Raw genomic sequence first — 57,671 nt, 5'->3', positions numbered from 1 at the left:
CGCAATATCTGGTCGCGATCCACCACCCCGACAACTACGATCCTTCCCTTGAAGACGAAACCATGGACCGCGACATCGATGTGCTCAACGAAGAGATGGAGGCTGCCGGCGCCAGGGTCTTCGCCGGCGGTCTGCAATCAGCGCGCCACGCGAAATCACTGCGTAAGCAGCGCGCCGGAGAGGTAGTCATCACCGATGGACCCTACCTTGAGGCCAAGGAACACATTGGCGGCTTTTGGATACTCGACGCCGCCAACATGGATGAAGCCGTGGCATGGGGACGCAAAGCCGTCGTCGCCTGCCGCGCATCGGTCGAGGTGCGCCAGTTCCACGCAATGCCAAAAGAATAGAAACTCCAACCCCAGACAACGGAGACTCAAATGAGAAAGCTCAAGATCATGGAACACATCTCGCTGGATGGCGTGATCCAGCACTCCGCCGATGACGGCGATTTCCCCTACAGTAACTGGACCGCGCCCTATCGAACCCCCGCTGGCGCAGAGGCAGTCCTCGCCGCACATGGCGAGAAATTCGATCTGCTGCTTGGTCGTCGCACTTACGATCTCTGGTCGGGCTTCTGGCCAAAGGCTCCGAGCAATCCGATGTCGGACGGCATCAATGCGGCAACAAAATATATCGCGACCAACCGTCCGGAAAGTCTGGAATGGGGCCCGTCCGAGGGCCTTGGACCAAACATCGTCGAGGGCATTCGTCGCATCAAGTCCCAGGATGGCCCGGACATTATCCTCTGGGGCAGCTCCACCCTGACATCGACACTGCTCGAGCATGGGCTTGCGGATGAAGTCCTGCTGATCGTCTATCCGGTCCTGTTGGGCACGGGGAAGCGTTTCTTTGCCGAGGGAACCCCGGCACGCTCCTTCGAGCTCATCAGCACGAAAGCGTTTCCGTCCGGCAACGTTCTCACGACTTACAAGATCGCCGGGCCTTTGAAGACCGGATAGGAATCAGGATGGACGACCAACATGACATTGCTGTCGGGCGCCAACACGTGTTGCGAGCCGCTATACCGGCGACAAAGTAGAACCGTCTTCAACGTGCAGTGGTCTGTCTCCGTCGCTGCTCACTGGCCTTAATGATTTCATCCATGTCTCCCACTGGCCGAATCTCGAAGATGTTGCCATAGGCCACCGCTGGATGCTGCGACATAAGCTGTACAGCATGATTCATGTCTCGCGCCTCAAGGACGAGAATGCCGCCCAGTTGTTCCTTGGTCTCCGCAAAGGGACCGTCGGTCGTTGCCACTTTGCCGTTCTTCCAATACAGGGTCAAGGCGGTTTCTGAAGCCTGGAGCGCTTCTCCGCCAGCCCAGTGCCCGTTGGCGCGAAGATGGTCGTCGTACTCAAAGCATGTGTCGAACAAGGCGTTTCGCTCATCCTCAGGCAGGCCATCAAATTTAGCTTTATCGTAGTATCCGAAACAGATGTATTTCATTGTTTTTCTCCTCTTGATAGGAATCAGCAGCACAGGCTTGCGCGCTGGATCGTTCGCTTTATAGTCGTCGAGCGCGAAGAAAATCGACAGCCGAGCCAATTTTTATTTCAATTCCCGTAGCCGCCCTGCGAGAAAACGCCGCTCCGGTTCCTGCCGAGCCAGAGCCAGCGCCCTCTCATACGAAGCACGGGCTTCCGGAATCCTCCCTGATCTGCGACACAGATCCGCCCGTGCGGCGTGCGCCAGATGGTAGTTTGCGAGGTCGCCGCGCTCAAGCAAGTCATCGATGAGGTGAAGACCCTGCTCTGGACCTTCGCACACGGAAATGGCCACTGCGCGGTTAAGTTCGACAACCGGGGATGGCTGAATCCGAAGCAACCGGTCGTAAAGCAGCGTAATCTGGCGCCAGTCCGTGGATGCAGCGGTAGAAGCCTCGGCGTGAACGGCCGCAATCGCCGCCTGCAGAGTGTAAGCACCGAAGCGACGCGATGTGAGAGCTCTTTCGGTGAGCGAGATGCCCTCGGCGATCTGGTCCCTGTTCCACAACGACCGATCCTGCTGCTCCAGCAGGATCAGGTCTCCGTCAGGAGAAGTTCTGGCGGCGCGGCGCGACTCCTGGAGCAGCATGAGCCCTAGGAGGCCCATCACCTCGGGTTCTGGAAGCAGGTCAAGCAAGAGCAGGCCAAGACGGATCGCCTCGCGGCTGAGTTCGACGCCCGTGATCTCTGCCGAATATCCCTCATTAAAAATGAGATAAACGACCTGAAGGACAGCTCCCAAACGACCCGGCAATTCCTGGGAGACTGGCACCTGGTAAGGAATTGCCTTATCGCGAATGAGAGCCTTCGCGCGCACGATGCGTTGGGCGAGCGTTGCCGGTGTCACCAGAAATACCCGTGCAATCTCCTCCGTCGTCAAGCCGCAGATCTCGCGAAGAGTGAGCGCAACCTGTCCCTCCGGAGGCAGAGCGGGATGGCAGCAGGTGAAGATCAGACGGAGACGATCGTCCTCGATCTCTTCATCCCCAATCTCTTCATTCCCGCTGGGAGCGTCGCTGACCCGCGATTCCAGGTGGGCAATAAGATCCCTCTGTGCTCCATCGAAGCGCGCGCGTCGGCGTAGTGCGTCTATGGCTTTGAAGCGTGCCGTTGAAATCAGCCACGGGCGCGGCTTGTCCGGAATGCCAGCCAGCGTCCAGGACTCCAGAGCAGCAGCGAACGCCTCGTGCATCGACTCTTCGGCTAGGTCCAGATCTCCCAGAAGGCGCACGAGCGTCGCCAGAACCCGACCCGATTCCGACCGGTAAAGAGTCTCAATGGTCCTGCTGAGTTGTTCAGGCACAGGCGGCGGCATCTAGCCAAACTAGCAAGCGGAGTCGCTCGACACAACCACGATACGGCCCCAGAAAGATCGAACCAACGCTTCTGGACTTTTAATCCTGTCAAGCCCAGACCCAACCTAAACCACACAAACCAAATCACATCCACTTGCCGATCAGTTCGCTCCCAGGACATAAACTGGAAAGAGAAAAGCAAAAGCGGCTCAGGATCTCCTGAGCCGCTTTTTATGACCCGATTCAAAATCGAGGTCCGGACCTAAGTCGCATCGATAGAAGACTTTGCGCACTTAAGTACGGGGGGACTACTCCACCTGATTCTTGCGTGGCCGCCGGTTCGCCTGCAGTACCTTCTTGCGCAGCCGCAGCGACTTCGGAGTTACCTCCACCAGCTCGTCGTCCGCGATGAACTCGATCGACTGCTCCAGCGTCAGGTCCTTGAACGGAACCAGCCGGAGAGCGTCGTCCGAACCCGAGGCGCGCATGTTGGTCAGCTTCTTCTCGCGAACCGCGTTCACGTCCAGGTCGTTGTCGCGCGAGTGTTCGCCGACGACCATGCCCTCGTAAACCTCGGTGCCGTCGCCGACGAAGAGAACGCCGCGATCTTGCAGGCCGTTCAGAGCGTAGGTGGTCGTCGTGCCGTTCCGGTCAGAGATCAGCGCGCCCGTGGGACGCTGCGGGATCTCGCCCTGGTACGGAACGTAGCCGTCCGCAATCGAGTTCATGATGATCGTTCCGCGCGTCTCGGTTAGCATCTCCGAGCGTAGGCCAATCAGACCGCGCGAAGGAATCATGAACTCCATGCGCACACGGCCGGAGCCGTGATTGGTCATCTTGGTCATCTCGCCCTTGCGCGGCCCAAGCCGCTCAATCACGGTTCCCACGAAGTTCTCGGGAACGTCGACCGTCAGGTGCTCGTTGGGCTCCATCAGCTTGTCGTCGATGCGGCGGGTAACGATCTCCGGCCGCGAAACCATCAGCTCGAAGCCCTCGCGCCGCATCATCTCGATCAACACCGAAAGCTGCAGCTCGCCGCGGCCCAGAACCTTGAAGGTCTCAGGGGAGCCGGTGTCCTCGACGCGAATCGAGACGTTGGTCAGCAGCTCCTTCTCCAATCGTTCCTTTAGGTTGCGGCTGGTGACGTACTGGCCTTCGCGCCCGGCGAAGGGCGAGTTGTTGACCGAGAACTGGATCGCAATGGTCGGCTCGTCGATCTTGATCAGAGGCAGCGGAGCTGGGTTCTCGATGTTCGTGAACGACTCGCCGATGGTGATTCCGGCAACGCCCGCGATCGCGACGATATCGCCGATCGCCGTCTCCGTGATGTCGGTGCGCTTCAGGCCGTCGAAGCTGAACAGCTTCGTGATCTTCACGTTCTGCAGAGATCCGTCGGTCTTCGAGACCGCAACCTCCTGCCCGGTCTTCAGCGTGCCGTTGAAGACACGCGCGATGGCAAGGCGGCCGAGGTAATCGGAGTAGTCGAGGTTCGTCACCAGGATCTGCAGCGAGGCTTCAGGATCGCCCTTCGCCGGGGAGATCGTGTTCACGATCAGGTCGAAGAGCGGCTTCAGATCGCTTCCCGGCTGCGCCAGGTCCATCGTCGCCGTGCCCTGCTTGCCGTTGGTGTAGATGATCGGGAAGTCGAGCACGTCTTCGTCGGCGTCGAGATCGATGAACAGGTCATAGACCTCGTTGACGACCTCCTGCGGACGAGCGTCCGGCCGGTCGATCTTGTTGATCACAAGGATCGGGGTCAGCTTGGCCTCGAGCGCCTTCGAGAGCACGTAGCGCGTCTGCGGCAGCGGGCCTTCCGAAGCATCGACCAGCAGGACCACGCCATCGACCATCTTCAACGCACGCTCCACCTCGCCGCCGAAGTCGGCGTGGCCCGGAGTGTCGACGATGTTGATCTTGGTGTCGAGGTAATGGATGGCCGTATTCTTGGCCAGAATCGTGATGCCGCGCTCTTTTTCAAGATCGTTGGAGTCCATGACGCGATCGGCGACGGATTCGTTGGCGCGGAAGGTGCCCGACTGGCGGAGCATGGCGTCGACAAGGGTGGTCTTGCCGTGGTCGACGTGGGCGATGATTGCGATGTTACGGATCGGCTGCTGGCTCACTGCGGTGGATGTCCTGTCTGTTTTACGCGCTAAGAGATGGGAAACGCTGAAAATGCGCGCGTTGTCTTAGTTTACCGCAATGCCGCGTCCAAATGGCCCAGAAGGCCCTCAGGACGAAGAACACAGCGTAAAAACACGCAAAACATGCGAGATAATAGAGCAGAAAGCTCAGTCCTAAGGAGCAAACCCATGTCGAGCCCAGAGATTGCAGCCTGTACCCACCCGCTCCGGACCAGCGTAGCGGACTTTATCGTCGGGCTACGCGAGCTGGAACGGGATCTGATCACCAAGGACAGGATCGCAGCCTACATGGGCGCGACCACGCTGCGCCCCGAGGCACTTCACGACTACACCTGGTGGCGCGACAGCTTCTACACCCGGAACCTCATCTTCCGCGACGAGCTCTTCGAGGTGATGACCATCTGCTGGTCCCCCGGCCAGAAGACCGCGATCCATACCCACAACGGCCAGCTCGGCTGGATGACCGTCTCGCAGGGCGAAGTGCAGACCCACGAGTACCATCACACCCGCTGCAACGCGCCGGAAAACCAGAACGTGGTCAACATCGACTGCCTCGGCGGAGCCACCGAGATTGAGATCGACAAAATTCGCACCATTAGCTGCGCCGAAGGCACGGGGATGGTAACCGTCGACAAGCTGCAGACGATCCATCAGATTGAAAATTCCGGGACAACAGGCTGCATCAGCCTGCATGTATACTCGAAGCCATTCGACTCATGTATCGCCTTCGATCTTGAGCACCAGCGCTGCTTTCGCCGCCAGCTGAGCTATTTCAGCAAAGAAGGCCACAGGCTGGAGAAGTAAACCAGCTGCCACGTCCGCAGCAGAACAAGGGATTCACTTTCGCCCCGGCGCACGGTCGTTTCATTCAACTTCTCCCATGACCCAGAATGCTTCCATGCAGTTCGCGCAGATGGCAACGAAGAACTATCTGCTGGACCATGCCTATGATGAGATGTTCGCAACGCCGGGCGAGCTTCACTCTCATTACGAGCTCCTGCTGGATCACTTCTCCTCGCTGCCCGCCGATGAGCTGCGGCGAAGAAAACAGGCCGCCGATCTCAGCTTCCTGAACCAGGGCATCACCTTCACGGTCTACGGCAGGCAGGAAGGAACGGAGAAGATCTTTCCTTACGATCTTCTCCCCCGCATCATCACTGCAGCCGAGTGGAGCAAGGTCGAACACGGACTGATGCAGCGCATCACCGCGTTGAATCTGTTCCTCAAAGACATCTATAACGAAGGCCATATCCTGCGCGACGGCATCGTTCCCCGCGAAGTCGTCTTCAGCTGCAAGCATTATCGCCGCCAGATGATCGGCCTGCAGGTGCCGCGAAACATCTACATCGCCATCTGCGGAACCGACCTGATTCGCCTGGAGAACGGCGAGTTCGTCGTGCTCGAGGACAATCTTCGCGTGCCCAGCGGCGTGAGCTACATGCTCACCAACCGCCGCGTGATGAAGCGTATCTTCCCACAGCTCTTCCGCAGCTACAACGTTCGCCCTATCGAGCAGTACACGCAGCTGCTGCTGGGGACGCTGCGCTCGCTCGCACCTGAGGGCAGGCCGGAACCAAACATCGTGCTGCTCTCGCCGGGCGTCTTCAACTCTGCCTACTTCGAGCACGCCTACCTCGCGCGCCAGATGGGAATCGAACTGGTCGAAGGCCGCGACCTGGTGGTGCACGACAACATCGTCTACATGCGCACAACCAGCGGGCTGCGTCGTGTGGACGTGATCTACCGCCGCGTCGATGACGACTTCATCGATCCGCTCGCCTATCGTCCCGATTCAATCCTGGGCGTCGCCGGCCTCTTCAACGCCTACCGCGCCGGCAATGTGACCCTAGCCAACGCCTTCGGAACCGGGGTCGCCGACGACAAAGCGCTCTACGCGTATGTTCCCGACATCATCCGCTACTACCTGACCGAAGAACCCGTGCTCAAAAACGTCGAGACCTTCCTGATGACGCAGCCGAGCCAGAGGCAGCACACGATTGCAAATCTCGACAAGCTGGTAGTGAAGGCAGTCGGCGAGAGCGGAGGCTACGGCATGTTGATCGGGCCGCAGTCGACTGCGGAGCAGCGTGAAGAGTTCGCGCGCAAGATCGAGGCCGATCCAAGGAATTACATCGCGCAGCCAACGATCTCTTTTTCGCGCGCGCCATGCCTGGTAGAGGATGCGCTCGAGCCGCGCCACGTCGATCTTCGTCCTTATGTTCTCTATGGCGACAAGGTGACGGTTGTACCGGGAGGACTCACACGGGTCGCGCTCACACGCGGATCACTAGTGGTGAACTCCTCGCAGGGGGGGGGAAGCAAGGACACATGGGTGCTGAGCCAGTGAAGGGAGATGCCGATGCTGTCACGCGTTGCCGATAGCCTGTACTGGATGAGTCGTTATCTCGAGCGCGCCGAGCACACGGCACGTATGCTGGAGGTCAACCTCAGCCTGATGCTCGACGAAACCTCGACCAGCTCGGAGCATCGCTGGCTGAGAGTTCTGCACGCGTTGGGCAACCCGCGCGACGTGGAATGGAACGGCGATCCGTATGCGCTAACGAGAACCTTGTCGTACGACGTCAACCAGAAAGCCTCCATCGTAAGCTGCATCATCTCCGCGCGGGAGAACTCCCGGCATGTGCGCGAGCAGATCTCAACCGAACAGTGGCACAGGCTCAACTCGCTGTACCTTCACGTTACAAGGCCTGGCATAGAAACAGCACTTGAATCAGAGGAGTTTCTTCAATCCGTAATGGACTCGATTCATGAGTTCCAAGGCATTACCGATTCGACGATGAGCCACGGTGAAGGATGGCAGTTCATCCAAGTAGGTCGCTTTATCGAGCGCGCCGCAGCTACGGCGATGCTGCTTGAGGCTTATCATGAAGATCTCTGGGTGCATCCGGAGCGGATTCCTGAAGGCAACGAATATATTGAGTGGATGGGGCTGCTGCGCTCCGCCACGGCGTTCGAGGCATACTGCAAGGTCTATACCGCGGATCTGACCCCTGACCGAATCCTCGAGTTCCTTCTGCTTGACTCCCAGTTTCCTCACTCCTTGCGTTTTGCCATCGACAGTATGCAGTGTGCGCTTGAAGCCATTCAACGCGAGAGTGGGAAACAACGCGCCGCCGAGCCACTGCACCGACTCGGTGGAAGACTGCATGCGATGCTGAGCTTCAGCAGTATCGACGACATTCTCAGTCAGGACATTGTGGCTGTGCTGCGAAACATCCAGACACAGTGCCGCGCGATTCACAACACCATCTATGAACTGTACGTCGACTACTCGATCCAGATCGCCCTGGCAGGCTAAAAGGAGTTCGCTGCGATGCACTACTCGATCCGACATCTGACGAAGTTTCTGTACAGCGAGCCGGTGAGCGAGAGCATGATGGAGACGCGGATGCATCCGCGCAGCGATCAGAATCAACGCTGTCTCACCTTTCATCTCTCGGTGAGCCCGCGATGCCGGGTCTTCAGCTACCGCGACCACCTCTCCAACAACGTGCATCACTTCGATATTCCCGGCATGCATCCTCAGCTTGTGATCGTCGCGGAATCGCTGGTAGAGGCGCAGCCTTCAGGGCATATGCCCTCTTTTCTCGCGCCGGATGCGTGGGCCGAGCTCGATGCCCTGGTGGAGAGGGGCGACTACTGGGAGATGTTGCTGCCAAGCGAGTTTGCGCAGCCGACTGATGCTTTGGAAGCGCTGGCCACGCAGCTTGACGTTCGCCGCCGCGACGATCCCTTGATGGTGCTGCACCAATTGAACCAGCAGATCTACGAATACTTCGATTACAAACCGAAGTCGACCAAGGTCGACTCGCCAATCGATCTGGCGCTTGAGACGAAGGCGGGAGTCTGCCAGGACTTTGCTCACATCATGATTGCGCTGATCCGCTCGAAGTTGCGGATTCCCTGCCGCTATGTGAGCGGCTATCTCTACCATGGCGTCGCGGATCACGACCGCAGCCTTCACTCCGCAACTCACGCGTGGATCGAAGCCTTTCTGCCTCAGCTGGGATGGGTCGGATTCGATCCGACGAATTGGCTCGTCACCAGTGAGCGGCACATCCGCACCGCTATCGGCCGCGACTATGCGGACGTTCCGCCGACCCGTGGCATGTTTCGCGGCCATGCTGCCAGCGAGTTGACGGTTGCGGTGCGTGTAACGCCGAGCGACGCAAATGCGGGTCTTGACCATGAGCTTCCGGTGCCGGAAGACTGGTCCATTCTCGTCGAGAAGGCAACGCAACTGCCTGAGCAGCTTCCGCCGCCGACAAGGCAACAGCAGATGGCGCAGCAACAGCAGATCGGAAAGAAGGTTGACCTCCGTTCGTTGGAGATCTAGTCCTTCTTCATGTTTTAGAGATTCAGCTTTTTAAAGATGCGCTCCGGAATATGCCGGATGACGAACATGATGGGCTGCCACTGGAATGGAACATAGAGATTGTCATTTCGCTTATCGACGGCGCTGACAATCGATCGTGCGACGGCGTTCACGTCCGCGAACTTCTCCGATCCCTTCATGCCGGAGGTCATGGCGGTCTTCGTCGGTCCGGGCTTGATGGTGAGAACCGTTACCCCTTCGCGGTCGACGCGGTTGCGCAGGCCGGCGAGGAATGCCGAGAGACCGGCCTTGGAAGAGCCGTACACGTAGTTCGATTTGCGGCCACGGTCTCCAGCTACAGAGGAGAGCACCGCAATGGTTCCCGAGCGACGCTGCACGAAGAAGTTTGCCAGCCAGGTGATGAGCGAAACCGGGGCCATCAGATTCGTGTGGAGGATGTGGGCAGCGGTGTTGAAGTCCTGCTCGGCCTGAGCCTGATCACCAAGCACGCCGTGGGCGAGATAGGCGACATCGAGGCCGCCAAGCGAGTTGACCGCATGAGCGAGCAGAGCCGGGTGACGATCGGTATCGTCAAGGTCGGCGACCGCGGTATCGACAAAGCTGGCTCCTCTCGCGCGCAGGTCGGCCGCGACAGCGTCGAGTTTTTCATCGTTGCGAGCAACTAAGAATAGGGCTGCTCCCTGAGAGGCCCAGATGCGGCAGGTGGCTTCGGCGATGCCGGAGGTGGCTCCAAGGATGAGGATCTTGCGGTGGGAGGTGTTCTGGTGCTTGGATGTTGCTGCTGCTATCGTTGCCATTTGACTCATAGATTCGGTTGGTCTCCGGTGACGCGCTCCCAGAAGCTCGAGGTGATCATAGGATCGCGGAAGCGGGCCAGCTGTTCCCATTGGGGATAGAAGGTTTGGAACTGTGCGGCGGTCATCGCCGCGTCTTTGGCTGGATAGAGGCGTCCACCAAACTCGAGGGTCATGTCGGCGAGACGCTCGAAGAGGGGGAAGCTCTTGTCGGGCTTGATCGGGAAATCGAGCGCGAGGGTAATCCCAGGTCGAGGGAAACTCATGACTCCAGGCGAAGGAACATCGCCGAAGGCTTTAAGCACTGCGAGGAAGCTGGCGAGACCCGACTTCGCGACTTCCTTCAGGATTGCAACCGTGCCTTCCCGCGCATTGTTCCATGGAATCACGTACTGGAACTGCAGCAACCCGCTCTTGCCGTACATGCGATTCCAGTGCAGGACCTTGTCGAGCGGATAGAAGAAAGGCTCGTAGTCCTGCAGCGAGACCTGGCGCTTGCCCATCTGCTTGTGGAAGAAGACGGTGTTGAACGATGCAACGCTAAGGGAGTTGAGCGCGAAGCCGGGAGCGTCGAACGGGAAGACGAGCTTCGGCTCCGGCGACGGCTTGAGCGCGGCGCGCTTGTTCGAGTGATCGCCCTGCATGAAGATTCCGCGGCAGAAGTTCTTGCCTGTCGAGGTGCAATCGACCCAGCTGACGGTGTATTCGATCTCCTTGCTGGCTTCGGTGAGAGCCAGGAACTCGTCGATGCCGTGAAACTGAATTCCTTCGTAATCGATGAGCCGCGAGACGATGGGCTTCATCTGCAGGGTGGCCCAGCGAATCAGCCCTGTGAGACCGAGGCCGCCGATGGTCATGGCGTAGAACTCGGGGTTTTCCGATGGAGAGCAGCGAATGACCGTCCCGTCCGAGCGAACCAGCTCAAACTGAGTGACGTGCCGGCCGAAGGTTCCGGCGACATGATGGTTCTTGCCGTGGATATCGTTGGCGATCGCTCCGCCGAGAGTCACATACTTCGTTCCCGGAGTTACGGGAAGGAAGAAGCCACGCGGGACGGCGAAGTCGAGGATCTGTGCCAGCGAGATTCCGGCCTCGGCGGTGAGCAGGCCGCTCTCAGGGTCGAAGGCCATCAGGCGGCTCATCGCCGGGGTGGCGAGAAGATTTCCGTCCTTCAGCAGGCAGACGTCGCCGTAGCTGCGTCCGAGGCCTACCGGCAGGATGCCGTTGTGGATATTCTGCGCGATGGCAGGAAAGTCGCTCTGCCAGTGGAGTGGGATGACGTTGGCGGCATAGGTCGGATAGCGTCCCCAGGACTCAAAGGAGGGCTTGCCGTTGGACTGTCCGTCTGCAACGCGTAGCTTCATCTGCGACGTTGGTGATGGAGCGGTCGACATAGATTCAAGGATAGATGATTCTCCGGCTTCGCCCGGTAAATTTCAGAGCGCAGGCGAGGCTTGTCTGCCCGATTCGGATACAGACGAGGCGCGGCCGAAGCCGCGCCTCTTGTTTGATACCAGTTCTGATCGAGTTACGCTGCAGCCTTTGCGGACTTCGCGGAGGCGAGAGCGGCCTTGGCCTGCTCAGCGAGCGCGGTGAAGCCGGCTGCGTCGTTGGCGGCGATGTCGGCGAGGATCTTGCGATCGAGGCCGTTGCCTGCCTTCTTGAGGCCGTCGATGAAGGTCGAGTAGCTCATGCCGTTCAGCTTGGCGGCTGCACCGATGCGGACGATCCAGAGGGAGCGGAACTGACGCTTCTTCTGCTTGCGGCCGGTGTAGGCAAACATGAGGGAGCGCTCGACGGCTTCCTGGGCTGCCTGGTAGAGCTTGGATTTAGTGAGGAAGTAACCACTGGCGCGCTTGAGGATCTTTTTGCGGCGGTCGTTACGTTTTGTACTCCGTTTTACACGGGGCATCGTGATTCTCCTTTTGCGTACATCGTTGTTTAAGCGGCTGGAGGTAAGGTTTGCCTCTTCACTCGCTTTTCTGCTTCAGATCTCGGTGGAGTTCGCTTCGCTTACTCCAGGGGCCTTTACGCTTTTACCGGCCCGTTGCTGATTTCAGCGGCTCGATCTGAAAACTTCCTGTCCTTCCGCCAGCTTCTAGGCGTAAGGGAGCATACGTGCGACTTTAGGCGTGTCCGCGACGGAGACCAGAACGATACTGGCAAGCTTGCGCTTGGTCTTGGTCTTCTTCGAGGTGAGGATGTGGCGCATCTTGGACTGGCCGCGCTTGAACTTGCCCGTACCGGTCTTCTTGAAGCGCTTGGCTGCGCCTGAGTGTGTCTTCAACTTTGGCATTGTGTTCCTGACTGGTTGCTGTGTTTCGACAACCTTCCAAGTATATACGAGATTTCGCTCTTCCGAGGCAGGATTTTGTATCTTCCGAACATCCACCCCTCCCCCTGATTTTGCGCAAAGTCTTCATCCGATGAGGCTTAGATCCGGACTTCCTCCCCTCCTGTCGACGCAAAGCCTTCTTTTATAAGGCTTATTGTTGCCCTGGAATGCAAGATATTCAATATAAACCACTTAGCTTCAGACCTCCGGCAGAGGAAACCACATCGTACCGCGTTCCATTCTCTTTAAGGATAGGGCATCGAAGCTGCTGAATCGGCAACTCTATCTCGTTATTTTTGTGTGTTTTATATGCTTTCCGGGCTTGACACCTTCCGAATGGGTGCAGAGATCTCGAAGAAAAGCCGATTCATCCGCCGGTTGCTTCGCCCAAGATGACATCCGGGGTAACAAATGGGATTAGGGGGATAGTCGAAACACAGCAATTTCCAGTCGCTCAGGGGTGTCTTTCGCCGCGCTCAGAATGACGTTCACAGGGGCCAGGAGGGTAGATCTTGACGGAAGAGGAGTCCACTCGTTAAATCTATATTTATCTGCAACTTACAGGGGAAGGAATCGCCGGAAGCACCCTCTGGTTTCCGGTCTTCCCTGCCCCCTGAGCATGTTATACTTAAGTTACATAAAATCCCGGTTGAAATCTGCCCGAAGTGCTTTATTGACGCGGCTTTTCGCGGATCGGCAGACAGATTCCCGGAGGGTTTTTCACGCATTTTTCAGGAGCTACATGGCAACTACGGCAATCCCCACCGGAACGGAACTTTTGGAAGACGAGAAGACGACAACCAGCACAACGCCGAAGGCAGGGGGAGGCTACTCCGCCGAGAACATTACGGTTCTCGAGGGTCTGGCTGCGGTCCGCAAGCGTCCGGCGATGTATATCGGCTCGACCGGCGAGCAGGGGCTGCATCATCTTGTTTACGAAGTGGTGGACAACTCGGTAGACGAAGCCCTGGCGGGGCATGCAACGCGGATCGACGTGACGATCCATGTCGATAACTCCATTACGGTGATCGACGATGGGCGCGGAATCCCTGTCGACAATAAGACGGTTAATGGCAAGACGATGCCGGGCGTGCAGGTGGTTTTGACCATGTTGCATGCGGGCGGCAAGTTCGATGCTTCGAACTACAAGGTCTCAGGCGGCCTGCATGGCGTCGGCGTAAGCTGCGTGAACGCATTGAGCGAGGAGTTCGACGTCGAGGTATGGCGTGATGGCTTCGCGTGGACCCAGGACTACTCCAAGGGCGACCCGATCAGCAAGCTGCGGCAGATGGGTCCGTCGAAGAAGCTGGGAACAAAGATCCACTTCCTTCCGGACAAGTCGATCTTCACCGTCACCGAGTACAACTACGACACGCTGGCCCAGAGACTGCGTGAGCTGGCCTTCCTGAACAAGGGCCTGGAGATCCACCTGACCGACGAGCGCACCACAGATGCGAAGACCGGTGAGAGCAAGCACCAGGAGTTCAAGTACGTCGGCGGCATCGCGGAGTTCATCAAGCACCTGAACAAGGGTAAGCAGGTTCTGCACGAGAAGCCGATCTACATGGAGGCCGAGCGGGACAACGTGGCCATGGAAATCGCGCTGCAGTACAACGACGCGTACTCGGAGACGATCTTCACCTTCGCCAACAACATCAACACCATCGACGGAGGATCGCACCTGCAGGGATTCCGCGCGGCGCTGACCCGCACGATCAACTGGTCGGGCCAGCAGATGGGCCTGTTCAAGGACGTGAAAGAGAACCTTTCCGGCGACGACGTTCGCGAGGGTCTGGTGGCCGTCATCAGCGTGAAGCTGTCGCAGCCGCAGTTCGAAGGCCAGACCAAGGGCAAGCTGAACTCGGATATCGCCGGCACGGTACAGGCGTTCATCAACGAGCGTCTAGGAGCCTTCCTGGAGCAGAATCCTTCGGTTGCGAAGAAGATCATCAACAAGGCGATTGACGCGGCACGGGCGCGCGAGGCTGCGCGCAAGGCCCGCGACCTGACCCGGCGCAAGGGAGCACTGGACGGCGGCGGATTGCCGGGCAAGCTGGCGGACTGCTCCGAACGCGAGCCGGACCGTTGCGAACTGTACCTGGTCGAGGGAGAGAGCGCGGGCGGAACCGCGAAGCAGGGACGCGACCGCAAGTTCCAGGCGATCCTTCCGTTGAAGGGTAAGATTCTGAACGTCGAGAAGGCCCGCTACGACAAGATGCTGGGCCACGAAGAAATCCGCGCTATGATCACGGCCCTGGGCTGCGGCATCGGCAAGGACGACTTCGACGTCTCCAAGCTGCGCTATGGCAAGCTGATCCTGATGACCGATGCCGACGTTGACGGATCGCACATCCGCACGCTGCTGCTGACGTTCTTCTTCCGCCACATGACGGAGCTGATCAAGCGTGGGCACGTGTATATTGCGCAGCCACCGCTGTATCGCATCAAGAAGGGCAAGTTCGAGCAGTACATCAAGGACGACCGCGAGTATGTTTCGGTGATGGTGAAGCGCGCGTCGGACGGCATGGTGATTCGTTATGGCGAGGGCGGGGCGAAGCTGGAGGGCGCGAGCCTGACGAAGTTCATGGGCCAGCTAAAGGACTACCTGGAGTTCTTCGACAAGTCGCAGAAGCGGTTGCGCAACGAAGAGGTGATGCGCGACTTTGCCGATCTGTTTGCCCATGAAGGCAAGGAGCCGGCCAAGCGTGCGGACTTCGAATCTGCCGACAAGCTGAAGGCGATGCGCACGAAGCTTGAGGCGGTGGCGAAGACGTACCAGTTCAAGCACGTCGGCGACGTCGAGAAGGACGAGGAGCACAACATGTACTCGGTGAACTTCACCGATGCGCAGGGTGCGGTGCGGACGATCGACTGGGCGCTGGCATCGGCTCCTGAGATTCGCCAGATGCTGGGCAAGCATGCACAGATCAAGGAGCAGCTCGTAGGGCCGTTCGTGATCGAATATGCGGCGAAGGGCGCGAAGGAAGCTGCTGCGGAAGAGGCCGAGGAGGCCGCGTCGGAAGAGGGCGTGGCGGAGACGGCGGCTGCTCCGGGAACTGCACTGGAGGCAAAGCCGGGCAAGCGGGCAAACAAGGCCTCGCAGGATCCGGTGGAGAAGAAGACAGCACGCGAGGTCTTCGAATATGTGATCGAACAGGGCCGCAAGGAGTACCAGGTGCAACGGTACAAGGGTCTGGGCGAGATGACGGCTCCTCAGCTGTGGGAGACGACGATGGATCCAGAACGCCGGACCCTGTTGCAGGTGAAACTTGAAGACATTGCAGCCTGCGAGGAGATCTTCACTACGCTGATGGGCGAAGATGTCGAGGCCCGCAGAAAGTTCATCGAAGAGAACGCGCTGGACGTGAAGAACCTGGACATCTAAAAACCGTCGGTTGTAGGCGGTCACATACTGTAGGCTGGCTGACCCATAACCTGGGATTCTGTGACCCATAAAATGGGACAGAATCCCAACGGGCTTTCGGAAGCAGACCAAGTTCAGGTTGAATGTTTATTGCTTCTGCGGAGGAGTTTTGCCAGCCTCATTCTCTGGTAAAGCGAAAGCGATATAGCTGCCCCCGGGCAGCGCCTTTGGATTCTTCCCTCCCCCGGATGCAATCACCACAAATTGCCGACCGCCGGCTTCATACATAGCTGGCGTAGCATTTCCAGCTGCTGGCAGAGTCGTCTCCCATAGCAACTCGCCGTTGCTCTTATCGAATGCGTGAAACTTCGCGTCGTAATTCGTTGCTCCAATAAAGAACAGACCGCCTGCCGTGACGACCCCGCCGCCGTAGTTTTCGGACCCAGTATTCCTAAGACCTTTTGCGACGAGTTCCGGATATTCCCCGAAAGGTATTCTCCACGCGATAGCCCCTTTGTTGAGATCAATTGCAGTTAAAGATCCCCACGGCGGAGTAATAGCGGGATAGCCATCAATATCTAAGAAGCGGGAGTGAACGCCCAGCATATAGCCAGCCATCGAGGGATCAGGAGCTGGAGACCGAACGATATCATTCTTGCCGCTCAGAATATAGGCAGCGATTGCTCCGATTTCATCGTTGGATAGCCCCTTGAAGGACGGCATGCGGCCGTCGCCTCTTTGAATGATCGCCTGGATATCCCGGGAACTGTAGCGTTGATCGATGCCTACAAGAGACGGAAACTCGGGCGGTGACCCGGATCGATCCACGTTGTGACAACCGGAGCAGTAGTTTTCGTAAAGCTGCTTACCACTGGATGTCGGTGTATAAGGAGGGCGCTTCAAGACACTGAATACCCAGGCCATCTCGTTGGCGTTGGTATAAAGCAGGCCTGTCTCCGGATCGAACGCCGGGCCACCCCACTCCTGGCCGCCATCCATACCCGGAAATAGGATGGTTCCCTGCTCACTGCCCGGGATGAACTGCCCATCGCTACGATATTTTTGGAATCGTGCCAATGCATCAGCGTGCGCCTCTGGTGTGCGTGTTGTGATGTCTTTTTCTTCGAGTCGTTGTCGAGCAAACGGAGGAGGCGCCAACGGAAGAGGTTGCGTCTTTGCGGTGACTTCTCCTGGAATATCGCTGGCGGGGTATGGTTTCTCTCGAATCGGAAAGATCGGCTTTCCCGTTTCGCGATCGAATACGAACACAAAACCCGATTTCGTTGTTTGTGCCACCGCATCCACGGCCTTACCACCGCGATGAATGGTCGCCAGCGTCGGTGGAGCATTCAGATCGCGGTCCCAGATATCGTGATGAACTGTTTGATAATGCCAGACACGCTTGCCCGTATTGGCATCCAACACGACAAGCGAATTGGCGTAGAGGTCGTCACCAATACGATCAGCGCCATAAAAGTCCGATGCTGCGGAGCCGAGTGGAACGAAAACAAGTCCTCGCTTCGGGTCCACGGACAATCCAGCCCAATTATTGGCGGCGCCAGTGTATTTATATGCGCCCTTTGGCCATGTCTTATATCCGGGCTCACCTGGATGAGGGATTGTGTGAAATTGCCAGCGAACCTGCCCGGTACGGACATCATAAGCACGGATATCGCCGGGCAGAGCTGGCAGTTGTTCGGCCACCCAACTACCGCAGATGAGCAGATCCTTATAAACCGTCCCTGGGCTCGACATCGAGATCAAAAGACCCTCTCCATCGTGCCTGAGGCCCTTGCTCAAATCGACTTTTCCATGATCTCCAAAGGTCTCGATCTGCCTGCCAGTCTTCGCATCCACCGCATAGAGATATTGCTTGATGGTGACGAAGATCCTTCCCTCTTTGCCATTGCTCCAGTAACTGATTCCGCGGTTTCGCGTACTGCCCACTACTTTGCGCCCTTGAACCAGATCTGACACCCAAAGCTGTTTGCCCGTGACAGCATCAAGCGCGAACAGACGAACCTTGGGGCTGATCAGGTAAAGTACACCGTTTACCTCAAGAGGTGTTGATTCGAACTCCGTTCGGATCCCCTTTACGGCATCGCCCGTATCAAAGGTCCAGGCTACCTTGAGATTCTTTACATTGTTTCGATTGACCTGTTTGAGCTTTGAGTAATGAAGTGACCCGGGGCCGCCACCGATAGCAACCCAGTCTTTACCTGCACCAGTATCCTGGGCGGTGAGTGGCAGGCAGAACAAACACATTGAAAGGATTCGCTTCACAAATCCTGAACTGTTCACCAATCGAACCATAAAACTCCAACGATCCATGAGAATCGATAAGGATAAAAACATGCCAAAAATTACACCGGTGGCTCAACCGTAAAGGCGAGCCACCGCTGTTTCTGTTGGCTAGAAAGCAATCTTCAGAGCGAACTGAATCTGTCGCGCCGGCAAAGTGCTGGAGATAGAACCAAAGGAAGAGCTGGAACGATCTCCGTTGGCCGGGGAGAAGTTTGTCTTATTCAATGCATTGAAGAACTCCGACCGGAACTGAAGGTACTGCCCCTCTTTCCAAAGCGGAAATTGCTTCTTGATTCCGAGATCGAGATTGAAGTAGGCATTGCTGGTTACGCTGTTGCGTCCCGCGTTTCCATAGGGATGAGTTACGTCCGTCGGAACCACCACGGTGTTCGGATTGAAGTAATTTTTGATGGTGCGCTGGCCCTTCGGCATCATTGGATCGCCCGTGACATTGGGACGATAGATCGCGGAATTCTTGCTACCATCGGTCGCAATAAATGCGGCACTCGGATCATAGGTCAGATTGATTGGTTGACCGCTAGTCATCGTGTTGATGCCGGATACGCTCCATCCTCCCAGCACAGTGTCCAACATAACTGGCATGCGAGAGGCATAACGACGTCCGCGTCCGAACGGAAGATCTGCCACCATCGACGTCGTATTATTCAAGGGCTGGTTGTAGCCCGAAACGCCCCTGAAAGAATCAGGATTGAACAAATTGACGGATTGGTTGTCGCCATTCGCCATCTCCAGAGCACCCGACGCATTGTCGATGGCCTTCGACCAGGTGAATGAGTTCAATAAGGACAGTCCGTTGAAGTAGCGTTTTTCCAACTTGACCTGAAGACCGTTATAGTTTGCGAATCCAATACGAAGATTCGCATCGATGTAATCGAACTGCTTATTTGGGCGACGCGTTTTCACAGGAAGATTTTGTCCAGTCAGGTTTGGAAGCGCCTGATTGAGATCTCCAGTAACCCACAATCCGACGCTATGATTGCCCACGTATGCAATGTCGAGAAGCAGGTCCTTCGCCAGTTCGCGCTGAACGCTCAACTGCCAGTTCTGAACGTAGGGAAACCCGATGCTCGGCTGGATATAAACAGTCTTCGTGGTTAGCGTCGAGAAGTTTGCTGGAGAGGTAAAACCATCTGGGTATCCCATCTCTGTCGGACGGAAGCAGCTGGTAAGCGCAGAGTTCGCCTGGCATAGAGGCTGCGAAGGAGACTGTGTGATCTGTGAGTTGACCACAAACGGCCCGTTATATGCGAGATAACTGTCTCCGCCTTGGCGTAGGAACAGAATGTAGCTAATTCCATAGCCGGCACGGATCGCAGTCTTATTATCAGCGCTATATGCGAGTCCGAAACGCGGCCCCCAGTTCTTATAGGAGGACTTCACGAGAGAGCGGTTCTCGATGGAACCATCCTTGGCGTAGACCAGCGAATTAGTGGACGGATCAAAATTCGCCATCTTGTTGTCCCGCTCATACTGAGGCGTGGCAAATTCATAGCGGAGGCCAATATTTAGGGTCAGCCTGGAAGAGAACTTGAAATCGTCTTGAATATAACCAAAGTTCATCCACTGACGAAGATTCGCGGTAGTGAAATTCGTTAGCTGGTAGGTTGATCTCGCTCCCATGAGAAAGTCAGCGATGTTGTAAAGCGTATTGCCCTTTGTAGGCGTGGGATTGCTGAACTGGCCGGCGTAGATATCCTGCCCGTAAGCTGGATTGAAATCGTCGATGTACGTGTGGATGGTCTGGTATTCGTAGCCGATCTTAAGCGTATGGCGATTCAGAATCTTTGAATAGTTGACTTTCGGATTGATGACAAAAGGGTCCTGCCATTGAGGACTCGTATAGTCGCGCCCGTAAGAGGTGTATCCGGAGATGTTCTGGGTATTCAAACCGCCGGTAAGCGCCTTGTCGGTGGGAAGGCCAGAAATTCCATAGAGGTCATACATGCTGGGTCCACCATCAAGCGTAGCTGGCGTCTTTCCTGCAGCGGTTTTGGATATACCGAGGCGAACGTCCAGCAACGAGGTCGGGCTCAGACCCCATGTGAGTCCTGTTGCTGACTGCCAGTTCTGCGCATAGGAGATAATGCCCGCTCCTTGTCCAGAAGAACCAGGAATCCCATTATTTGGGGCAGCCAGCTGGTTATAAGTGCTGTAGCTATACCGCTGGAATACAGTGAGGCGATCGGACAGGTACTGATCGTAACGGATATCGCCCTTATTACTGTTATCCGTTGCAGGAAGGAGCGCCGAAAAATTCTGGGTATTTCCTGGCAGATTAGGCGCTGGCAATGCTGCCAACACTTTGCTACCGAAGGCGGTAATCGCCGATTGAGGAAGGACACCTTTGCTATAGATCTCTTTCGTGTATGGATTTTGGACCGGAATACCAAATACTCCGTTCCTCTGGTCCAAAGTTGGCACGTTGCCGAAGGACAAAGAGCGCTGCAGTCTCCGCCATCCCTCATAATCTCCAAACAGGAAGATCTTATCCTTGCGGATCGGTCCTCCCAGAGCCGCACCAAATTGGTTCTGAATGTAGACGGGCTTCTGACCACCCGTCGGCTTGAAGTATCCCACCGCATTCAGTGAAGTGTTTCGCAGAAAATCCCAAATGGTTCCATGCAGTTGATTCGTGCCACTCTTCAAAACGGCGTTGATGACGGCGCCCCCGACATGTCCATACTCGGCGCTGTAATTATCCGTAATGACCTTGAACTCCTGGAGCGCATCCGGGGAGACCTGAATGACCTGATTGGAAAGCCCCTGATTGGATGTTCCATAAGCATTGTTATCAAGGCCATCAAGAATGAAGTTATTGAACTGACTCCTCAGTCCATTGACGTTGAAGGATGATTCACGTTTCGGAAGCCCCAGCGCGAGTCGAACACCCGGAGCAAGCAGGGCAAGGGAACCCGTTGAGCGCCCGTTCAGCGGTAGCTCAACGATCTGCTCGTTCTTTATCACCTCACCGCGATCGCTCGACTCAGTTTGCAGGAGGGTTGCGGCAGATCGAACCTCGATCAACTGTGTCGTATCTCCTAAGGGAAGCGAAATATCAACACGCTGACGAGCGCCGGCATTGACGTCAAAATCATCGCTCTGTGCTCTTTTGAACCCTGCCGCTTCAACTTCGATTCGATATCGTCCAACGCGAACTTCGAGAAACTGATAATCTCCGGCTGCATTCGTCACGCCGCTCTGTGCTACCCCGGTATTGATGTTGAGCATGGTAACTTGGGCGCTCTGCACGACCGCTCCCTTGGGATCGGCGACGCTTCCCAATACTGCTGCACTCTCAAACTGGCCAATACATTTGGAAGCCACAGAGAGTGGGAACAATAGTGCAAGAAAAATTCGAGCGAGTAGACGTCCTTGTTTTGTAGTCATAGGACGGATTCAAGCAGAGCATTCTCATAAAACCCTAAAGAAATAGAGCAGTCACTGGAAATTAATCTCTTCTGATCAAATGAATCCCCATACGTTGCATTTTCGTAAATTATCGATGTGAGTACAGGAAAAAATAATGGCGCCAAAGATGGCGCCATTACTAATGGACGTTCTTCTACGGGACCATATCGACTATTGTGCGATATGAGCGGCCTTTAGCTCCTGTCTCGCGGCCTCGATCTCGGGTTTCAATTGATCATTCTGAAGCAGCAAAACACCCAGTGTTGTGCCAAGTACATGTCCCGCCTCCACGTCTGAGTGGTAATGATCTCCACAGATTTCACGGCTATAGGCGTAGCTTGAAGAGCGTGCCAGAATCGCCTGTGACTTATCGGGGATAAGATTTGCAAGAACGATGCCAAAGGTATAAGCCATGGTGGCGTGCCCACTAGGATAAGAACGAAGAGGCAAGGCGGTCGGCTTTCTGTCCTGAGCGTCGCAGGTCCATTCCTGATAAGCGTCAGGCATCTCCGCAGCTGCTGGAAACTTCCGCTTGAAGAAATTCTTCGCTTGACTTGTCGCTACGGTTTGATCGTTGAGAACGTCGGCAAGTAACTTAGCCGTTGCAGGCAGTTTCGTCAGATCAAACTCTGGCCCGATCGCTACTGCGAAGGGAGTTGGATCCTCATGGCGTGCATCCCATACTGCATCTTCGTGGCGCTCCTTGGAACGAGTGTGGATCAACCTCCTGACCTCGGCCATCTCGTGTTGCTGTGCTTCAGAACCATCTACAGGAGGTGGCGGTAAGAGCTGGCCTGGGTTTACATCGCTGGGATTGATGAATTTAAATTTCGTGGGTTGCGGCGGTTTGTTCGCAGGGGCCTGTCCGTAAACCATTGCAGCAGCGGATAGGATAAAGGCACATGTTGGCCAGATTCTAACGTTCAAGGATTCCTCCGGTTATAGATATTTTGTAACTCCACTTCAGCGACTGGACAGTCCTCAAAGTGCGATTACGACGAGCTTGCTACTTGTTGTTCTTGGCAAGTCGGTTAGATCGCTCTTTCCCCCCATCCCCATCCGGTCCGAGCGAAAAGGTAAAAATGCCTGCAGGTCCTGCAATAGCCACATACTGTTTCCCTCCAACCTGGTACGTCATGGGAGACGCCTGCCATTCCTGGCCGAGGTTAAGGTGCCATAACGCCTTTCCTGAAACGGCGTCGAGAGCTACAAAAGATCCTGCCGCCCCTCCAACAAACACCACTCCTCCTTTCGTCGAGAGGAAGCCACCTCGCCCAAATGTAGATAGAGGAAACTCCCATGTCTTTTTTCCCGTGTCGATATTGAAAGCTCTGATGGAGATCTGTGCCCCTGGTTGGTTTGGTGCGACGCCGCCGTACCAGCGGTTCTCGACCAGTGGTTCGTCCTGCTTTTTGTAGATGGAGCACCAATCGCTACTACGCACGTAGAACAACTTGCTTCCGGGATTCCAAGAGGCCGAGTACCAGTTTGTCCCTCCGCTCTGTGCCGGACATATCAGTGTTCCCTGGGTCGACGATTCATTTTGTTCGGTAAGAATCGGCCGTCCATGACTGTCATATCCTCTTGCCCAGGTTGTCTTCGCAAATGGTTTAGCGAGAAGCAAGTCCCCGTTGCTACGATCCAGAACGAAGAGAAATCCATTGCGATCCGCGTGCAGAAGGAGCGTGCGAAGCTTTCCATTCCAGAATTTATCCACGAGTACAAGCGGCTCTTCGGAGTCCCAGTCGTGTGTATCGTGTGGCGTGAACTGAAAGTGCCACTTCAGTTCGCCTGTCTTCGCGGATAAAGCGACAACACTGTTTGTATAGAGGTTGTCCCCTTTTCGTTCATCCCCATTGAAGTCAGGGCATGGATTTCCCGTCGCCCAGTAAACAAGATCCAATTGCTGATCGTAAGAACCTGTGAGCCATGTCGCTCCGCAACCGTGCTCAATGGCATTGCCACCCCAGGTCTCCGCAGCCTTCTCACCGCGTTTGGGGATCGTATAAAAACGCCATACCTGTTCCCCCGTGTCCGCTCTATAAGCTGTTATGTAGCAGCGAGCTCCTTCTTCACCGCCGGAGATGCCCACGATCACAAGGTTTCCTATAACGAGCGGAGCCCCGGTTGCACTGTAACCGTCTTTGACCGATCCCATTTCGACATCCCACAACTTCCGACCGTCTTTACGATCGAGCGCCAAGATATGAGCATTGTCAGTAACCATGAAAAGCTTGTCTGCCGAGATACCGAGGCCGCGGTTTGTTCCTCGTCCCGCCTCGCTTAAAAGCCCCGTCGTATGCGGCTGTCGATACATCCATAGCTGCTGTCCTGTGGTCGAGTCGAGAGCGTAGGCCTCGTTCCAACCAGTGATGTACATGATTCCGTCAACGACAAGGGGAGTTGTTTCGAGTCTCGTAGAAACAGTGGGAAACAGCCACGCTAGCGACAATTGCCGCACATTACGAGTATTAATCTGCTCCAGCGTACTGTACCGATTTCCAGAATAATCACCATCGTAAGTAGCCCAATCTTTTTGAGGAACGACTTCCTTTTCGCGATACTGTCCATTGTTCCGGGACAGAAGATGGTACTTCCCATCGGATGCGAGTATGTCTGCGGAAAAATCGTTCTCTGAAATTGTTCCAGAGAGCACATCCCCGTTTTCGAGTTTAATAGTCCCGGAATGTGGTCCAGGAGGACTTCTTCGGCCGCCTTTCACTGGGGCATTCCCCGTGTACCCTGCTTGGGCCATCGCCGGGTTCGAACCCGCGAGAGTTCGCAGATGATTCATTAGTTCGTTTAGATCATCAGGTGACAGGTCGAAACTTGGCATCCCTTTTTCAATCCGCCCGTCGTGAATGAGCGCGGAAAGTTCGGAATCGGTATGGTAACGGACAAAGCCTAGAAGAGAAGGTGCACGACCTCCTCCGCTTCCATCGCTGCCGTGACAGAGCGAACAGCGATTTTCAAATGTTGCAGGCCCGCCCGACTGAGCTAACATAGGCATTTCACAGCCGAAGTGAAATCCGACAAGAAGAGGAACAAGCAGAAACTGTCGCGTAAACTTCAACGTTTCCCTCTACTCGCCTGGCGGGTCTTGTTTTCGAAGAGGAATAGACCTGTCTTTCCAGCCATCAGCAAATCGAGGTCGCCATCCTTGTCGGTATCAGCTACCGCGATCTGCATCCCAGCACTAACCCTGCCACCGTAGTCAATAACGTGCTTGATCCATTCGATGGATCCATCTTCGGCTGGTCTGTACTCATACCAATAGATCCCGAGCGGCTCGCGTTCACCAGGATCTCTTCCGTTGTGAGCCATGTAGCGTTTGCCAGTGACAAAATCGGACCGACCATCCCCATTGAGATCAATCATGGTCATGGCATGAGCCTGCGACCATGTATCGTCGATCACATGCTTCTGCCATTTGCCATCGCCTATGTTTTCCATCCAGAACAGTCCATAATCATGAGCTGCGGAGGTTATGAGATCGGCTCTGCCGTCTCGATTAATATCAAGAACATAGATATATCCAACGCTTCCGAGGTCAAACTCTGGATGAAACTTCCAATCCGGAGCACGAGGATCGGCAGGAGCTTCCAGCCAACCCAAAGGCGTGATGATATCGTTCCTTCCATCACCGTTCAGATCGCCGACGCCAATGCCATGACCGTAGCTCCGAGAACTAACGATGTGCTTTACGAATTTCCCGTCTACTAACTCAAACCATGCCAAAGGGTCTTTCATCTGGTGCCCGCCCCACTGCGGTAACAGAGCGGGCGCCTTGCTCTTATCGTCGATGTTCACCAGAAAAGAAAACTCAATGCTGTGGCCCGCTTCAATCAGATGTTCTTTCCAGAGCCCTCCACTACGCCCAGGGTTTTCGTTCCACCAAAGCTTGTTTGCATGTGAGGCGGAACTGACCACATCAAGATAACCGTCGCCATTAACATCGATCAGCAGATCCGTGAGATCTTCCGTCGCATTCCGGTAGTATTCGATCGAACGAAAGGGATGCTTAATCCAGCGAGGACCTTCATACCAGTTTTCTCCTGAGACGATATCCAGATTTCCGTCGCGGTTAATGTCACCTACCGCTGTAGTCTCATAGGCACCGGGATCGATCATGTGGCTCTCGAAGAGAATCTCCGCGGGCCGCGAGGCAGCCAACGTATTGACCGCGACTGTCAGACCAAGACCAATTCCGACCAAGAGTACAAACTTGAAATTCATCTTCACCCGCACCTATTCCCCATGCGTTTTTTTCGAACTCGTGTACGCGTTATTCATACACTCAATGAGTTCCAATCATGCTTGCCTCAAGCCAATACAGAAAAAAATCGCAGAGTAAAACTCTTACTTCGCTACTTCTGGGATGGGAAGAATCGTAACCTCGCCAGTCGCAGCCCATTCAGTTCCTCGTACAAACGTAGAAATAAAGCCCGGGGTATGGACCGCTCGCATATCGTTTCCTAGCACCGTCGTGAATACTCTTCCCTTCCCGTACGAGTGCGTCCAAATCACCGGTTCATTCTGTGACGGAGAGGTTGGAACGGGCTCATGGGGTCGTCCACGATAGAGTGTGTGGTCGTCCCATCCCGTCGCGAGGATGTCCAGCTCATTGGTGGGGATACATTCAAGCCCCGCATACAGCTCATCTGTATGCGCCATAAAAGAACTCGCCATACCGCGCACAATTGGATGATTCTGATCACGGATATCCACCTTGTAATCGTGGACGGGCGAGTGATGGCTCACATTGCTTCTCCAAATGCATCCAATCAGCGACTTATACTCGGGCCACTGCTGAAACGAGGCTGCAGAATGGTGGTAGACCACAAGTCCACCTCCACCTCGCACGAATCCAAGCAGCGCATCTTTTGTCGTTTGGCCCCACTCCTGGATACCGAGCTTCTCATCGGAGTAGACGAGAACCGCTACGTCATAGGGCTGCAGTGTCTCTGCGGTAGCCCCTCGAAACTCTTCCGTAACACGCACCTCAAACCTACCGGACTGATTTAGCAGATCCCTCAGATAAGGGCTTGCCTCCCTCCACGGATGCTTATCCTGTCCGGTGATAATCAATATCTGTATCTTTCGTTCCTGTGGCATCTGCGCAACGAGAGGACTGCAAATCATCAGGGACAAGAAAAGAAGTAATAAGACTAGTGGCTTGCTTCCATCCGCAAATTTTCCTGCCAATAGTGCCTTGGCGTTGATACAGCCATACCTATCCGAAGCTCCACTTCCAATGGCAGATTTTTCCATGAACTTTCGATCCGTATCTAGACGCGATTAAAGCAAGGCAATCTCAAAATAGACTAAGAAATTCAGCTCTATTAATAGAGATTCACAGAAGACGATAGTCAGCATTAAAGATCCATGTGCAAGGAGCGAACCATATAGTCGCGCATGCTCCGGTTCGTTCCTCCACTTTCTCCGAGAATCCAACCTGCAAACCTTGTGCGTTGCAGCTCGGAGATAACGCCGGAGAGGTTAGCAGTCCCCTGACCGAACGAAACATTACCTGCCTTCAGTCTCTTATCTCCTGCTACATTCGGAGAAAAATCCTTTAGATGAACTGCGACGATACGATTTCTGTATGTCTTGCAAACCTCAATGGGGTCTGCACCCCCAGCAACCAAATGGCCGATATCGGGTATCAGAAACACATATTGTTCATTCGTGAAATCGAGAACGCGCTTATGCGTATTCTCAGCAACCTCAGGGCGCAAAGGATGATATCCAAGCTTGACGCCGTACTGGTCGTAGAGACGATAACCGATTTCGTTCAGATTTTTAGCCCACACTTTCACGTCAAGATCGCGATAAGCGCTCTCATCGCTTTCGTTAGGAATCTCGCCAGGAGCAAGCATATGAGTAATGTATTTTCCGCCAACGGCGGCAAGAAAACGTCCGATGAGCATATGCTTCTCGAGCAAAGCCGCTAAATTGTCTTGTCGACCGGCGTTACTGTATTGGGCTAGACCCACCAAAGTCAGTTGGCGGCTCTCCATCTGATCCTTGAACTCCTCCACCCTTCGCGCGTAGTATTCGGCGATTCCGGCCCGCGTGTTGTTGACTTCGAATCGATGGAAACCGAGCTGCATAAGCTCGCCGCAATAGCCTAAGACTTCCGCGCGCCCGTTGGCTGTCGTCGTCTTACCCACTGGAATGGCTCCCACAAAGAAAGTTTGTGTTGATGACCTACCCGGTAGGAACAATCCAGAGGCAAGGTGCGAAGCTGCCCCCAGGAATCTGCGGCGACTGAGGTCCCTAAGGGGCGTCTTCTTATGATCATTAACGGATGGAAGTTGATTGACCTGACTTGCGACGGGATCAAACATGAACACCACTAAACCACGGAACACATGAATTTCATCTGAATTCGAAAAAACAGACCTGTTACATAATTTTCATTGTTCTTATTCTTGTCCCCTCTACGATTCAGTCCATGCAAATACTAGTGGCTGAGGATCGCCCTCGGATGGCGCGTCTTCTTGAACGAACGCTCCGCAGAGAGGGTCATACCGTCACAGTTGCGTTCAGTGGATTCCAAGCCTTGGAATGTGCCCGATCCGAAGAACTGGATGTCATTCTTCTTGATGTCGCCCTTCCCGAAATCGACGGTTTTAGTGTTCTTCAAACGCTGCGGGTTGAATTGTTTACGACGCCGGTCATTATGGTGACAGCGCGCGATGCCATGGCCGACGTCGTAAAAGGTCTAGATCTTGGAGCAGATGACTACCTGACTAAGCCGTTCGCACTCGACAACCTGCTGGCCCGAATTCGAGCTGTAACAAGGCGTAAAGCTGCAATTCAACCAGACAATCTGGAGTTCGAGGGACTTAGGCTCAACCGGCACACCTATGAGCTATCACGACAAGAGAAAGTAACTGCTCTCACACGCATCGAATTTGCCCTAATGGAAAAATTGATCCGCAATGCAGGGCTGGTTGTAACGAAAGACAGTCTCGTCCAAGCAGGATGGGGGCTTGGAGCCGATGTGAGCGACAACTCGCTCTACATGTTCATTCGTGCACTTCGACATAAGATCGCCGTCGGAGGCGAGCCCCAGCTTCTCCATACTGCGCGTGGTGTCGGTTATATGCTTCGGATGACTGCACATTGAAACGTCATTTATCTATCTCACTCCGTCTGACGCTGTGGATGTCACTCGCTTTTACGATTGGCTTTCTGATCTTCGGGACGGCTATGCTTATCCAGTTACATTATTCACTCTCTGCTGGCCGAGATAAGACACTGACCAACCGTGCCGGGCGCACGGTGGCTCTTCTCGAACAATGCAATCGAAGAGATTATGAGGCCTGCCTGAGGAAGTTCACTGACTTCACAAACGTCAGTCCTGAGGGAAACCTCATCCGGGTCTATAACTCCGCAGGAAATCTCATCTATCCGAATGAGATAAAGGATATGGATGATTTTCCATGGCCCGCCCTGCTATCAAGTAGTAACTCAGCCTTTTCGAAGGTTCGATACCGTAGGGGTCTCTATCGTGTGCTATCCAACTCGACCATAATTGGAGGCCAGCAGGCTTGGATACAGATAGGCGGTCAGCTCAGAGACAACGGAGTGATCCTCCAACAGTTCGAGACTGGACTGCTGTGTACGACTCCACCTCTATTGCTCTTTTCCGCAGTCTTTGGATCTTTCATGGGGAGGCGTGCCTTGGCTCCCGTGACCAAGCTTGCCACGTCAGCTCGCACGATTAGCATTGGCAATCTGTCTCGCAGACTTCCGATTGTAGAAACCGGCGACGAGATTCAGGATCTGGCGGAGACTTGCAACGAGTTACTGGCGAGGCTTGAATCTACTGCGAATGAGATTGCTCGATTTACTGCTGACGCTTCCCATGAACTCCGCAGTCCTATCTCCTACATCTATACTCTGTCAGAGTCCGCACTCCGTAATCCTAACGTCGATCCTGAAAGTCTAGACTCCTTTCAGGAGATTGTCCGTGAATGCAGCGATGCCACGCGGCTTCTGGATGACATGCTGACTCTGGCTCGCTTTGATGCCGGGCATGCTGATACAGCATTTACCCGATTGGACCTTTCCAATGTACTTGCCGACACCTGTGATAAAGCGCGCCCCTTTGCTGAGACAAAACGCCAGCAAATGATAACTTGCATAACCAATAACGAACCGATGTGGATTATGGGAGATGCCGCAGGCCTTCGAAGACTTTTCTGGATACTGCTCGATAATGCAATCAAATATACGCCTGCGAGAGGAGTTATCGAAATAGCGCTTGAAACTATCGGGAAGGATGCCGTGGTTACGGTGAAAGATACCGGTATAGGAATTTCAAAAGCAGATTTACCCCATGTCTTTCGGCGTTTTTATCGAATCGACAAAACCCGTAGCGTGACCGAAGGTACAGGACTCGGGCTCTCTATCGCGAAATGGATCTCTGATATTCATCGCGGCGAACTCTCCGTTTACAGCGTCGAGGATCTCGGAACCACATTTCAGATCTCATTTCGTCTCGCGGCGTAAAAGGCAGATGCATGGAGAACGTCTTCAGCGGGAAATAAGGTTTAGAACATTATCTTTCAAAAAAGATTGAGGAGTTAGGTTTGGCACACGACATTGCAATGCAGGTAGTGGAACCAACAATAGCTAGCGATAACTATATTTTGAAGACCAAGGAGCCCAATGCATCTTAAAACGCTTGTTTTTGCACTCGCAACCGCTTCCAGTTTATTTGCGCAGTCGACAATCCACTACCAGGTAACGCAGTCCTATCCTCTCGGAGGAAATGGTGGATGGGACTACATCATCCCCGATCCGACCAATCACCGCCTTTACATCGCACGCGAAACCAGACTGATGGTCGTCGACGAAGAGAGCGGAAAGCTGGTGGGAGAGGTTGCAGGAATAAACGGAGCCCATGGCACAGCGATTGTCGCCAAGAGCGGTCATGGTTTTGCCACTGCCGGAGAGGACAAGGCAGTGGTGATGTTCGACTTAAGAAGCTTGAAGACGCTCGCCAAGACCCCTGCAGCAGATGATGCAGATGCCATCCTCTTCGATGACGTTTCGAACCGGGTTTTTACACTGAACGGAGACGCAAATTCTTCGACGGTCATTGATGCGACCACCGGCAAACTCATTACCAATATTCCGCTAAAAGGTAAGCCCGAATATGGTGTTTCAGCTGGCGACGGTAAGGTATATGCCAACCTCGTTGATACCAATGAGATCGTCGAGATTGATGCCAAAAAGGCAACAGTGACAAAACGCTGGTCGAGCGCTCCGTGCAAACAGCCTGTGGCGATGGCAATCGATAAGGCTAATCATCGCCTTTTCAGCGGCTGCAGGAGTGGCGTATTAGCGGTTTCCAACTTCATCACAGGGAAGATCATAACGGCTGTGCCCATTGGCGCGGGTGTGGATGGCGCTGCATATGACCCTAAGAGCCACGACATCTTTGCTTCGAACGCAGACGGAACGCTCACCATCATTCATCAGGATAGCGCCGACAAGTATCAGGTTACCCAGACCCTAACCACTCCAGTGGGCTCCCGTAATCTCGGTCTCAATCCCTTGAATCACCGACTCTACATTGCGTCTGCGAAGTTCGGGACGCTGCCCCCAGGCAGCAAAGGCAAGAAGCCTGTGCTGCCCGGTACATTCACCTTGTTGCGTGTCGAAGCTGGTCCAGTAGCTCACTGACCAACGTCATTTGGCCGGAATTTGCATTAGGATTCCGGCCAACTTTCTTCAGGGCTGTAATTGATTTGGATGAATCTTTGGCGATCGCACCCTCATGACGGGGTTGCCGCGGTGTTTAGGTTCTGTACCGCGCTCCTTTGTAGACGCAGGCTTTCCGTCGAAATTCGCGCCCTATATGAGTGAAATTAGGCAGAGATCTCACACATGAAAATTCTAGTAATCCTCAAACCTGTTATTGAAGAGTGCGCGGGCGGACCACCTGCCAAGATAAGCTCGATGACAGGTAGTCCACTACCTATGATGCTGTGAGTTATTGATTTACGCGGTAGACCAGCAGGCCTGCGGTGTCGATATCGGTCTTCGGATGGATGTCGAAGAAAAGGCCGACTTGAGGAACCAAGAGCGCCGTCTTTCCGCCATTGGTGGGAATCCGGGCGACTTCGGTATAACTATCGGGAGTGTCCTGATGATAGATGCTTAGCCCCTGGCTTCCGCTTACGTACAGAAGCTTGCCGGCAGGATCCCAGTTCATATCGTCATTGTTTTCAGCCAGTGAAAGTTTCTGGACCACCTTGCCATCGGGATCGAAGACATACAAGAAGGCGGGTTTGCGACCCCCAACAAAGATCCGATGGGATTTGCTATCCACCATGAGGGCCGTGTTCCGGTTCATGTCAGGGGCTGTCCAGGTCGTCACCAGCTTACCGGTCGACAGTTCATAAACTCCAACCTGCTTTTTGTCACGGATATTTACGTAGAGCCGGTTCACTGAGCTGTCGACACCCATTGCCTCGACATTATTTCCATCAACGTCGATGTCCCCAATCAATTTCCCTTGGTCGACTGAAAAGATCGATATCTTGGAGGTCTTCAGGTTAGCCGAGATTCCACCGTTGCCGATGTAATAAAGGCGACTGGTCTTATCATAGTACGCAGCATCCGGGGAATCTCCCTTCCCTGTTGCCGAACCATCTATGAGCTGAATACGGTCGAGACGATGAAAGTCTTCTCCGGACAAAAGAACGAGTGAAGAGTCGCCTCCGTCACAGATTAACAATTCATCCTTTTCAGGAACAAATGCGATCGAGTGGGGGGTCTTGAAGCCACCAACACTTTGAAGGTGCTTCCCCGTTTTCAGGTCAAATACCTCAACCGAATGATGAACTTCCGCTGTGACGAACAGATGATTCCGCTTGAGGTCTACCGTCAAGTGATCGAAATCACCCACGATTTCGGGTAATTCAACCTGTGAGACCAAAGTGATCGGCGATTTCATATCCGCTGCATGAGCAGTTCCAAGCGGCAGACAAGCCGCGAATGCAAGCGCGGCACGAATGGAGTTACTAACAGACATAGTTACCCTTTCTGGAAAGCCCTGGACCATCAGATGGTCCAGGGAGAAGCGATTGTTTACCCACTATTAACCGGCCCGATTCTCACCGGAAACAGTAGCTTCGTGTGAGAGTTCAAATAAGGATGAGGCCCATCCGCCTCAAGAACCGATACCTATGCAATTAGGGATGTCAGTTCTCATCGGTCAGTCAGGGGAAACCTCAATCAACGTGTCGTTGGGGAACACCACCACATGGCCACGCACGATGAAGTCCCCCCCCCGGAACTTCGATTACGCTCTCCGTCCATTGCCGTCCTCCAGTACATTCTGACCGCTCGACGGACGTATAGGTGAATGGCGGCTTATGCCCCGCTGCTTCCCTTTCCTTCTCGACCTTCATTCGTATCGTGGTAATCGGCTCTGGACGCGATTGTGCGAAGCTCTGGTGGCTCGCAGTCGAAACTAACCAGGAAGCCTGCACAGCTACAGAAACATTCACCCTTAGCAATCGCTTGAGAATTGACACGGCTCCTCTTGATCGGAGCGTAGGGAGAGCAACTTAAGACAAGCTTAAGAAAAGATCTTCGCTTAACTCTTATGGAAATGAAACAAAACTAACGGCACATTCTTCGGGTCTTTTTCAGAGGAAAAAAGAGCGAGGGCACGCTCTAAGGTGCCCCCGCATTCTTGTCCTAGATGAAGTCCGTTCTCTTTTACTGGTAGAGGGCCTTCTTGCTAGGAATCTGCTTCTGAAGATCATCGCGAATTGCGACGCCGATCTTGATTGCCTCGTCCTCGTTGCTCGCTTTCGTAAAGGGAACTTCCATCACAACGAATCCACCCTCCAGGTCCCGTCCCTTGGCATCCTTCAGCGGAATGAGAAGATCGAAGGTCTTATCCTTGTCTAACTTCTTGGCAACGGGATTTCCCGTCGCCAGGTTCTTCATATCGTTATCTGAAGACTTCTTGCCGATCTTTGAAGGTGTGATATTGGCAATGATGACGTTGTCCTTCTCGCCAGGGGGCACGGCATGAATGCCGAGCTTGACGATCTCGTCGTTATGGGCCGCCTTTACCTTGTTAACTAGGTCCTCAGCAAAAGGGGCGTGGACCTTCATATAGGTGGAAGGGTCTTGCGCGGGCGCCTTCGCGGGCTTGTCCTGGGCGAAAACTGCCGCTGGAGCCATGCTGAGCACGCAGAGAAGAAGAACCTTTGATGTAGATGACATTCGACGATCGCTCCTAGGGTGAATTGGGTTAGTGTTCGTGTTTACTCGGACGAGATGGGGCAAATTCATTTCCCCGCCAAGGATCTACCGACTGCCTTGCTGGCGAACCGTCCTCTGAATGCCAGCCGGTGTTTGTCTTGTTTCAAGAAATGGATCCGCCACCTTCGTCAAGACATGACCGACATTCCCGCTGGGTGTTTCCACCTGGAGGATGGCGGCAAGGGTCGGCGCGACGTCACTGATTCCCACACGTTCTCCGTAAACTCCTGGACGCACGCGGCTGCCATAAAAAATCAGGGGCACGTGGCTGTCGTAGTCATAAGGAGAGCCATGGCCAGTACCTTCGGTACCTCCAAGATAGTACGGCTTCATAATGACGATGACGTCAGGTCCCCGTTCCGGATAGAACGCTCGCGCCACATACTCATCGACAAGGGATTGAGCCGCCTCATGACGCAAAAGTTGTGTGCGTGTATAGACCCGCGCGACATATGGCAGTTTCAAAGCAGCTGCGGCGGCTTCGTCTTCTACCACACTTTCTTTCAGCTTCCTTTGCGCAATCAAGTCATAGTTGAAATAGAACCCGGATTCTTGGGTGCCGAGCAGCCATTTCCCTTCTCCGAATCTCTTGACTAAGGCTTCTTGAATTACGCCAAGGTATTCCTTCTTGTCGATCCTGCCTCCGGGCATCTTTCTCGCGATATTCACTTCCGGAACCGGAGACACGCCATGGTCCGCCGTCACCACGACTAAAAGATTGTCGATCCCGCCCGCCTGTTTAATCGCTGCTTCAAGCAATCTACCCAGGACCCTATCTGTCGCAACGGACATGTCCTCGACCTCTGGCGCGTCCGGGCCGACGGCATGGCCGAGGTGGTCATTTGCCGAGAAGCTGATCGTGAGGACATCGGTGCCCGCGTGGTGTCCCAGTTGCTCGTTCTTCATGACCCGCTCAGCCAGCTGCTCCAACATATCGTTTGCGAAAGGAGTTTTCTCCCACTCGGAGAAATAGACTTTGTCCGGCGAATTGGACAGGGTGAAGAATGGCTTCGCCGAAGAGGCGTCCTTGCCAACCGGATACCAACCCTTACCGAGATATTTGAGCGCTGGCTTTTCCGCATTGTACTGCTCTACCCAATCCGGAAGCTTCGATTGATACCAGGTGCTACTGACCACGTTGCCGGTCTGGTTATCAATCCAATAGGCCGCATCCGCCATGCGGCCGGATGGCAAAATCGCAGCGCGGTCTTTCATGGAGATACCGATGACCTTCGTGGTATTTCGATCGGCAATTTTGATCTCGTCCCCCAGCGTACTGACGACCAGATTGTGCGGGGACGAGCCTTCTTTCTCCTTGCCGACTCCAATCAGTTTCGTCTGCGCGTCCTCGACAGAGGTGATCGTCCTTTTTAACTTGCGGTCGAACCAGTCGTTTCCGATAATCCCGCTGGTGGCTGGCGTGGATCCCGTCAGAAAGGTCGTATGGCCGGTTGCGGTGACAGTGGGAAAGTGGTCTTGATGGGCGTCGACGAAGACAGCCCCTTGTGACAACATCTTGGCAAGTCCGCTGTTGTAGCGCTCACGGAATCGCGTGGTGTAGTCATAACGAAATTGATCGATCGCTATCGCTACCAGAAGCTTGGGTCTGGTGGGAGCAGGTGACGCACCCTGTTTACTTACTGGCGCGCCGTACCCCGCAGAGGTTACAAAAGAGAGCGCAAGTAATACAGATAATTTCTTCATCGATCTTCCCTTTCCACACACAGCTGCGCCGATCTCGCCAATGGGGTCGTTGCAGAGACTCAGTACCACACAAATGTCTATGTGCAGATTCGACAAGAGGTGTCTTAAATCAGTCTTAGAAAGAGAAGGGGTAACAGCTAATTAATAATTCGCGGTCAAGCTTTTAATCAGTTTTCCATTTTTAATAGCCTGACATGAACATCCTCATCATCGAAGACAACAAAAGGATCGGCAACATCCTCAAACAGAGCCTAAATGAAGAAGGCCATCAGGTCTCGATATCAGAGCGTGGAGATGAGGGGCGAGATCTTCTGCTGAGTGTTCCATTCGATCTCGCGGTCCTGGACGTCATGCTTCCTGGCCTCGATGGGTTCACCGTACTCCAGCAGATACGCGCAGAAAAGTGCGACATTCCAGTTCTCATGCTCACCGCGCGCGATACGATGCCCGACATTGTCCACGGCCTCAATCTCGGCGCAGACGACTATTTGACGAAACCATTTCAGATCCAGGTCTTTATCGCACGTGTTCGCGCCATCAGCAGGAGACGTCCCGTGATCGAACCTTCCTGCCTGATCGCGGGTGATCTAGTACTGGACACGACGAACCGGGCCGTCCTTCGTGAAGGTCAACCAGTGCCCCTTACCAAGAAACAATATGCGCTCCTTGAACTCTTGATGCGTCGCAAGAACCAATTGGTCACTCGCAACCAGGTCCGAGAGGTGGGCTGGTCTTATGATACCGACGTCAGCGACAGCAGCATCGACTTTTACATCCATAGTCTGCGATCCAAGATCGATGAAAAAGGACAAGAGAGCCAAATTCGAACCGTTCGGGCGCTTGGCTACATGTTGGTATCACCGCGATGAATATTAACCGACGGTCGCTTCGTGTACGTGTCTGCATTCTTTATATTCTCTTCACGATCGCAACAATGTTGGGACTTGGCGGTTTCTCCTACTGGTACCTAGACCGGGCGCTGGCCAGTTCACGTCAACGAACGATGGAGGCTCGCGAAGACCGCTTGTTGCGGTTCGTAAACGATTGGCCTCGGTCCGGCGAGAGCGTGTTTCTCATCGAAAAGCTCCAACAACTCAACCTCGCGATTGCTTCGACCGATATTGTGCAGGTGTATGACACGAACGGCCGGGTTGTCTATTCCTCTCCTGGCCCGAGCGACCTGAAGGTACCCTGGCCTAACAGGGACTGCACTCAACGATGCTATGGATTGGTCCGCCGCGACGGACATATGATCCGAACTCTTGATCATATCGTCACGCTGGAAGGCCTTCCGTACCGATTGTCCCTGTCTGGCAAGATCGACGAACACTTCGAAGTTCTCAACTCGATCCGGAATTCTTATCTTCTTGTGTGTCCACTTATGCTCCTGTTTTCGGTCGGTGGCGGATTTATTCTCAGCGGCCGTGCGCTTGACCCCATCAATCGCATCACGGCAGAGGCCAAGAATATCGGGATTCAGAAGCTGAAGAGACGCATCCCCGTACCCGACACCGGAGACGAGTTGCAAGTTCTCGCCATCACATTGAACCAACTACTTGGGAGACTCGAGGTCGCGGTAGAACGTCTGACTCAATTCACTAGCGACATCTCGCACGATCTGAGCACCGCCATCACCATCATGATGACGACTGCAGGATTGGCATTAAGCAGGGAGCGTTCGCCCGAAGAGTACAGAACCGCACTTAGCAATATCAACGTCGAGTGTGAAGCGACCGCCCAACTGCTGGACACTCTCCTCGCGATTGCCCGTACCGACCTTGTGCACCAGAAGATTGAATGGAAGCCGCTCAATCTGACAGAGCTGGTCATCGAAGTAGCGAAGCAGTTAGAGCCGAGGTCCATCATCAAGGGGCAATCCATCAAACTGCAAGTGCAGGCAGGCATCGCCACGGTTGGAGACCTTTCACTATTGCGAAGAATGATCTCTATCCTGCTCGACAACGCTATCAAATATACGCCTCAAGGAGGCTCAATCACCCTGTCGTTGTTCCCTGCCGGAGACAGCTTCGCCCTCCGGGTAAGCGACACCGGAATAGGAATTCCGGAGGACGCGATCCCCAAGATATTTAATCGCTTCTATCGTGTTGATCAGTCCCGCGCGGAAAGTGGGGAAAGCAACGGTCTCGGGCTCGCCATTGCGAAATGGGTCGTCGAAGCTCATCATTCGACCATCGATGTCATTTCAGCTCCCGGGAAAGGTAGCACCTTCACCGTATCGATTCCTCAAGTTGTTCATGCGGAACGTTCTGACGAGGCCTATGCACCTCTGGCTTAAATTTAGATCGACGCATAGCTTCCAAAATCTTCAGGGAAAATTCAGGTTTGCCTCTTATCATGCTGAAAGTGGCCACGGATGCGAATACTTGTAGTTGAAGACGATCCCAAAATGTCGGTCCTCCTCCGGGATGCGCTAGAGAAACAATCGCATCGAATCGTTCTGGCAAGTAACGGCACAGAGGGAATGGACATAGCTCTTAGCCATCCGTTCGAGGCCATCGTGCTCGATGCCATGCTTCCTGGCATAGACGGCTTCGCTGTCGCGCGGTCACTCCGAGATGCGAAGATAGCCACTCCGATCATTATGCTCACAGCCCGAGATTCTACGGCTGACATCGTCCGCGGCCTCGATTCAGGAGTTGATGACTACCTTACGAAGCCCTTCTCGTTCGATGAACTCTTCGCACGCCTAAGGGCGCTCGGACGACGGACGATATCGTCCCCGTCCCTTATGTATCGTATCGAAGATCTGGAGCTGGATCCTATCACTCACGCTGCTTCAAGGGGAACCCGCGACATCAACCTCACTCGCACAGAGTTTCTTCTGCTCGAGTTCTTGATGCGAAACCCTCATATGGTCCTTCGCCGTGATGCAATCATCAATGCGGTGTGGGGATATGAACGGACGGTCGAAAACAACACGCTCGATGCGTTCATGAAACAACTTCGCTCGAAGATCGACGGAGATTCCGACAAAAAGCTGATCCACACCGTCCGAGGGTTCGGATATAAGCTGACCGTGGAACGCGATCTATGACACTTACCATAAGAACGCGACTGACGATTTGGTACGCCTCGTTAGTCATGACAATCCTTATCATCGTGGCCGTCGGAATCGTCCTCTCTGCACAGTGGGGACTGCGCCATGCCGCCGACCAGGAGCTGACATCTGGAATCGACGGTGTTACCGCCTTTCTGTTGCACAAGCTTGGCAGGAAGGAGATGGACAATCTGAACGACGAGCTTCGGGAGCACTCCTCTCTGCTTCCCAGAGGCAAGATGTTCAGGGTACTCCGGCCCGATGGATCAATCGTCTATCAGCCAGACATGATGACCGTGGTTCCGGCTATCTTTCCGAAATCGGGCGAGCTGCGAAAAGAGAGTCTCAAGGTAAACGGCCGGTCGTATCGTACGATTAGCCGGATCGCCACTGTTGGCCCCGATGTATTTGTGATTCAGGTTGCGGTAGACCAAACCGAGTATCAGGAACTGACGAACGGATTGGCGTGGATACTCTTACTGAGCGTTCCTATCGCGGGACTATTGGCGGCGTTCGCGGGCTACTGGATGAGTGGCCGGGCGTTATTTCCAATCAATCAGATTACAAAGACTACGAACTCCATCGACGCCCGAAGCCTATCACGACGCTTGCCGTTGCTCGGTACGAACGATGAGTTAGACCAACTCTCCATCACGATCAACCACATGCTTGATCGTATTGCGACCTCCTATGAACGAATCGAGCAGTTCACAGCGGATGCCTCTCACGAACTTCGAACTCCCGTCACCTTGATCCGTTCGAACGCCGAACTGTTATTGATGCAGGAAGACAATCCTCCAAAAATCCGGGAAGGACTCTCTGACATACTTGCTGAGAGTGCCTACATGACGGCACTGATCGGTGACCTTTTGACGATTGCTCGAGGGACTGAGGGAAAGATCTCGAGCCCCATGGAGATGATCGAACTGAGTGATCCGATAGGGGCAGTGCTCGACCGCGCTCGATCGCTCGCAAGCACGCGCGAGATCACGATAGAGTACACGGCTCAGCCCCAAATCGTGCCCTTGCGCGCCCACCAGGCGATGATTGAACGAGTCTTGATGATCCTGATCGACAATGCGATCCGATATACATCGCAGCGAGGGCGTATATGGATTGAGACATGGTTCGACGATACGGTGTGTGGCTTTATCGTGCGGGACACAGGCATTGGCATATCGCCTGGAGACCAAGAAAAGATCTTCGAACGTTTCTTCCGCGTGGACACGGTCCGGACACACAATGACGGAGGCTATGGCCTTGGGCTCTCCATTGCAAAGAGCCTGATCGATTTTCATCACGGCGCCATTCGCGTCGATAGCGAACTAGGAAAGGGTGCTAGCTTTACGATCTCTTTTCAGCGAGCAGACGTTACGCAGAATTTCACCGTTCATCAATAAACAAAGCCCTCGGCCTCAGAAGAAATTCAGGTACTCCGGGTTACAGATAAACAATGAAGCTTAGTCTGCCGTTCGGATTGCGAATGATTGTTTTAGGTGTTTTCTTCCTGCCCTGCGGATCGCTTTTGGCCCAGGTTAATGTATTAGGCACGATTGTCGATCCAGATGGAGCGTCCGTGCCGAATGAGGACGTGATCCTCAAGACACTCCAGGGCGCGCCTGTGGATGGCGCCAGTACAATTTCCGATGCTACCGGGCATTTCAGAATCCTCCACGTTGCGCCGGGCAACTACAATCTCCGCCTCCCTGCCAAATATGGGTTCGATGAGTACCTTGCGCCGATCCATGTCGTAGCTGGTATGCACGAGGTGCAAATCAAGCTCAGCACATCAAAAGTGTCGGAGACCGTCACGGTCGCTCCTGACAATTCCCAACTGGAGCTCGACAATGCTGCCAACCGCGACCAGGTGACCGCGAGCGCGTCCATGCTGGAAAGAGTTCCGGTGTTTGATCAGGATTACATCGCTGCTCTTATGCCGTTTCTCGATCAGTCCGGCGTAGCAACCATGGGTGTGACCATCATCGTCGATGGCGTCGAAATGAAAGGGACAGGTGTGTCTGCATCGGCCATTGCCGAGGCACGAATCAACAATGATCCTTATAGCGCCGAAACAAACCGTCCTGGCAGAGGGCGTATTGAGATCATTACCAAACCAGGCTCTCTCCAATTTCACGGCACCCTCAACTTCACGTTCCGCGATTCCACCTTCGACGCGAAGAATCATTTCGCCGTCTCAAAGCCATTTGAACAGAAGAGGATTTACGAGGGCTCCATCACCGGACCCGTGCCCGTAGATCACAAAACCACTTTTCTTCTCTCCGGTTCACGGCAGGAAGACAACCTCCAGTCTGTCGTGCATGCGAACGCGCCGTCGGGTATCCTCACCGCGAACGTTCCAACCCCTGTGCACAATACGGAGTTCGCTGCGCGAATCTCCCACGACTTCTCGCCGACCCATCGGGTTTCTTTTCAATACAACGTAACCGATACGATCTCACGTAACTTCGGCGTCGGCGGCCTTGTCCTCGCTGAAGCTGGAGTGAACACGCAAGCACGCGAGGACGATGTGATCTTCAACGATCGATGGATCGTCTCGCCGACCATTCTGAATCAGTTGCAGCTCTTTTACGAAAAGGATCATAACCCTACACATAGTGTGGTCAATGCACAAAAAATCGTAATAGACGGGGCCTTCACGGGGGGTGGCGCCCAAGCTGATCTACTCAACACTGAAAACAACGTAAAGATCAACGACATTGTTAACTGGACGCACAAAAACCACTATGTAAAGTTCGGTGTGAACATCCCGAACCTCAGCCGCCGCGCCTGGGAAGACCATGCCAATCGTCTTGGCACCTATAACTTCGGGAGCATCGGAGACTATCAAGCTGGCGTCCCATACTCCTTCACTCAACAAGAAGGAGTGGGGCGCACCGTCTTCTGGATGAACGAAATTGGTTCGTTTGTTCAGGATCAGGTTCAACTTCGCCCCAATCTTCAGTTAACTGCCGGTCTGCGTTATGACTGGCAGACATATTTCAAATCTGGCCTGGATTTTGCTCCAAGATTCTCGATTGCGTATGCCGCTCCCGACCATAAGACCATCCTTAGGACAGGTGCCGGCCTATTCTTCGATCGCTCAGGCGCTCAATCGATGGCCGACCTGAAGCGGTATAACGGCGTCATCATCCGATCATTTACGCTGCTCAATCCGACCTACCCAAGACCGTATCCATCGGGCACCGATCTCTCTATGCTGCCGACCAATCTTGTTACTCGCACTGATTCCACCAGAATCCCCTACACGACCAATTTCAGCGCCGGCGTGGAACGAGAGGTTATGAAAGGCCTGTCCGTCTCAGCGACCTATCGAGGCACAATCGGAGTGCATCTCTTTCGTTCGCGGGACAACAACGCTCCGCTCCCACCGTTTTATGACGCGGGACGACCTGATCCTAGCTTCGGAACGATCCGGAAGATCGAGTCCGAGGGAAGGCAAGTCGGAGATGCAGTCGATCTGACCCTCCAAGGTAAGGCCAGCCATTGGTTCTCAGGGATGGCTCAATATACCTTCAGCCACACAAACAACAACACCGGCGGTATCGCCTGGTACCCGGCCAATCAGTACTCACTTGACGGGGAGTACGGACGCGCCGACTTCGACCAACGTCATCGCTTCAATCTCCTGGCAACCTTCAATGAAGACCATTGGCTCAACCTTGGGCCGGCTGTGAAGCTTTACTCGGGTATGCCTTATACCGAGACATCTGGCGTCGATACATTCAACACAGGAATCCTCAATGCCCGCCCCGCGGGTGTAAGCCGCAACACGCTCGAGAGCGGGGATACAAGCGAACTCGACCTCCGCTGGAGCCATGACCTTCTGGCGCCTCACAAAGGCGCAGAAAAGATGCCTACGTTCTCGTTTGCAATCGACGCCTTTAACGTCACCAATCACACAAACTACACGTCTTATGTGGGTAATGTGCAGTCGGCTTTTTTTGGACAGCCCACAGCAGCCGCGCCAGCAAGACGACTGCAATTTACTGGCAGGATTAAATTCTGAGGCTCCCGCCAAGCCCGAGGTGGGCAGAACGTTCCGCCCACCTCGAAGTTAGATCCAGGCTTTATTTCGGAGACCATGGCTGAAATGCTGCCGAGTTCTTCCTCCACGTTGGGTAATCAGTATCGCTGCTATTTCGCCACAAAATTGCATTCAGCTGCTCGGTAGGCACGTCATCGGGCTCGTTCCAGTCCATCTTGCTCGAAGCAATTGCATCGAGCTTCTGTTGTCCGTTCAATGCCTTTAATTCTGGATTTCTCTCGTAAACCGACTGCTTCGGCTCGACCGCCTGATAGGGCGTCAAATCTGGCATTGACTGGAAGCTTGCTCTCATATCATTGGCAATCATGTCGAATATGGACATCGGCCGTACACCGAAGATCATCTCAATGGTCTTCACCATGCTGACCTGAGAGTAGAAGGTCGAGTCAATAGAGCCACGCTTCGTGTAGGGGCTGACCGCCAATGCGACCGTGCGGTGACCATCAACATGGTCGAGCCCGTCCTGTGCATCATCTTCGACAATCAAGATCAGCGTTGATTTCCAGAAAGGCGAGTGCGAAACGCCGTCTACGATCTGTCCAATCGCAAGGTCGTTATCAGCGAGACAAGCCTTCGGAGTTGAAAAGCCAGGAGTCGTCCCCTCCGTGTGGTCAGACGGCATCTGCACCATCACAAAGTTCGGCATGCTGCCTTGCTTTTCCCATTGCTTCAAATGCCGCAGAAAGATCCTTGCTCGAGTCACATCAGGCACCTTCAGCCCATACGAGGGAAAGTCTGGGACAAGATAGCGGTTGAGTTCAGCAATCGGCGCTTGCGTATGGAAGGTTCCAATAAAGTCACTTCCCTGTTTGTATTCATCAAGCAGCTTCGCTCGAAGGTCACCGTTCTTGCCACCCATTTCCCCAATGTATTCCCCAAAATCGGCAAACGTCTTATGATTTGCGATTAAGTGGTCCCAGAGGAATCCCGAACCAGCAAAGGCAAGTGGATCGTCACCATTCTTCGGATAGCTGCGCCCGTTATAGCCCGGCCAATACGCATAATCAGTCTCCGCCGCCTGGGTCAACCACTGGTGTCCATCAGCACTGTTGCCACCATTCGCAAAGAAGTTGTCGAGCAGGACAAACTCCTTCGCGAGCTTCCTATGGTTCGGAATGACATCGTCCTGGTAGAGGTTGAGACTCGGATCACCATTGCCCTTCCCAAGCGATCCGAAGTACTGATCATAGCTTCGGTTTTCTTTAATGATGTAGATCACATGATCGATTGTCGATGGCTCACCGAGATGGGCGGGGACTGGACGGGGTGCGACATTGCTCTTTGCCAATGTGTTCGGCATGAGCTCTCCTGGCAATCCAAGGTGGTTGTCCTCCGCGACTGCGACGCTATAGCGCTCCAGTTCATCTGTATCCGGCGCCGGAATTATATGAACTGATCCACGGTCCGCGTGAACGTAACGCCGATGGATATTCAACTCCGGCTTCATCCCCTCGCGCTTTTCTCTCGCAAGCAGGTTGGCGCTGTTCCATCCTGTACCCACTCCAAGCAATGTCGCAACGGCAATAAATTTGCCATCAGGGCTCACAACGACATCGTCTGGATACCATCCGGTCGGGATAAGGCCTGCTACATGGGGATGTGCGCCGTTCAGCTTCACGACCCCGATTGCATTAATACCTGCACAGGCAGCGTACAGGGTCGAGCGGTCCGGGGAGAGGACGACCGATTCAGGAGAGATGCCCGCCACCTTCCTGTTGAACGGCTGAAGAGAGATCGTTTCAATGACACGGTTGGATTTCGTGTCAACGACGCTGATCGTGTCCGAATTACTGTTCGACACATAGAGTCGTTGACGCGATTCGTCCCATGCCATGCCCGACGGATGGAGCCCAACCTCCACCGAAGCGGATACTTTTCCGGAGACAAGATCGAGACGCGTCACTGTTCCACTTGAGACAAGACCGTGCCCATCAACAAGCACCTGGTCTGCATTGGCCTCTGGACCAGTCGCGGCGGTTCTCTCTCCCGCTTTCGGGAAGCGGCCGCCCCAGTTGCTCACATATGCGACTGCACTGTCATGACTCACTACAGCGCCGAACGGTGCAACACCAGTCTTGATGTTGGTCACGACCTGTTTTGTGCCTAAATCAACAATAGCCGCTTCATCGTTGAATGTGAGTGCAACGACCGCAAGCCTTTGCCCCCTCACGTTCTTGGAAAGCCCGAGTCCGACACTGCCCGCCTGATGATCCCCCAGTTTTGCGGAGATGAGCTTACTCTGGCTGTTCTCGAGAGAAACCAACTGCACCACGGAGTCTTTCCCTTTTGCCGCCCCCGAGAGACCGCTCATCACTGGAGCATGGGCCACAGGATCGTAAGCCAGTCCCTGCATCCCCGCACTGACCTGAGAATCGATGACGTTGGCCATACGATTAGTTTCCAGATCAATCTGGAAGATATGGGAAGAATTCTGACCGAGCGTGGCTGCATAGATAGTTTTTCCGTCTTCGCTGAATGCGACCCCGTTGACTCTGCTCTCGAATACGCTCTGCAATCCTGCTGGAGTAATAACCTGACGGCTTGGGATGATGCCCGGATCGACCACCGAATTCACAGGCGCCACCACCTTTGTTGGTTTCGCCTCGTCTTGACCAACAGGGCCCATCTTTTGGGGCCCCTGGGCCGTGGACATCTGGGCAAACGCGGGTTCGCATCCGCTAAAGAGCGAGAGCGAACAAGCAATCAGCACCTTCGCTGTAGATTTTACTTGGCACCGTGACATAACTTTGGTTCTCCTCCGGGTTAAATCAACTTATTGGGTGCAACGCTCTTTACTGCTGTGGGAGAAATAGCTGCCTTCGTGAGGTCTCTAAACTTTGCGATGACCTCTTCTCCGCTCATCGGGTTTAGGACAATCCCACGCACTGCATCGACACGTTTGGGTACAAACATTCCGTTTACAAATGCCGCTTTGATGTGACCACGGAGCAGTCGCGTCCCAAGGACGGTTGCCGTCTGTTCGCTCGCATGGGTTTTGGCAAATCTGCCACTACTTTGGCTGGCGGTAAGGTAATGCCGGAGATCATCGCTCCAAACGTATCTAAGACATGAAGCTTCGCTTGTTCTGCCACCGGAGCTGGTAAAGGTTGCTCTTTGCCGGTACTCATGTAAACGCTTAGCTGGGTCATAAGGGACACTGACGGGGACGTATCGCCAAAGGCTTCCTGTCCGTCTAGAAGGAACGGCGGCAGCGACACTGCTGTTGCTACCGCCCTACCGGAAGCGCGCAAGAACACGCGTCGCGTCGAAGGGGTTTCCGTCCCTTTTCTCATCCGATCCAGCGTCCCCACCTGCTACTTGCCCACAACCAAAACGCAGAAAGTGCCTTCAGTGATTGTCTTTGTTGGCTTTTGTGATGCGTCTGGCCCAGGCGTCATCACCACCCTGGCTGCAGGGAGAAATATCTTCTCTGTCTTTTTGTCGAATGCCATCGTCTTGGCACTCGCCTGTGTAACCACAGGCTCACGAGCAATGTACTCATTCGGGCCCTTCTGCTCGATGACAGTCAGGTTTCCCTCCCCATTCGAGAAGAAGATCAAGTGGTTCTTCGCATCGAAGCCCGCTGCATCCGTGCCACTACCTGTGGGCACGGAAGTGATCTGCTTTCCCGTGGAACCATCCAGGACCGCCATCATCTTGCTGTGGCCACCGACAAAGATCCGGTCGTTTTTGACGTCGACGGCGAGTCCCGTTGGAGCCTTAATCCCGCTGAGTGGTAGGTGGCGCTTCACCTCCAACGATTTCGGGTCGAAGGCCGCAACTTCATCCTTGTCTTCAAGAGCCACATAGACGAGGCCGTCTTTGCCAGTCGCTGCTCCCTCGCCATTTCCGCCAACATTCACAGTCCCAACGACAGTTCCATTTGTTGCATCGATGGCGGTGATGTCGTGCGATTTATGGTTGTTGGTGAAGACCCGTTGTGAACCTGGATCGAAGTAGATCCCATCGGGGCCTTTGCCGACCTCGATCTTCTTAATGACCGCCAAAGTCCCCGTGTCGAACATTGTGACCTTGTCTTCCTTACCATTACTTGTGAAGCCATGCTTCAGGTTCGGTGCTATAGCAATTCCATGCACTCCTGGTGTGTCTTCGATAGTCCCCACGGCGGAGCCCGTATCGACATCAAGAACATTGACTCTCACAGCGTGAGATACATAAATACGGCGCCCAACACTGTCTACGGTGATGTAGTCCCAACCATCGGTTCCTGAGATCGGGTAACGCGTCTGAACCTTATAGTCCGACGCTTGTGCCGAGATGCAGGCTCCGAGAAGTGACACGGTCACGACAAACTGCGCAAATTGCTTCATAGCATTGTCCTTAAGTTCAAATTGTCTGAATCGAATACTACGTTGCGGCATGAGAAACGGGGGCAGGTCGGCCCCCCGACACCTCTTAGAAGTCCACCTTCAAACTGAACTGCAACTCACGTGGGGTTCCACTTCCGGTAGCATTCGTGCTGAACGCGCTAGTGATGACACCGAAGTTATTCGGATTTGGAGAGTATTTTGGAGAACCAGGCGTCCCAGTTGGTGGCGCCCAGCTGACTCCAGGTTTCCCGTACTGCGCTCTGTTCAGGATGTTGAATGCCTCCGCGCGGAAGTTCGCACCAACACGCTCAGTAATTGAGAACCTCTTGCTAAGTGCCGGATCAATCTGCCAGAGTCCGGGAGCCCGTACCGCATTGCGCCCAAGATTGCCCCATGCACCATTCGCTGGTGTTGCAAATGCAGCCAAATTAATCCAATTCGAAGGGGTTTGATGGTCCGGATAGAGCGGCACTCCAGGAACCCGATCGGGACGCTGTCCTTTGTTGATCTGGTCGGGCAGTGCGTTCGCTGAACGGCTCATCGTGACATTGAGCGGAAGGCCAGTGCGCGCCGATGCAATTCCTGCGAGCTGCCAGCCTCCCAGGAAGAAATTTGCCAGTCGGGGCGAATTGCTCAGGAACTGACGTCCACGACCAAATGGCAGCTGATAGATCGTACTTGCTCTAAAGTAGTGACGAACGTCCTGATCGCTAGGTCCACGCTCACAAGGAATACAGTTGCTGTTCTGGGGGGTGTCCGCCTCACCACCACCAACACCGCCGGTGTTTATAGAGTGCGACCATTCGTAATTTGCAGACAACATCAATCCCGTATTGAAGCTGCGCTGGATGCTTGTCTGAAATGCATGTGTATACGCATCGTTGGAGCTGTTCTGGTAGCCCATGGTCGAGAAACCCGCATAGGGGCGCTTCCCAGTGGCAGGGTCGATACCGTTTACAGTGATACTCGAGAAGAGATGAGCTCCACGTGTTCCGAAGTATGCGACCTGCCACGTCGTTTGCTTTGCGATCTCCTGTTGAACCGACAGGGTCCACTCATAGATGTTTGTCATCTTTCGATGGATTGACGCGGCAGCGGGCGCATTGCTGAGGGTGGCCACGCCAAGGTCTGGAGGCACGGGATATCCGAAGCCTGGGGCCTGCGTTTGGTTGAGAGTGTACTTCGTTGCCAAATTGCCAATAGGCTGCCCCAGACCACCAAACTGGCCGAAGCCGTTATAGATTCCGAAGCCGGATCGTATCGCGAGCTTCCCTCCAAACTGAGCAGGAGACCAGATAACGCCAACGCGAGGAGAAAAGAGCAAGTTGCTTCGGTAATACCACGGAATGTTAGGGGCGCAGATCACGCCGGGACAGTTGATGGGATCTGCGTTGAGGAATCTATTCAAAACTTCGTGATCAACACCGAAGTTTTCATAGCGGACACCTAGGTTGAAGTTGAGTGTAGATCCCAGCTTGAACTGATCCATCACATATGCGAAATACTCCGTCAATCGCTGGCCTGTTACTGGAACCGCGCCCGCGTAGCTGTCAGAATCGATCAGGTTCTGCAAAAATGTCGTTGGGCTAAGGTAGCCGATGGTCTCTGCCGGAGTATTCGGCGATGCCTTGTTCTCCTGAACTCGGCGAACAGTCAGGCCAGCTTTGATGTTGTGCACACCGTGAACAAAGGTGATGTCGTCGAGCCCCGTGAAGGAGTTATCGTTACGGATCGAGCCACTGGGCGAATCGATGGTCCCAAATGGCGCGATCTGCAACGCGAATGGGAATGGCGTGTTCTGGCCCTGAGAAAACTCCGCTCGGTCGAATCCGAAACGCGCGTCATTGAAGACATTTGACGAGAACGTGTTCTGAACTCCGACTGTGGCATTTGGGGTGTTCAGATTATTGAAGGCCGTTGAGGGATTGAAACTGTCAGGTGCCGTCTGCGTGTAGTGGTCGGTGTTGAATCGGACGAAGGCGTTCATCCGATCGTTAACATGGTAGTCAGCGCGAATCAATCCCGAATCCTCATGAGTCACGTTCGGCCCGCTGCCAAACCACTCATCACTGATGCTGTCGATTGGAACTTGCCCAATTGGATATGCGTTGATCAGGGGCGCAAGAACGGGTTGTTGGGCAGCGACCTGATTACGGAACGCCACGGTGGGGACCTGGCCGGTGAGTGCCGTGTTGATGCTCTGGCGTAACGCCTCATAGTTCGCGAAGAAGAACAGCTTCTTCTTGATGATCGGCCCTCCAATGTTTGCGCCGAAATTGTTCAGACGAAGTGCCGGAAGTGCAGTTCGAAAACCCCATGGCTTCGCATCGAACACATCGTTTCGGATGAACTCCCAGGCAGCACCGTGATACATGTCGCCCCCCGTCTTGGAGACCACCTCAATCTGACCACCGACGCTGCCACCCTGGTCAGCGCTGTACGCTACGCCATTCGCACGAAACTCTGCGATCGCTTCAGTAGAGACCTGAAGGTGCAAGTCTACCTTCTGATACTGATGATTGATTCCCGAGTTGTCGACGCCATCCAAGTGCCACGTATTATCTTCATCAGAAAGGCCCGCGAATCGTACATCCTGCTGCGTTCCGGTGCCTGAGTCGATCACTCCGGGCACAAGAGAAACCAGTCCGACATAGCTACGACCATTGAGGGGCAGGTCCTGGGCCTGTCGACCATGGACGACACCACCAATCTCCACAGACGATTTTGACAACCCAGCGTCGGTGACCTCTACCTGTGTTGCTTCACCCGACACCGAGAGCGAGGCATCCATGGTACGGATCTGGCCTACGTCCAAAGTTACATCGGTCAAAACGAGCTTCGAGAAACCGGGCGCTTCGATCTTAATTTGATAAATACCGGTCGACAACGAAGTCACCGTATATGCACCAGATCCGTTCGTCGTCGCATTACGCTCCAACTCCGTGGAGTTGGACTTCACCGAAACCTTGGCTCCGACCACTCTTCCGCCGGTCGGATCAGTCACAATCCCTGTAAGGGTTCCGCGGTCCGTCTGGGCCATCATCGGGATTACTACGAAAAGAAGTAACAAGAAAAGCTTTTTCATCGCGATCTTCTTTCTTCCGGTTGTTGGCCGGTTCTCTAGGGTTGGTACAGAGCAGCTCTACTGGGAATCTGGGCTTGAAGCTCATCTCGGACTACCATGCCGATCTTTAGCGCCTCGGCTTCAGTGGTAGCTTTCGAGAAAGGGACTTCCATCACCACGAAACCTCCCTTCAAGTCGCCGCCATGCGCGTCCGTCATCGGGAGAAGGAGGTCAAAGATCTTCTCGTTGTCGATTCGTGCTGCTTCAGATTTGCCAGCGGCAAGTTTCTCCAAGTCGGCTGCAGACGACTTCTTTCCGTTCTTAGAGCGGATATTGCAGGCGATGATGACGTTATCGGTTGCCCCAGGTGGAATCGCGTGAATCCCCAGCTTGCCGATATCGCTGTGATTAACCATTTCTTTGTCGACGAGCGACTGCGCAAACGGCGCATCGACATGAACGTACTCGGACGAAGGCTGAGATTTTTGCCCGTAGGCAGAGCTCGTGCTCAGGCCGAGAGAAAGTAGACATGGGAGGATGCAGTGCGAAATGCGTCGAAACACGATGGGCTCCTGTTGAGTTTGGCGAAGGGATTTAGTTGTTTGTGCTCGGTGCTGGTGCGCATCGTCCCGTGGCACGCGGGAGTCTCTCATCGCTGTGCCGGCGGAGGCCTGTCCTCGTGGACAGAGCACAATACGTACGCCGAAGAGGCGAATGAAAAAGGAGAAACGGTCGTTCTGTCTTGCGTCATTTGTCATCGGCCAAGGCCTTGCCGCAGACGTCCCATTCAATAACCCCTCCTCCTTGACGATCGCGTGGAGGGCGACTATGGGCTACTTGGAACGGCGTCGGTGGCTACAGTCAAGCCAATGAACCTTAGCGCAGCCTTAGAAAGACGCGCGGTTACACACGTTTCACAGTGTTCGTCATGATTTTTCACAAAGCAGGCGGCAACCCCTTCACGCCAATCAAATTGGCGGCGGAGCTTCCACCACGAAGCAGCTTCGATGCACTATCAGCTTCGGCAAAGCTTAAGCTTGGGTTAAGCTTCATCGTGTTACGAGGTGCAAGGCTACAAAAGCCGCGCCAATTCTGAAGATTCTCTGAATCAAGTTTTTTCAATCATTTTTCGCCTTGTCACGTTTTTAAGCGGACGATGACCTACGCTTGCCCTATCCCTGATGAGAGGAAGCGTCTACCTCGCTTTGAAATCACCCTATAAATCCCTCTTCGGCCTTCCCCTGGGGATGGCTCTCTGCTTCTCTCCCTCCGTCATTTGCCAAACGGCAGCAACGGCGCCATTGGAGCTCACGAAAACCTTCCAGTTGGCATCAGACATCACTGGCAACTTCGATCACATCGAAGTCGACCTTAAGCGAAACCGCATCTTCGTGACCCCTGAAGACTATAAGGCCGTCCTTGTCCTCGACGCGGAGAACGGGAAGCTCCTTCATAAAATTGACAATATTGGCCGCCCGCATGCGCTCTTCTACCGCGCCGACACGAACCAGCTGTACGTTACGGACGGTGTCGATGGTTCGGTCCGCATCTTCGACGGAGAGGACTACAGCCCGTTAGCGAAGATCCCTCTTCTCAAGGACGCCGATGCAATCGGCTTCGATATCTCCCGTAAATATCTTTATGTTGATAACGGTGGAGGTGACATCGGCCAAAAATATTCTATGTTGAGCGTCATTGACACCGCGAACAACTCCAAGCAAACCGAGATGAAGATAGACGGGGACACTTTGGAGGCCATGGCCCTGGATAACTATCGCCCTCATATCTATCTGAACGATAAGGCCACGAATCATGTTGTTGTCATCGACCGATTTCGCAACCATGAGATTGCGAACTGGCCGATCACTCTTGGCAGACAGAATGTCGCTATGGCGTTGGACGAACAGCGGCAGAGGCTGTTCATTGGTTGCAGGAGCGGCCAAATCGTTGTCCTAGATACGAATACCGGCAAAGAATTACAGGCCCTTCCCATCGCCACCGGTATCGACGATCTTATCTACGACGCGGGAACCAAGCGTATCTATGCCGCAGCGAACGGTGAGATCGATGTCTTCGAGCAGAAGGACCTGGAGCATTACGTAAGCCTCGGTAGCGTACGGACGAGCGCTGGAGCCAAGACAGCTAGGCTCGTTCCTCAGTTAGGCATACTCCTCGTCGCAGCTCCGAAGCAGGACGGCCAAGTGAGCCGCATCCTCGCCTACCGTCCCACCAATGTAACGCAAACGAAGCCCCAGATCACAGAAGAACAGCTCTCTGTAAATGCTCCTCGCGCGCAGCAGATTGCTCTTGAGACGTTGTCCGCCCATCCGCTTTTGCGCAAGCTCGGACTTCATGCGATACCTCCGGGAGCCGACAAGATGGTGATTATCGCTAACGGCAATGCGACCCGCATCGGTATTCCTACTTCCAAGAGTGATTTCGCTGCAGTCAAGGACGGCAAGATATACGGCCCCAAGATCGACGATGGCCAGTTCTACAACATGAAGATGTTCCTGTTCGACGCTCACCATCGGCAGATCGGAATTCTTGTGATGGAGATCGCCTGCACCGACGCAACGAGTGAAGCTGATGCGGCAAACAAGGCAGATGCCATTCGGCGGGAGATCGCAGCAAAGATCCCCGATGGAAATGCCCTGTTCGCGAAGAACTAACAACGTGACTAATGTACGCCGCGGCGCCAGCCACGCTGGCGCCGACGGTCGAGTATGCCCTTTTATCGAACGACGGAGGTTCTCTATGAAACGAAAATTCCGATATACGTTGTTATGTCTTGGACTTCTCTTCCCATCTGTATCGTGGTCGCAAATCGACCGCACTGAACTCAATGGAACAGTGACCGACTCTTCGGGAGCGGTAGTTATGGGAACACTGGTAACGGTGACCCAGGAAGGGACCAACCAGGTCCGCATGATTCAAACCGACACCCACGGCCAGTACGTCGTTTCATCTCTGCCCATTGGACGTTTCAGCATTATCTTTTCACGAGACGGTTTCCGCGAGGTGAGGGTCGGCGATGTAGACCTCCACTCGGGCGACGTTCGCACTATAAACGCCAAACTTACCGTTGGCGCCATATCGCAGACTATCGGCGTTGAGGCTGACACAGAAGGCGCTCAGCTAAACAAGAGTGACGCCACCGTCGGCGGCACGATCCAATCGGTTCAGATCTCTAAGATCCCCCTGAACGGACGTAACATTACCAATCTTGAGCTGCTCGCGCCGGGGGCGATCGATTCCGGATTCGGAGCCCAATCGAGCATTCGTTTCGCGGGAAATGGCACTGACGACAACAACTTCCGCCTCGACGGTGTGGATGCCAGCGGCGTCTTTCATGCTTCCCTCAAATCGGCGCTTCGCCTCCAGTTTTCGACGGAAGCTATTGCAGAGTTCAAAGTGAATGCAGGCGCATACACCGCGGATACTGGCGGGTCCGCTGGAGGACAAGTGAGCCTCATCTCGAAGACAGGCACAAACGCATTTCACGGCAGCGTCTTCGATTACTTGCGCAACAACTATTTCGATGCACTAAGCCCAATAAAAAACAGCAGCAAGCGCCCAGTGTTCCAGCTGAATCAGTTCGGAGGAAGTCTCGATGGCCCTATCGTAAAAGACCGCACGTTCTTCTTTGCGAATTATGAAGGTTTTCGACAACAACTAGGCGGAGTTCCTTCGAGCGGTTTCGTTCCGAGCCAAGCGTTCCGCAACCAGGTAGCGGCGGCACAGCCCTCGCTGGCCTCCATCGTCAATGCGTTTCCTGTGGGGCAGGCCCACACATCCGATGCCAACACGGACTTGTTCACTGGCATAGTACCAAGCCCCAATACCGAGAATGCGGGAACAGGCCGGATCGATCATCGATTCTCTCAAGATGATTCCGCCTATGCACGGTACAACATCGATGACGGCATATCCACAAGCGCACTCAATGCTCTCGCGCAAGGTATCACCGTTACCTCACGGGTGCAGAACTTCGTTCTCGAAGAGACCCACATCTTCAATCCACATCTGATCAACGAGACACAATTCGGTTTCAATCGAAATACGTTCCTGCAGTTTCAGAAGACGGGGCTTCCCTTTAATTTTTCGATCACAGGCTTCGCGACTCTGGCCGAAGACTATACCAAAGAGCAGGTAGGCCAGTCTGAATCACTCAATGACACGGTCACCTGGACGCGGGGCTATCACACTCTTAAGTTCGGCGCTGAACTCAAATTTCCCTGGTTCAACGAGCAGAACTCCGTTGACGGCACAGCCAACTTCCTCAGCCCTTCGGCATTCCTCGCCAATCAACTGAACACATTTCAAACGACGGCTGCTCTTCCGGACAAAGGCATGCGTAAATATCAGGTCGCTGGATATGCCCAGGACGAATGGAAGGCATCAAAAAATCTCACGATCAACTATGGCCTTCGCTACAACTACTTTGCTCCGTTCCACGAAATTCACAACAGTGCCAACCCATTCGACATCGCCGACTGCGGTGGTTATTGCGGCATGGGAACCGATTTTTATCATCCCAACTATCTAAGCTTCGACCCCCGTGTGTCCGTCGCCTATGCGCCCGAGTCGCTTGGAGGCAATACCGTCTTCCGTGCCGGCTTCGGCACCTTCCACGGCGAAGTGCAACTCGGTGATGAAGACAGCCCCGTCGTCAACACTGAGCCCTCCACGCTTCTCACGAGCGGCCGCCAGTCGGACGGCAGCTTCGTTCAATATTCTTACCCTGTTGATCCTGCCCTCACTCCGTCCACAGGCCTGGCGCTCACTCCTCGTTCGATGGCACGCAATCATCCGGATTCATACGTCGAGCAGTGGACAGCTTCCACTCAGCAAGCCCTTCCCGGCCAGACCATCCTCACCGTCACGTATCTTGGCTCCCATGGACTTCACCTCTTCCGACGTAGCTATACCAACCTGATCGATCCCGTCACGACGAAACGCCCCCTGCCTCAGTACCCTAGTCAGATCGACACAAAATACAACGAAGGCATGTCAAGCTTCAATTCTGTCGTCACCAGCGTGACGCGCCGCTTTCACAATGGCCTCTTTCTCGGAGGCAATTACATGTATTCCCACGCACTCAATGACGGATCCGTCGGAGCAGGCGATGCTGATTCCGCCCAGAATCTTGCTTGCTTCCGTTGCGACTATGCCAGTAGTGATTTCGACTCGCGTCACAGTGGTACCTTCAGCATCGTCTATGAGCTGCCGTTTGGCCGGGGCAAAAAGTATTTCAACAACAGCCATGCGATCAATCTTCTCGCAGGCGGATGGTCTCTGAACTCCCTGCTGAGTGCAAGAGCTGGCTTGCCGGTTAATGTAACGTTGAGCCGCGACGCCAAGGAACTGGTCGATGGCAATAACGTAGGACAACGCCCTGACCGGGTTCCTGGCGTCCCGCTCTATCTGCCCGGCCGCAGCATCTCGCATTGGATCAATCCTGCTGCGTTTCATCTCCCCGCAACCGGGGTCTGGGGGAACGCACGCAAGAACCTCCTCACTGGTCCTGCGCTCTGGCAGAACGATTCAGCGATCGAGAAAAACTTCCGTATCACTGAACGCAATAGCGTGAGTTTCCGGGCCGAGGCATTCAACATCTTCAACCGCGCACAATATGGACAACCAGCAAGCTCCTTGATTGTCACCACCGCCAAAGATGGTTCCAGGTCGCTCACCGTACCCGCCAGCTTCGGTACGATCACATCAACCATCAACTCTGCAGGCCTTGTAGGCACCGGTACACCACGTGTCCTGGAGTTTGGCTTGCGCATCAATTACTGAGCACATGCATTAGAGCCGATCCGGGCGCCTCGATTCAATCGGGGCGCCAGTTCTTATTCTGCAGCCATTTCAATGCAGATTGACACACTACGAAGTCAGAATGATTTAGGCGCGCAAAGCTGCGCTATCTCAACAAATCGGTCTCTTACACCTCGTCCCGAACACATAACTCTTTCAGTCCGCAGTTGATTTTCAATTAAGGGCTGTTCGGGAACAATCTGGCAGCCTCTGCACGGCTCGTGCTTCGGCGTTGGAAAGCGTCCGTTGTTGCATCCAGGCGACATCTTGTACAGTCGACGGATGGCGCTCAAACGGATGGATAACGTAGGAATCGTCGTCGATGACCTCGGAGGGGCAATTGATTTCTTTCGAGAGCTTGGCCTTGAGCTCGAAGGACGGGCCACGATCGAAGGAGAATGGGCAGGGCGTGTCACCGGATTTGCCGACCAGCGCGTCGAGATTGCGATGATGCGCACGCCTGACGGCCACAGCCGTCTCGAGCTCTCCCGCTTCCTCACGCCGCCTGTCGTCGCGGATCACCGCAACGCTCCAGTGAATGCTCTAGGCTACCTCCGCGTCATGTTCGCCGTGGACGACATCGACGAGACGCTTGGCAGGCTTCGCAAGCGCGGCGCACAGCTCGTAGGCGAAGTAGTCCGGTATCAGGACTCGTATCGGCTTTGCTACATCCGCGGGCCTGAGGGGCTTCTCATCGGACTCGCCCAGGAACTCAATTGAGCACGATGGGCCGAGGCTAATGGAAAGTTGAGCCAGATCGATCTTGGGGAGCCGGTTTCTCGGTAGCAATCCAGGACAGAGGCAAAAGAGCCCGGTCAAATGACCGGGCTCTTTTCCTAAGGGATGAACCGTCCCTAGAAGGCATAGCGAAGGCTGAACTGGAACTGCCGTTCTGAGCCATAGGTATTGCCCTTGCCGGTGACCTTGCCGAAGTTGCCATCGGTGGGTCCCATGTCGGGGTTATCGAGGTTGGGATGGTTGGTGTAGTTGAAAGCCTCAGCTTTGAAGATCAGCTGATGGTTCTCGTGGCTAGGCACGACGTGGAAGCCCTTCTGCAATGCTGCCGAGAAGCTCTGGAAGCCGGGACCATAGATGAGTCCACGCATTCCGCGAGGAGCGAAGGTTCCGGAAGGAGCCGGAGACCAGACACTCGTATCGAACCACTGATTGCTGTTGTTATAGCCGGAGAACTGGTGAGGCAGCTTTGGATTCGATGAGACAACCCAGAGCTGGTTGCCCGAACCGGGACCGACGCCGGCGCGGTCATTGTTCTGCGAGACTGTCTGAGGGGTGCCAGTCTGTCCCTGGATGGTTCCAGAGAACTGCCAGTTGCCGAGCGTCGTCCGTTCGATGAAGTTGGTTGAGTGCGTTGCGAATGGAATCTCCCAGACGTAGTTAAGCACCAGCACGTGACGTGTGTCGAAGTCGCTCGGACCGTAGAAGTTCGACCTGTCGTACGCGTTGGGCAGGTTGGTGCCGTTGGAGGAGCCGAAGTCCAGGCTCTTGGACCAGGTGTAAGCCGCACCGAAGAGCAGCCCCTTGGTGAGGCGGCGTTTGAAGTTGGCCTGCAGGGAGTGGTACATGGACGCTCCCTGATTCTCCGATTCCGTGATGGTGGAGTAGCCCTTGTAGGGACGGAGGTAGTCCGGTGCCTGTACATTCGGATTTGCCTGGATCGTTCCTGGCTGGAGCTGGTTGATGTTGGCAAGCTGTTCCAGGTGAACTCCCCTGCGGCCGACGTAGCCGAGGGTGAAGATGCCGACGTTCTTGAACTCCTGTTCGACGGTCAGATTCCAGCCGAAGGCGTTTGGAC

41 protein-coding genes (2 of these 41 cut by a window edge) are annotated in these 57,671 nt (G+C 54.4%); 18 read left to right on the top strand and 23 right to left on the bottom strand.

Annotated features, from left to right (window positions below; all coding sequences use genetic code 11):
* Both AC5S26_RS07870 and AC5S26_RS07865 read left to right on the top strand, forming a co-directional pair.
* Positions 1-350: the 3' portion of a YciI family protein gene (locus AC5S26_RS07870; protein WP_494184293.1), read on the top strand. The gene continues 4 nt to the left of window position 1, outside the view; the window shows 350 of its 354 coding nt (coding positions 5-354); its start codon lies off the left edge, out of view; the stop codon is at positions 348-350.
* A gap of 30 nt (positions 351-380) precedes the next feature.
* Positions 381-962 (top strand): dihydrofolate reductase family protein, encoded by a 582-nt coding sequence (locus AC5S26_RS07865; RefSeq protein WP_494184292.1) that lies wholly within the window; start codon positions 381-383, stop codon positions 960-962.
* An 88-nt stretch (positions 963-1,050) separates the two neighbouring features.
* On the opposite strand, the gene AC5S26_RS07860 is transcribed toward AC5S26_RS07865, so the two are convergent.
* The 3 genes from AC5S26_RS07860 to typA form a co-directional block, all read right to left on the bottom strand.
* The gene (locus tag AC5S26_RS07860) at positions 1,051-1,452 is read right to left on the bottom strand and encodes a YciI family protein (RefSeq protein ID WP_494184291.1); all 402 of its coding nucleotides are present in this window, start codon (positions 1,450-1,452) and stop codon (positions 1,051-1,053) included.
* A 102-nt stretch (positions 1,453-1,554) separates the two neighbouring features.
* Positions 1,555-2,793, bottom strand: coding sequence for an RNA polymerase sigma factor (locus AC5S26_RS07855; protein WP_494184290.1), 1,239 nt, complete (start codon positions 2,791-2,793; stop codon positions 1,555-1,557).
* A 300-nt stretch (positions 2,794-3,093) separates the two neighbouring features.
* A complete protein-coding gene (gene typA, locus AC5S26_RS07850; protein WP_494184289.1) occupies positions 3,094-4,908 on the bottom strand; it encodes a translational GTPase TypA in 1,815 nt (604 codons plus the stop codon).
* A 189-nt stretch (positions 4,909-5,097) separates the two neighbouring features.
* Here typA and AC5S26_RS07845 point away from each other — a divergent pair, with 189 nt between their 5' ends.
* The 4 genes from AC5S26_RS07845 to AC5S26_RS07830 all read left to right on the top strand — a co-directional run bounded on the left by AC5S26_RS07845 (position 5,098) and on the right by AC5S26_RS07830 (position 9,286).
* Complete coding sequence (locus AC5S26_RS07845; protein WP_494184288.1) at positions 5,098-5,733, top strand: cysteine dioxygenase; 636 nt, start codon at positions 5,098-5,100, stop codon at positions 5,731-5,733.
* Positions 5,734-5,809: 76 nt separating this feature from the next.
* On the top strand, positions 5,810-7,276 hold the full coding sequence (locus tag AC5S26_RS07840) for a circularly permuted type 2 ATP-grasp protein (protein WP_494184287.1): 1,467 nt from the start codon (positions 5,810-5,812) through the stop codon (positions 7,274-7,276).
* A gap of 12 nt (positions 7,277-7,288) precedes the next feature.
* Positions 7,289-8,248, top strand: coding sequence for an alpha-E domain-containing protein (locus AC5S26_RS07835; protein ID WP_494184286.1), 960 nt, complete (start codon positions 7,289-7,291; stop codon positions 8,246-8,248).
* Positions 8,249-8,263: 15 nt separating this feature from the next.
* A complete protein-coding gene (locus AC5S26_RS07830) occupies positions 8,264-9,286 on the top strand; it encodes a transglutaminase family protein (protein WP_494184285.1) in 1,023 nt (340 codons plus the stop codon).
* 14 nt (positions 9,287-9,300) lie between these two features.
* On the opposite strand, the gene AC5S26_RS07825 is transcribed toward AC5S26_RS07830, so the two are convergent.
* The 4 genes from AC5S26_RS07825 to rpmI all read right to left on the bottom strand — a co-directional run bounded on the left by AC5S26_RS07825 (position 9,301) and on the right by rpmI (position 12,376).
* A complete protein-coding gene (locus AC5S26_RS07825; protein ID WP_494184622.1) occupies positions 9,301-10,083 on the bottom strand; it encodes an SDR family oxidoreductase in 783 nt (260 codons plus the stop codon).
* A 5-nt stretch (positions 10,084-10,088) separates the two neighbouring features.
* Positions 10,089-11,474, bottom strand: coding sequence for an FAD-binding oxidoreductase (locus AC5S26_RS07820; protein ID WP_494184284.1), 1,386 nt, complete (start codon positions 11,472-11,474; stop codon positions 10,089-10,091).
* Between the two features lie 134 nt (positions 11,475-11,608).
* Positions 11,609-11,992 carry a 50S ribosomal protein L20 gene (rplT, locus tag AC5S26_RS07815; protein WP_494184283.1) on the bottom strand — a complete coding sequence of 128 codons (384 nt, stop codon included), beginning with the start codon at positions 11,990-11,992 and terminating at the stop codon, positions 11,609-11,611.
* 186 nt (positions 11,993-12,178) lie between these two features.
* Entirely contained in the window at positions 12,179-12,376 is a 198-nt protein-coding gene (rpmI, locus tag AC5S26_RS07810; RefSeq protein WP_026388341.1) for a 50S ribosomal protein L35, read from the bottom strand.
* Between the two features lie 781 nt (positions 12,377-13,157).
* Between rpmI and gyrB the strand changes: the two genes are divergently transcribed.
* Complete coding sequence (gyrB, locus tag AC5S26_RS07805; RefSeq protein ID WP_494184282.1) at positions 13,158-15,800, top strand: DNA topoisomerase (ATP-hydrolyzing) subunit B; 2,643 nt, start codon at positions 13,158-13,160, stop codon at positions 15,798-15,800.
* Positions 15,801-15,926: 126 nt separating this feature from the next.
* Here gyrB and AC5S26_RS07800 read toward each other — a convergent pair whose 3' ends face one another.
* The 7 genes from AC5S26_RS07800 to AC5S26_RS07770 form a co-directional block, all read right to left on the bottom strand.
* Entirely contained in the window at positions 15,927-18,092 is a 2,166-nt protein-coding gene (locus AC5S26_RS07800; RefSeq protein ID WP_494184281.1) for a pyrroloquinoline quinone-dependent dehydrogenase, read from the bottom strand.
* A 99-nt stretch (positions 18,093-18,191) separates the two neighbouring features.
* Positions 18,192-21,491, bottom strand: a complete 3,300-nt coding sequence (locus AC5S26_RS07795; RefSeq protein WP_494184280.1) for a TonB-dependent receptor — start codon at positions 21,489-21,491, stop codon at positions 18,192-18,194.
* 192 nt (positions 21,492-21,683) lie between these two features.
* Positions 21,684-22,439 carry a phosphatase PAP2 family protein gene (locus AC5S26_RS07790; protein WP_494184279.1) on the bottom strand — a complete coding sequence of 252 codons (756 nt, stop codon included), beginning with the start codon at positions 22,437-22,439 and terminating at the stop codon, positions 21,684-21,686.
* Between the two features lie 79 nt (positions 22,440-22,518).
* Positions 22,519-24,516, bottom strand: coding sequence for a PQQ-dependent dehydrogenase, methanol/ethanol family (locus tag AC5S26_RS07785; RefSeq protein ID WP_494184621.1), 1,998 nt, complete (start codon positions 24,514-24,516; stop codon positions 22,519-22,521).
* Positions 24,517-24,581: 65 nt separating this feature from the next.
* Positions 24,582-25,643, bottom strand: coding sequence for an FG-GAP repeat domain-containing protein (locus AC5S26_RS07780; RefSeq protein WP_494184278.1), 1,062 nt, complete (start codon positions 25,641-25,643; stop codon positions 24,582-24,584).
* A gap of 228 nt (positions 25,644-25,871) precedes the next feature.
* Positions 25,872-26,627, bottom strand: a complete 756-nt coding sequence (locus AC5S26_RS07775; protein ID WP_494184277.1) for a ThuA domain-containing protein — start codon at positions 26,625-26,627, stop codon at positions 25,872-25,874.
* A 260-nt stretch (positions 26,628-26,887) separates the two neighbouring features.
* The gene (locus AC5S26_RS07770; RefSeq protein WP_494184276.1) at positions 26,888-27,886 is read right to left on the bottom strand and encodes a sugar phosphate isomerase/epimerase family protein; all 999 of its coding nucleotides are present in this window, start codon (positions 27,884-27,886) and stop codon (positions 26,888-26,890) included.
* A gap of 83 nt (positions 27,887-27,969) precedes the next feature.
* Here AC5S26_RS07770 and AC5S26_RS07765 point away from each other — a divergent pair, with 83 nt between their 5' ends.
* From AC5S26_RS07765 to AC5S26_RS07755, 3 genes are all read left to right on the top strand, one after another.
* Complete coding sequence (locus AC5S26_RS07765; protein ID WP_494184275.1) at positions 27,970-28,647, top strand: response regulator transcription factor; 678 nt, start codon at positions 27,970-27,972, stop codon at positions 28,645-28,647.
* A gap of 38 nt (positions 28,648-28,685) precedes the next feature.
* Positions 28,686-30,035: a sensor histidine kinase gene (locus AC5S26_RS07760; RefSeq protein ID WP_494184620.1), complete on the top strand. Its 1,350-nt coding sequence runs from the start codon at positions 28,686-28,688 to the stop codon at positions 30,033-30,035.
* A 159-nt stretch (positions 30,036-30,194) separates the two neighbouring features.
* Entirely contained in the window at positions 30,195-31,214 is a 1,020-nt protein-coding gene (locus AC5S26_RS07755) for a YncE family protein (RefSeq protein ID WP_494184274.1), read from the top strand.
* A 310-nt stretch (positions 31,215-31,524) separates the two neighbouring features.
* Here AC5S26_RS07755 and AC5S26_RS07750 read toward each other — a convergent pair whose 3' ends face one another.
* The 3 genes from AC5S26_RS07750 to AC5S26_RS07740 form a co-directional block, all read right to left on the bottom strand.
* A complete protein-coding gene (locus AC5S26_RS07750; RefSeq protein ID WP_494184273.1) occupies positions 31,525-32,568 on the bottom strand; it encodes a YncE family protein in 1,044 nt (347 codons plus the stop codon).
* 692 nt (positions 32,569-33,260) lie between these two features.
* Entirely contained in the window at positions 33,261-33,776 is a 516-nt protein-coding gene (locus AC5S26_RS07745; protein WP_494184272.1) for a hypothetical protein, read from the bottom strand.
* A gap of 84 nt (positions 33,777-33,860) precedes the next feature.
* On the bottom strand, positions 33,861-35,519 hold the full coding sequence (locus AC5S26_RS07740; RefSeq protein WP_494184271.1) for an alkaline phosphatase family protein: 1,659 nt from the start codon (positions 35,517-35,519) through the stop codon (positions 33,861-33,863).
* A 194-nt stretch (positions 35,520-35,713) separates the two neighbouring features.
* On the opposite strand from AC5S26_RS07740, the gene AC5S26_RS07735 reads away from it, so the two are divergent.
* The 5 genes from AC5S26_RS07735 (at position 35,714) to AC5S26_RS07715 (ending at position 42,604) form a co-directional block, all read left to right on the top strand.
* Positions 35,714-36,388: a response regulator transcription factor gene (locus tag AC5S26_RS07735; RefSeq protein WP_494184270.1), complete on the top strand. Its 675-nt coding sequence runs from the start codon at positions 35,714-35,716 to the stop codon at positions 36,386-36,388.
* The gene (locus tag AC5S26_RS07730; protein ID WP_494184269.1) at positions 36,385-37,815 is read left to right on the top strand and encodes an ATP-binding protein; all 1,431 of its coding nucleotides are present in this window, start codon (positions 36,385-36,387) and stop codon (positions 37,813-37,815) included. The genes AC5S26_RS07735 and AC5S26_RS07730 overlap by 4 nt, the downstream gene beginning before the upstream one ends.
* A gap of 78 nt (positions 37,816-37,893) precedes the next feature.
* On the top strand, positions 37,894-38,574 hold the full coding sequence (locus AC5S26_RS07725; RefSeq protein ID WP_494184268.1) for a response regulator transcription factor: 681 nt from the start codon (positions 37,894-37,896) through the stop codon (positions 38,572-38,574).
* On the top strand, positions 38,571-39,977 hold the full coding sequence (locus AC5S26_RS07720; protein WP_494184267.1) for a sensor histidine kinase: 1,407 nt from the start codon (positions 38,571-38,573) through the stop codon (positions 39,975-39,977). The genes AC5S26_RS07725 and AC5S26_RS07720 overlap by 4 nt, the downstream gene beginning before the upstream one ends.
* Positions 39,978-40,030: 53 nt before the next feature.
* Positions 40,031-42,604 (top strand): TonB-dependent receptor, encoded by a 2,574-nt coding sequence (locus tag AC5S26_RS07715; RefSeq protein WP_494184266.1) that lies wholly within the window; start codon positions 40,031-40,033, stop codon positions 42,602-42,604.
* A gap of 61 nt (positions 42,605-42,665) precedes the next feature.
* Here the strand turns inward: AC5S26_RS07715 and AC5S26_RS07710 are convergent, their stop codons facing one another.
* The 5 genes from AC5S26_RS07710 to AC5S26_RS07690 form a co-directional block, all read right to left on the bottom strand.
* Positions 42,666-45,386 carry an alkaline phosphatase family protein gene (locus tag AC5S26_RS07710; protein ID WP_494184265.1) on the bottom strand — a complete coding sequence of 907 codons (2,721 nt, stop codon included), beginning with the start codon at positions 45,384-45,386 and terminating at the stop codon, positions 42,666-42,668.
* Positions 45,387-45,957: 571 nt separating this feature from the next.
* Positions 45,958-46,974 (bottom strand): outer membrane protein assembly factor BamB family protein, encoded by a 1,017-nt coding sequence (locus AC5S26_RS07705; protein ID WP_494184264.1) that lies wholly within the window; start codon positions 46,972-46,974, stop codon positions 45,958-45,960.
* Positions 46,975-47,059: 85 nt separating this feature from the next.
* The gene (locus AC5S26_RS07700) at positions 47,060-50,059 is read right to left on the bottom strand and encodes a TonB-dependent receptor (RefSeq protein WP_494184263.1); all 3,000 of its coding nucleotides are present in this window, start codon (positions 50,057-50,059) and stop codon (positions 47,060-47,062) included.
* Positions 50,060-50,094: 35 nt separating this feature from the next.
* A complete protein-coding gene (locus tag AC5S26_RS07695) occupies positions 50,095-50,601 on the bottom strand; it encodes a hypothetical protein (RefSeq protein ID WP_494184262.1) in 507 nt (168 codons plus the stop codon).
* 373 nt (positions 50,602-50,974) lie between these two features.
* Positions 50,975-51,160 carry a hypothetical protein gene (locus AC5S26_RS07690; protein WP_494184261.1) on the bottom strand — a complete coding sequence of 62 codons (186 nt, stop codon included), beginning with the start codon at positions 51,158-51,160 and terminating at the stop codon, positions 50,975-50,977.
* 83 nt (positions 51,161-51,243) lie between these two features.
* On the opposite strand from AC5S26_RS07690, the gene AC5S26_RS07685 reads away from it, so the two are divergent.
* The 3 genes from AC5S26_RS07685 to AC5S26_RS07675 all read left to right on the top strand — a co-directional run bounded on the left by AC5S26_RS07685 (position 51,244) and on the right by AC5S26_RS07675 (position 56,578).
* Positions 51,244-52,710, top strand: a complete 1,467-nt coding sequence (locus AC5S26_RS07685; RefSeq protein WP_494184260.1) for a YncE family protein — start codon at positions 51,244-51,246, stop codon at positions 52,708-52,710.
* A gap of 85 nt (positions 52,711-52,795) precedes the next feature.
* A complete protein-coding gene (locus AC5S26_RS07680; protein WP_494184259.1) occupies positions 52,796-55,840 on the top strand; it encodes a TonB-dependent receptor in 3,045 nt (1,014 codons plus the stop codon).
* 285 nt (positions 55,841-56,125) lie between these two features.
* Positions 56,126-56,578, top strand: coding sequence for a VOC family protein (locus AC5S26_RS07675; protein WP_494184258.1), 453 nt, complete (start codon positions 56,126-56,128; stop codon positions 56,576-56,578).
* Positions 56,579-56,712: 134 nt separating this feature from the next.
* Here AC5S26_RS07675 and AC5S26_RS07670 read toward each other — a convergent pair whose 3' ends face one another.
* Positions 56,713-57,671, bottom strand: partial view of a carboxypeptidase-like regulatory domain-containing protein gene (locus tag AC5S26_RS07670; protein ID WP_494184257.1) — the final stretch only. It continues 2,500 nt past the right edge of the window; the window shows 959 of its 3,459 coding nt (coding positions 2,501-3,459); its start codon lies beyond the right edge, outside the window; its stop codon occupies positions 56,713-56,715.

The organism is Edaphobacter sp. FHG110511_03, from assembly GCF_059115365.1.
Note: the sequence above shows the minus strand (reverse complement) of the source record. Positions and strands in the feature narration are given on the sequence as shown.

What these genes read in the sequence shown, in the direction of transcription:
- AC5S26_RS07865 (WP_494184292.1), top strand. Translation starts at nt 381, where the DNA reads ATGAGAAAGCTCAAGATCATGGAACACATCTCGCTGGATGGCGTGATC.
- AC5S26_RS07860 (WP_494184291.1), bottom strand. Translation starts at nt 1,452, where the DNA reads ATGAAATACATCTGTTTCGGATACTACGATAAAGCTAAATTTGATGGC.
- AC5S26_RS07845 (WP_494184288.1), top strand. Translation starts at nt 5,098, where the DNA reads ATGTCGAGCCCAGAGATTGCAGCCTGTACCCACCCGCTCCGGACCAGC.
- AC5S26_RS07840 (WP_494184287.1), top strand. Translation starts at nt 5,810, where the DNA reads ATGACCCAGAATGCTTCCATGCAGTTCGCGCAGATGGCAACGAAGAAC.
- AC5S26_RS07835 (WP_494184286.1), top strand. Translation starts at nt 7,289, where the DNA reads ATGCTGTCACGCGTTGCCGATAGCCTGTACTGGATGAGTCGTTATCTC.
- AC5S26_RS07830 (WP_494184285.1), top strand. Translation starts at nt 8,264, where the DNA reads ATGCACTACTCGATCCGACATCTGACGAAGTTTCTGTACAGCGAGCCG.
- AC5S26_RS07825 (WP_494184622.1), bottom strand. Translation starts at nt 10,083, where the DNA reads ATGGCAACGATAGCAGCAGCAACATCCAAGCACCAGAACACCTCCCAC.
- AC5S26_RS07820 (WP_494184284.1), bottom strand. Translation starts at nt 11,474, where the DNA reads ATGTCGACCGCTCCATCACCAACGTCGCAGATGAAGCTACGCGTTGCA.
- rplT (WP_494184283.1), bottom strand. Translation starts at nt 11,992, where the DNA reads ATGCCCCGTGTAAAACGGAGTACAAAACGTAACGACCGCCGCAAAAAG.
- rpmI (WP_026388341.1), bottom strand. Translation starts at nt 12,376, where the DNA reads ATGCCAAAGTTGAAGACACACTCAGGCGCAGCCAAGCGCTTCAAGAAG.
- gyrB (WP_494184282.1), top strand. Translation starts at nt 13,158, where the DNA reads ATGGCAACTACGGCAATCCCCACCGGAACGGAACTTTTGGAAGACGAG.
- AC5S26_RS07800 (WP_494184281.1), bottom strand. Translation starts at nt 18,092, where the DNA reads ATGGTTCGATTGGTGAACAGTTCAGGATTTGTGAAGCGAATCCTTTCA.
- AC5S26_RS07795 (WP_494184280.1), bottom strand. Translation starts at nt 21,491, where the DNA reads ATGACTACAAAACAAGGACGTCTACTCGCTCGAATTTTTCTTGCACTA.
- AC5S26_RS07785 (WP_494184621.1), bottom strand. Translation starts at nt 24,516, where the DNA reads ATGTTAGCTCAGTCGGGCGGGCCTGCAACATTTGAAAATCGCTGTTCG.
- AC5S26_RS07780 (WP_494184278.1), bottom strand. Translation starts at nt 25,643, where the DNA reads ATGATCGATCCCGGTGCCTATGAGACTACAGCGGTAGGTGACATTAAC.
- AC5S26_RS07775 (WP_494184277.1), bottom strand. Translation starts at nt 26,627, where the DNA reads ATGCCACAGGAACGAAAGATACAGATATTGATTATCACCGGACAGGAT.
- AC5S26_RS07765 (WP_494184275.1), top strand. Translation starts at nt 27,970, where the DNA reads ATGCAAATACTAGTGGCTGAGGATCGCCCTCGGATGGCGCGTCTTCTT.
- AC5S26_RS07760 (WP_494184620.1), top strand. Translation starts at nt 28,686, where the DNA reads ATGTCACTCGCTTTTACGATTGGCTTTCTGATCTTCGGGACGGCTATG.
- AC5S26_RS07755 (WP_494184274.1), top strand. Translation starts at nt 30,195, where the DNA reads ATGCATCTTAAAACGCTTGTTTTTGCACTCGCAACCGCTTCCAGTTTA.
- AC5S26_RS07750 (WP_494184273.1), bottom strand. Translation starts at nt 32,568, where the DNA reads ATGTCTGTTAGTAACTCCATTCGTGCCGCGCTTGCATTCGCGGCTTGT.
- AC5S26_RS07745 (WP_494184272.1), bottom strand. Translation starts at nt 33,776, where the DNA reads ATGTCATCTACATCAAAGGTTCTTCTTCTCTGCGTGCTCAGCATGGCT.
- AC5S26_RS07740 (WP_494184271.1), bottom strand. Translation starts at nt 35,519, where the DNA reads ATGAAGAAATTATCTGTATTACTTGCGCTCTCTTTTGTAACCTCTGCG.
- AC5S26_RS07735 (WP_494184270.1), top strand. Translation starts at nt 35,714, where the DNA reads ATGAACATCCTCATCATCGAAGACAACAAAAGGATCGGCAACATCCTC.
- AC5S26_RS07730 (WP_494184269.1), top strand. Translation starts at nt 36,385, where the DNA reads ATGAATATTAACCGACGGTCGCTTCGTGTACGTGTCTGCATTCTTTAT.
- AC5S26_RS07725 (WP_494184268.1), top strand. Translation starts at nt 37,894, where the DNA reads ATGCGAATACTTGTAGTTGAAGACGATCCCAAAATGTCGGTCCTCCTC.
- AC5S26_RS07720 (WP_494184267.1), top strand. Translation starts at nt 38,571, where the DNA reads ATGACACTTACCATAAGAACGCGACTGACGATTTGGTACGCCTCGTTA.
- AC5S26_RS07715 (WP_494184266.1), top strand. Translation starts at nt 40,031, where the DNA reads ATGAAGCTTAGTCTGCCGTTCGGATTGCGAATGATTGTTTTAGGTGTT.
- AC5S26_RS07710 (WP_494184265.1), bottom strand. Translation starts at nt 45,386, where the DNA reads ATGTCACGGTGCCAAGTAAAATCTACAGCGAAGGTGCTGATTGCTTGT.
- AC5S26_RS07705 (WP_494184264.1), bottom strand. Translation starts at nt 46,974, where the DNA reads ATGAAGCAATTTGCGCAGTTTGTCGTGACCGTGTCACTTCTCGGAGCC.
- AC5S26_RS07700 (WP_494184263.1), bottom strand. Translation starts at nt 50,059, where the DNA reads ATGAAAAAGCTTTTCTTGTTACTTCTTTTCGTAGTAATCCCGATGATG.
- AC5S26_RS07680 (WP_494184259.1), top strand. Translation starts at nt 52,796, where the DNA reads ATGAAACGAAAATTCCGATATACGTTGTTATGTCTTGGACTTCTCTTC.